General features: G+C 70.7%; 53 protein-coding genes and 1 pseudogene (1 of these 54 only partly in view). 31 read left to right on the top strand and 23 right to left on the bottom strand.

Annotated features, from left to right (window positions below):
* The 6 genes from RNB18_RS41865 to RNB18_RS41840 all read left to right on the top strand — a co-directional run.
* Positions 1–74: the 3' end of an urease subunit beta gene (locus RNB18_RS41865; RefSeq protein WP_311719350.1), read on the top strand. The gene continues 238 nt to the left of window position 1, outside the view; only the last 74 of its 312 coding nucleotides appear in the window; its start codon lies beyond the left edge, outside the window; its stop codon occupies positions 72–74.
* A complete protein-coding gene (locus RNB18_RS41860; RefSeq protein WP_311719348.1) occupies positions 67–1788 on the top strand; it encodes an urease subunit alpha in 1722 nt (573 codons plus the stop codon). The genes RNB18_RS41865 and RNB18_RS41860 overlap by 8 nt, the downstream gene beginning before the upstream one ends.
* The gene (locus tag RNB18_RS41855; protein WP_311719347.1) at positions 1788–2462 is read left to right on the top strand and encodes an urease accessory protein UreF; all 675 of its coding nucleotides are present in this window, start codon (positions 1788–1790) and stop codon (positions 2460–2462) included. Before RNB18_RS41860 ends, RNB18_RS41855 begins: the two co-directional genes overlap by 1 nt.
* Before the next feature lie 96 nt (positions 2463–2558).
* Entirely contained in the window at positions 2559–3236 is a 678-nt protein-coding gene (gene ureG, locus RNB18_RS41850) for an urease accessory protein UreG (protein WP_311719345.1), read from the top strand.
* Positions 3233–4000 (top strand): urease accessory protein UreD, encoded by a 768-nt coding sequence (locus tag RNB18_RS41845; RefSeq protein ID WP_311719461.1) that lies wholly within the window; start codon positions 3233–3235, stop codon positions 3998–4000. Before ureG ends, RNB18_RS41845 begins: the two co-directional genes overlap by 4 nt.
* A 128-nt stretch (positions 4001–4128) precedes the next feature.
* Positions 4129–5742: an alpha/beta hydrolase gene (locus RNB18_RS41840; RefSeq protein ID WP_311719344.1), complete on the top strand. Its 1614-nt coding sequence runs from the start codon at positions 4129–4131 to the stop codon at positions 5740–5742.
* Between the two features lie 59 nt (positions 5743–5801).
* Here RNB18_RS41840 and RNB18_RS41835 read toward each other — a convergent pair whose 3' ends face one another.
* The 7 genes from RNB18_RS41835 to RNB18_RS41805 all read right to left on the bottom strand — a co-directional run bounded on the left by RNB18_RS41835 (position 5802) and on the right by RNB18_RS41805 (position 14357).
* On the bottom strand, positions 5802–6827 hold the full coding sequence (locus RNB18_RS41835) for an NAD-dependent epimerase/dehydratase family protein (RefSeq protein WP_394817762.1): 1026 nt from the start codon (positions 6825–6827) through the stop codon (positions 5802–5804).
* A 74-nt stretch (positions 6828–6901) separates the two neighbouring features.
* A complete protein-coding gene (locus RNB18_RS41830; RefSeq protein WP_266524594.1) occupies positions 6902–7627 on the bottom strand; it encodes a lysophospholipid acyltransferase family protein in 726 nt (241 codons plus the stop codon).
* 236 nt (positions 7628–7863) lie between these two features.
* A complete protein-coding gene (locus tag RNB18_RS41825; RefSeq protein ID WP_311719342.1) occupies positions 7864–9108 on the bottom strand; it encodes a PP2C family protein-serine/threonine phosphatase in 1245 nt (414 codons plus the stop codon).
* Positions 9109–9166: 58 nt separating this feature from the next.
* Positions 9167–11599, bottom strand: coding sequence for a SpoIIE family protein phosphatase (locus tag RNB18_RS41820; RefSeq protein ID WP_311719340.1), 2433 nt, complete (start codon positions 11597–11599; stop codon positions 9167–9169).
* 88 nt (positions 11600–11687) lie between these two features.
* The gene (rocD, locus tag RNB18_RS41815; protein WP_311719339.1) at positions 11688–12908 is read right to left on the bottom strand and encodes an ornithine--oxo-acid transaminase; all 1221 of its coding nucleotides are present in this window, start codon (positions 12906–12908) and stop codon (positions 11688–11690) included.
* The gene (ddaH, locus tag RNB18_RS41810) at positions 12905–13717 is read right to left on the bottom strand and encodes a dimethylargininase (RefSeq protein ID WP_311719338.1); all 813 of its coding nucleotides are present in this window, start codon (positions 13715–13717) and stop codon (positions 12905–12907) included. The genes rocD and ddaH overlap by 4 nt, the downstream gene beginning before the upstream one ends.
* A gap of 151 nt (positions 13718–13868) precedes the next feature.
* Positions 13869–14357, bottom strand: coding sequence for an Lrp/AsnC family transcriptional regulator (locus RNB18_RS41805; protein WP_311719337.1), 489 nt, complete (start codon positions 14355–14357; stop codon positions 13869–13871).
* A 78-nt stretch (positions 14358–14435) separates the two neighbouring features.
* Between RNB18_RS41805 and RNB18_RS41800 the strand changes: the two genes are divergently transcribed.
* From RNB18_RS41800 to RNB18_RS41785, 4 genes are read left to right on the top strand one after another with little or no spacing between them, the layout of a single operon-like run.
* On the top strand, positions 14436–15185 hold the full coding sequence (locus RNB18_RS41800; RefSeq protein WP_306984864.1) for a LytR/AlgR family response regulator transcription factor: 750 nt from the start codon (positions 14436–14438) through the stop codon (positions 15183–15185).
* Between the two features lie 2 nt (positions 15186–15187).
* Positions 15188–15547, top strand: a complete 360-nt coding sequence (locus RNB18_RS41795) for a hypothetical protein (protein ID WP_057610623.1) — start codon at positions 15188–15190, stop codon at positions 15545–15547.
* Positions 15544–17256 (top strand): sodium/solute symporter, encoded by a 1713-nt coding sequence (locus RNB18_RS41790; protein WP_311719336.1) that lies wholly within the window; start codon positions 15544–15546, stop codon positions 17254–17256. The genes RNB18_RS41795 and RNB18_RS41790 overlap by 4 nt, the downstream gene beginning before the upstream one ends.
* Positions 17253–18458: a sensor histidine kinase gene (locus RNB18_RS41785; RefSeq protein WP_311719335.1), complete on the top strand. Its 1206-nt coding sequence runs from the start codon at positions 17253–17255 to the stop codon at positions 18456–18458. Before RNB18_RS41790 ends, RNB18_RS41785 begins: the two co-directional genes overlap by 4 nt.
* A 2-nt stretch (positions 18459–18460) precedes the next feature.
* Here the strand turns inward: RNB18_RS41785 and RNB18_RS41780 are convergent, their stop codons facing one another.
* The 3 genes from RNB18_RS41780 to RNB18_RS41770 are packed head-to-tail and all read right to left on the bottom strand — an operon-like array spanning position 18461 to position 21747.
* Positions 18461–18637, bottom strand: a complete 177-nt coding sequence (locus RNB18_RS41780; protein WP_031053721.1) for a hypothetical protein — start codon at positions 18635–18637, stop codon at positions 18461–18463.
* 13 nt (positions 18638–18650) lie between these two features.
* Positions 18651–20519: a serine/threonine-protein kinase gene (locus tag RNB18_RS41775; protein WP_311719334.1), complete on the bottom strand. Its 1869-nt coding sequence runs from the start codon at positions 20517–20519 to the stop codon at positions 18651–18653.
* 46 nt (positions 20520–20565) lie between these two features.
* Complete coding sequence (locus RNB18_RS41770; protein WP_311719460.1) at positions 20566–21747, bottom strand: PASTA domain-containing protein; 1182 nt, start codon at positions 21745–21747, stop codon at positions 20566–20568.
* On the opposite strand from RNB18_RS41770, the gene RNB18_RS41765 reads away from it, so the two are divergent.
* On the top strand, positions 21631–21951 hold the full coding sequence (locus tag RNB18_RS41765; protein ID WP_311719459.1) for a hypothetical protein: 321 nt from the start codon (positions 21631–21633) through the stop codon (positions 21949–21951). The genes RNB18_RS41770 and RNB18_RS41765 overlap by 117 nt on opposite strands.
* Before the next feature lie 119 nt (positions 21952–22070).
* On the opposite strand, the gene RNB18_RS41760 is transcribed toward RNB18_RS41765, so the two are convergent.
* From RNB18_RS41760 to RNB18_RS41745, 4 genes are all read right to left on the bottom strand, one after another.
* Complete coding sequence (locus RNB18_RS41760; RefSeq protein WP_311719333.1) at positions 22071–23021, bottom strand: cytochrome c oxidase assembly protein; 951 nt, start codon at positions 23019–23021, stop codon at positions 22071–22073.
* A 103-nt stretch (positions 23022–23124) separates the two neighbouring features.
* The gene (locus RNB18_RS41755) at positions 23125–24150 is read right to left on the bottom strand and encodes a 6-phosphofructokinase (protein ID WP_311719331.1); all 1026 of its coding nucleotides are present in this window, start codon (positions 24148–24150) and stop codon (positions 23125–23127) included.
* Positions 24151–24347: 197 nt separating this feature from the next.
* Complete coding sequence (locus RNB18_RS41750; RefSeq protein WP_266377852.1) at positions 24348–25076, bottom strand: type 1 glutamine amidotransferase; 729 nt, start codon at positions 25074–25076, stop codon at positions 24348–24350.
* 16 nt (positions 25077–25092) lie between these two features.
* The gene (locus RNB18_RS41745) at positions 25093–26331 is read right to left on the bottom strand and encodes a MurT ligase domain-containing protein (RefSeq protein ID WP_057610631.1); all 1239 of its coding nucleotides are present in this window, start codon (positions 26329–26331) and stop codon (positions 25093–25095) included.
* Positions 26332–26442: 111 nt separating this feature from the next.
* Here RNB18_RS41745 and def point away from each other — a divergent pair, with 111 nt between their 5' ends.
* The gene (gene def / locus RNB18_RS41740) at positions 26443–26997 is read left to right on the top strand and encodes a peptide deformylase (RefSeq protein ID WP_311719330.1); all 555 of its coding nucleotides are present in this window, start codon (positions 26443–26445) and stop codon (positions 26995–26997) included.
* A 57-nt stretch (positions 26998–27054) separates the two neighbouring features.
* Here def and RNB18_RS41735 read toward each other — a convergent pair whose 3' ends face one another.
* Positions 27055–27699, bottom strand: coding sequence for a TetR family transcriptional regulator (locus tag RNB18_RS41735; protein ID WP_311719329.1), 645 nt, complete (start codon positions 27697–27699; stop codon positions 27055–27057).
* 171 nt (positions 27700–27870) lie between these two features.
* Here RNB18_RS41735 and RNB18_RS41730 point away from each other — a divergent pair, with 171 nt between their 5' ends.
* Complete coding sequence (locus RNB18_RS41730) at positions 27871–29097, top strand: acyl-CoA dehydrogenase family protein (RefSeq protein WP_057610634.1); 1227 nt, start codon at positions 27871–27873, stop codon at positions 29095–29097.
* A gap of 77 nt (positions 29098–29174) precedes the next feature.
* On the opposite strand, the gene RNB18_RS41725 is transcribed toward RNB18_RS41730, so the two are convergent.
* From RNB18_RS41725 to RNB18_RS41705, 5 genes are all read right to left on the bottom strand, one after another.
* Complete coding sequence (locus tag RNB18_RS41725; RefSeq protein ID WP_057610635.1) at positions 29175–29411, bottom strand: DUF6213 family protein; 237 nt, start codon at positions 29409–29411, stop codon at positions 29175–29177.
* Positions 29412–29436: 25 nt separating this feature from the next.
* Positions 29437–30822 (bottom strand): NADP-dependent succinic semialdehyde dehydrogenase, encoded by a 1386-nt coding sequence (locus RNB18_RS41720; RefSeq protein ID WP_311719328.1) that lies wholly within the window; start codon positions 30820–30822, stop codon positions 29437–29439.
* A 70-nt stretch (positions 30823–30892) separates the two neighbouring features.
* A complete protein-coding gene (locus RNB18_RS41715) occupies positions 30893–31354 on the bottom strand; it encodes an NUDIX domain-containing protein (RefSeq protein ID WP_311719327.1) in 462 nt (153 codons plus the stop codon).
* On the bottom strand, positions 31351–32889 hold the full coding sequence (locus RNB18_RS41710) for an ATP-dependent DNA ligase (RefSeq protein ID WP_311719326.1): 1539 nt from the start codon (positions 32887–32889) through the stop codon (positions 31351–31353). The genes RNB18_RS41715 and RNB18_RS41710 overlap by 4 nt, the downstream gene beginning before the upstream one ends.
* A gap of 51 nt (positions 32890–32940) precedes the next feature.
* Positions 32941–33876 carry an NAD(P)/FAD-dependent oxidoreductase gene (locus RNB18_RS41705; RefSeq protein WP_311719325.1) on the bottom strand — a complete coding sequence of 312 codons (936 nt, stop codon included), beginning with the start codon at positions 33874–33876 and terminating at the stop codon, positions 32941–32943.
* Positions 33877–33940: 64 nt separating this feature from the next.
* On the opposite strand from RNB18_RS41705, the gene RNB18_RS41700 reads away from it, so the two are divergent.
* The 9 genes from RNB18_RS41700 (at position 33941) to RNB18_RS41660 (ending at position 42199) form a co-directional block, all read left to right on the top strand.
* Positions 33941–34513, top strand: coding sequence for a helix-turn-helix domain-containing protein (locus tag RNB18_RS41700; protein WP_057610640.1), 573 nt, complete (start codon positions 33941–33943; stop codon positions 34511–34513).
* A gap of 117 nt (positions 34514–34630) precedes the next feature.
* Complete coding sequence (locus RNB18_RS41695) at positions 34631–36280, top strand: dolichyl-phosphate-mannose--protein mannosyltransferase (protein ID WP_311719324.1); 1650 nt, start codon at positions 34631–34633, stop codon at positions 36278–36280.
* A 61-nt stretch (positions 36281–36341) separates the two neighbouring features.
* Entirely contained in the window at positions 36342–37178 is an 837-nt protein-coding gene (locus RNB18_RS41690; protein ID WP_311719323.1) for a prephenate dehydratase, read from the top strand.
* A gap of 97 nt (positions 37179–37275) precedes the next feature.
* Positions 37276–37470 (top strand): hypothetical protein, encoded by a 195-nt coding sequence (locus RNB18_RS41685; RefSeq protein ID WP_311719322.1) that lies wholly within the window; start codon positions 37276–37278, stop codon positions 37468–37470.
* A 138-nt stretch (positions 37471–37608) separates the two neighbouring features.
* Positions 37609–38577, top strand: a complete 969-nt coding sequence (locus tag RNB18_RS41680; RefSeq protein ID WP_311719320.1) for an NADPH:quinone oxidoreductase family protein — start codon at positions 37609–37611, stop codon at positions 38575–38577.
* Entirely contained in the window at positions 38574–39755 is a 1182-nt protein-coding gene (locus RNB18_RS41675; RefSeq protein ID WP_311719319.1) for an acyl-CoA dehydrogenase family protein, read from the top strand. Before RNB18_RS41680 ends, RNB18_RS41675 begins: the two co-directional genes overlap by 4 nt.
* Positions 39752–40834, top strand: a complete 1083-nt coding sequence (locus RNB18_RS41670; RefSeq protein ID WP_311719318.1) for an acyl-CoA dehydrogenase family protein — start codon at positions 39752–39754, stop codon at positions 40832–40834. The genes RNB18_RS41675 and RNB18_RS41670 overlap by 4 nt, the downstream gene beginning before the upstream one ends.
* 181 nt (positions 40835–41015) lie before the next feature.
* Positions 41016–41873 carry a phosphatidylinositol-specific phospholipase C/glycerophosphodiester phosphodiesterase family protein gene (locus tag RNB18_RS41665; protein ID WP_311719317.1) on the top strand — a complete coding sequence of 286 codons (858 nt, stop codon included), beginning with the start codon at positions 41016–41018 and terminating at the stop codon, positions 41871–41873.
* A gap of 131 nt (positions 41874–42004) precedes the next feature.
* On the top strand, positions 42005–42199 hold the full coding sequence (locus tag RNB18_RS41660) for a hypothetical protein (RefSeq protein WP_062047042.1): 195 nt from the start codon (positions 42005–42007) through the stop codon (positions 42197–42199).
* A 2-nt stretch (positions 42200–42201) separates the two neighbouring features.
* Here the strand turns inward: RNB18_RS41660 and RNB18_RS41655 are convergent, their stop codons facing one another.
* Positions 42202–43440 (bottom strand): phosphodiester glycosidase family protein, encoded by a 1239-nt coding sequence (locus tag RNB18_RS41655; RefSeq protein ID WP_311719316.1) that lies wholly within the window; start codon positions 43438–43440, stop codon positions 42202–42204.
* Between the two features lie 73 nt (positions 43441–43513).
* Positions 43514–43897 carry a DUF779 domain-containing protein gene (locus RNB18_RS41650; RefSeq protein ID WP_311719315.1) on the bottom strand — a complete coding sequence of 128 codons (384 nt, stop codon included), beginning with the start codon at positions 43895–43897 and terminating at the stop codon, positions 43514–43516.
* A gap of 47 nt (positions 43898–43944) precedes the next feature.
* Between RNB18_RS41650 and RNB18_RS41645 the strand changes: the two are divergent.
* From RNB18_RS41645 to RNB18_RS41630, 4 genes and pseudogenes are all read left to right on the top strand, one after another.
* Positions 43945–44143: pseudogene (locus RNB18_RS41645) on the top strand (IS1380 family transposase); the annotation flags it as partial.
* An 81-nt stretch (positions 44144–44224) separates the two neighbouring features.
* Complete coding sequence (locus RNB18_RS53910) at positions 44225–44365, top strand: hypothetical protein (RefSeq protein WP_394817764.1); 141 nt, start codon at positions 44225–44227, stop codon at positions 44363–44365.
* A 304-nt stretch (positions 44366–44669) separates the two neighbouring features.
* Complete coding sequence (locus RNB18_RS41635; protein ID WP_311719314.1) at positions 44670–46109, top strand: DHA2 family efflux MFS transporter permease subunit; 1440 nt, start codon at positions 44670–44672, stop codon at positions 46107–46109.
* Between the two features lie 192 nt (positions 46110–46301).
* A complete protein-coding gene (locus RNB18_RS41630; protein ID WP_311719313.1) occupies positions 46302–46904 on the top strand; it encodes a TetR/AcrR family transcriptional regulator in 603 nt (200 codons plus the stop codon).
* Between the two features lie 103 nt (positions 46905–47007).
* On the opposite strand, the gene RNB18_RS41625 is transcribed toward RNB18_RS41630, so the two are convergent.
* Complete coding sequence (locus RNB18_RS41625; protein WP_311719312.1) at positions 47008–48174, bottom strand: bifunctional class I SAM-dependent methyltransferase/NUDIX hydrolase; 1167 nt, start codon at positions 48172–48174, stop codon at positions 47008–47010.
* Between the two features lie 177 nt (positions 48175–48351).
* Between RNB18_RS41625 and RNB18_RS41620 the strand changes: the two genes are divergently transcribed.
* The 5 genes from RNB18_RS41620 to RNB18_RS41600 all read left to right on the top strand — a co-directional run bounded on the left by RNB18_RS41620 (position 48352) and on the right by RNB18_RS41600 (position 55658).
* Positions 48352–50001, top strand: a complete 1650-nt coding sequence (locus RNB18_RS41620; RefSeq protein ID WP_311719310.1) for a cellulase family glycosylhydrolase — start codon at positions 48352–48354, stop codon at positions 49999–50001.
* Positions 50002–50158: 157 nt separating this feature from the next.
* Positions 50159–52210 (top strand): galactose-binding domain-containing protein, encoded by a 2052-nt coding sequence (locus RNB18_RS41615; RefSeq protein WP_311719309.1) that lies wholly within the window; start codon positions 50159–50161, stop codon positions 52208–52210.
* 22 nt (positions 52211–52232) lie between these two features.
* Positions 52233–52823, top strand: a complete 591-nt coding sequence (locus tag RNB18_RS41610) for a TetR/AcrR family transcriptional regulator (RefSeq protein WP_311719308.1) — start codon at positions 52233–52235, stop codon at positions 52821–52823.
* 54 nt (positions 52824–52877) lie between these two features.
* On the top strand, positions 52878–53225 hold the full coding sequence (locus RNB18_RS41605) for a VOC family protein (RefSeq protein ID WP_311719307.1): 348 nt from the start codon (positions 52878–52880) through the stop codon (positions 53223–53225).
* 54 nt (positions 53226–53279) lie between these two features.
* Positions 53280–55658, top strand: a complete 2379-nt coding sequence (locus RNB18_RS41600; RefSeq protein WP_311719306.1) for an excinuclease ABC subunit UvrA — start codon at positions 53280–53282, stop codon at positions 55656–55658.
* Positions 55659–56487: the final 829 nt, after the last annotated feature.

Below are 56487 nucleotides of genomic sequence, written 5' to 3'. Positions count from 1 at the left end.
AACTCGTCCCGCTCACCGGCGCCCGCGTGGTGCCGGGGCTGCGCGGGGAGACCGGAGGTGCCCTCGATGCCTGAGATCTCTCGTGCCGCCTACGCCGACCTGTTCGGCCCGACCACCGGCGACCGCATCCGGCTCGCCGACACCGAGCTGCTGATCGAGGTCGAGGAGGATCGTTCCGGCGGTCCCGGACTCGCCGGTGACGAGGCCGTGTTCGGCGGCGGCAAGGTCATCCGCGAGTCGATGGGCCAGTCGCGTGCCACGCGCGCGGAAGGCACCCCGGACACCGTCATCACGGGTGCGGTCGTCGTCGACCACTGGGGTGTGGTGAAGGCCGACGTCGGCATCCGCGACGGCCGGATCACCGGCATCGGCAAGGCGGGCAACCCCGACACCATGGACGGGGTCCACCCGGACCTGGTGATCGGCCCGGAGACCGAGATCATCGCGGGCAACGGCCGGATCCTGACCGCAGGCGCCATCGACGCGCACGTCCACTTCATCTGCCCGCAGATCGCCGACGAGGCGCTGGCGTCCGGGGTGACCACCCTGGTCGGCGGCGGCACCGGCCCCGCCGAGGGCTCCAAGGCCACCACCGTCACCCCCGGCCCTTGGCACCTCGCCCGGATGCTGGAGGCGATGGAGCAGTACCCGCTCAACATCGGCTTCCTCGGCAAGGGCAACACCGTCTCGCACGAGGCGATGCTGTCGCAGATCCGCGGGGGCGCCCTCGGCCTGAAGCTGCACGAGGACTGGGGATCGACCCCCGCCGTCATCGACGCCTCGCTGACCGTCGCCGAGCGGACCGGCATCCAGGTCGCCATCCACACGGACACCCTCAACGAGGCCGGTTTCGTGGGCGACACACTCGCCGCGATCGCCGGGCGGGGCATCCACGCCTACCACACCGAGGGCGCGGGCGGCGGGCACGCTCCGGACATCATGACCGTGGTCTCCCAGCCGCACGTGCTGCCCAGCTCGACGAACCCCACCCGCCCCTTCACCGTCAACACCGCCGAGGAACACCTCGACATGCTGATGGTGTGCCACCACCTCAACGCGGCGGTGCCCGAGGACCTGGCCTTCGCCGAGTCCCGCATCCGGCCCACGACCATCGGCGCCGAGGACATCCTGCACGACCTGGGCGCCATCTCGATCATCTCCTCCGACGCCCAGGCCATGGGGCGGGTGGGTGAGGTCATCATGCGGACCTGGCAGACCGCGCACGTCATGAAGCGGCGCCGGGGTGCGCTGCCTGGGGACGGGCGCGCCGACAACCATCGCGTACGGCGCTATGTCGCCAAGTACACGATCAACCCCGCCGTCGCTCAGGGGCTCGCTCACGAGGTGGGCTCGGTGGAGACGGGCAAGCTGGCCGACCTGGTGCTGTGGGAGCCCGCGTTCTTCGGCGTCAAGCCGCATCTGGTGATCAAGGGCGGGCAGATCGCCTACGCTCAGATGGGCGACGCGAACGCTTCGATTCCGACCCCGCAGCCGATCCTTCCCCGGCCGATGTACGGGGCGATCGGGCGGGCTCCCGCGTCCAACTCCTTCAACTTCGTGGCGCCCCTCGCCATCGAGGACGGGCTGCCGGAGCGGCTCCAGCTCGGGAAGCGGTTCGTGGCCATCGAGTCGACGCGCGGGGTCACCAAGGCCGACATGCGGGAGAACGACGCGCGGCCCGACGTACGGGTCGACCCCGACAGCTTCGCCGTACACATCGACGGGGAACTGGTGGAGGCCACGCCGGCAGCCGAACTGCCCATGGCCCAGCGTTACTTCCTCTTCTGATGTCCAGGGCTGCACTTCTGGTCCTGGCCGACGGCCGGTTCCCCGCCGGAGGACACGCACACTCCGGCGGGGCCGAGGCGGCCGTCAAGGCGGGGCGGATCACCGGGGCGGAGAGTCTGGAGTCCTTCTGCCGGGGGCGGCTGCACACGACGGGGCTGGTGTCGGCCGCGCTGGCCGCGGCGGCCGTGCTCGGCGTGTCTCCCTCGGAGCTGGACGCGGCCGCGGACGCGCGTACGCCGTCGCCCGCACTGCGGGTCGCCGCGCGGAAGCTGGGGCGGCAGCTGATGCGGGCCGCCCGGGCGACCTGGCCGTCCGCTGAACTCGACGCGGTGGCACGGGAGTTCCCCAAGGGTGCCCACCAGCCCGTCGTGCTGGGGCTGACCGCTCGGGCGGCGGGCCTCGAGGCCGTGGACGCGGCGTACTGCGCGGCGTACGAGAGCGTGAGCGGGCCGGCGTCGGCGACGGTGAGGCTGCTGAGTCTCGATCCCTTCGATGCGACGGGTGCACTGGCCCGGCTGGCACCGGAGTTGGACCGCGTCGCGGACCAGGCGGTGGAAGCCGCTCGCAGAGCCGTCGACGAGGGGGCCGACGCGTTGCCCGCGGCCTCGGCACCACTGCTGGAGATCGGGGCGGAGCTACACGCGGCATGGCCAGTACGCCTGTTCGCGTCATAGAGGGCTGACGAGACCCACTGCTTTCAGGGGCGCGGGGAACTGCGCGACCAGCCCCCACGCACCCGCACCCGACCACGAACCCCCTAGGAGCCGCACATGCACCTCGACCATCCCCATGACGGCCCCGCCGCAGTGAGCGCCGACGCCCACCGCCCGGACGGCTCCCACCGAGCCCTGCGTATCGGCTTGGGCGGCCCCGTCGGCTCCGGCAAGACCGCCACCGTCGCCGCCCTCTGCCGTGCCCTGCGCGACGAACTGTCCCTCGCCGTCGTCACCAACGACATCTACACCCGTGAGGACGCAGAGTTCCTGCTGAGGGAAGCCGTGCTGCCGCCCGAGCGGATCACCGCGGTGGAGACCGGCGCCTGTCCGCACACCGCGATCCGGGACGACATCTCCGCCAACCTCGAAGCCGTCGAGGACCTGGAGGACGAGGTCGGCCCCCTTGACCTCATCCTCGTGGAGAGCGGCGGCGACAACCTCACCGCCACCTTCTCCAAGGGGCTCGTCGACGCGCAGATCTTCGTCATCGACGTGGCGGGAGGAGACGACATCCCGAGGAAGGGCGGCCCCGGCGTCACCACCGCCGACCTGCTCATCGTCAACAAGACCGACCTGGCCCCGTACGTCGGCTCCGACCTCGCGCGGATGGCCGCCGACGCCAAGGCCCAGCGGGCCGAACTACCGGTCGTCCTCCAGTCGCTGCGCAGCGAGGCCGGCGTCACGGACGTCGCCGACTGGGTCCGGGCACAACTCGCCGCGTGGACGGCATGACCCCGCCCGGGGCCGGGGTACGCGCCACCGCGCGGATCGTCGCGCGGGACGACGGGCGCGGCGGTACGGCCCTGCCCGTGCTGGAGAGCGACGGGCCGCTGGCGCTGCGGCGGACCCGGGGGAGCGGTGCCGAGACGCGGGTCATGCTCGTCGGCGCGATGAGCGGACCCCTCGGCGGCGACCACTTCACCGTGGAGGCCGACATCCGGGAAGGCGCGCGACTGCGCCTCGGATCGGCCGCGGCCACCATCGCCCTGCCGGGGCAGACCAAGGGCGAGGCCCGCTACGACGTCCGGCTCACCGTCGCCGACGGGGGCGAACTTCACTGGCTGCCCGAGCAGTTGATCTCCGCCGGTGGCAGCGATCTGTGTGTGACCACGCGGATCGACCTCGGGGCGACGAGTCGGCTCGTGCTGCGCGAGGAGCAGGTCCTCGGGCGGGCGGGGGAGGAGCCCGGGAGGCTCAGCAGCCGGCTCGTGCTGCGTGTCGTGGGACGCACCGTGCTCGATCAGGAGCTGGCCTGCGGGCCCGGGGCGCCGGGTGGCTGGGACGGGCCGGCCGTGCTCGCGGGACATCGAGCCGTCGGTCAACTTCTCGTCGTACGACCGGAGTTCGCCGAGGAGCCGGTGACGGCACAGGTGCTCGGCCAGGGCGCCATCGTCGTACCGTTGGCAGGTCCCGCCGCGCTCGTCACCGCCGTGGCCCCGGACGCCCTGCTGCTGCGCCGGGTGCTGGACGAGGCGCTGGCGGCCCTTAACGCCTAGTCCGCCCAGCGAACGACCCCTTCCGTTTATCGGATTGGCAAAGAAGAGGCGCATCCCCTGTTCACAGAGTCTCCATAGCCAGGAGGATCCCCGTACGAATCGAAACGACGTACGGGGAGGGATCCCTCTTGAGGGAGACGAGACCGAAGTGGCGGACGACCGCACTCGGTTCGGCCGGAGTGCTCATCACGGCCACACTCATATCCGGTGCCGTCGCGGCACCCGCGTCCGGCGCCAACACGCAGGCCGGCGCGAGCCGGCACGGACAGGACCGTGCGTCCATCGGTGCCGCGATCGCCGCCGCCCGTGCTGCGAAGGCCGGGATCGACTGGGCCGACTGCCCCGCCGACTGGGGGATCGCGAAGCCCGTGCAGTGCGGCTGGGTCAGCGTGCCGCTGGACTACACCAAGCCGAACGGCAAGCAGATCAAGCTCGCCGTCGACCACATCGGCAACACCGGCACCACGGCGGAGCGTCAGGGCGCCCTCGTCTACAACCCGGGCGGACCCGGTGGCTCCGGCATGCGCTTCCCGCTCCGCGTCACGACCAAGAACCCGATCTGGGCCAACGCGGCCAAGGCGTACGACTTCGTGGGCTTCGACCCGCGCGGTGTCGGCCACTCCGCGCCCATCTCCTGCATGGACCCGCAGGAGTTCGTGAAGGCGCCCAAGATGGACCCGGTGCCGGACTCCGAGGCCGACAAGCGCGCCCAGCGCAAGCTGGCCCGTGAGTACGCCGAGGGCTGCGCCGAGCGCACCGGCAAGGCGATGCTCGCGCAGATGACCACGCCCAACACCGTGCGCGACCTGGACGTCATCCGCGCCGCACTCGGCGAGAAGAAGCTCAACTACCTGGGCGTCTCCTACGGCACCTACATCGGCGCCGTCTACGGCACGATGTACCCAGGTCACGTCCGCCGCATGGTCGTCGACAGCGTCGTCAACCCGTCCCGGCAGAAGATCTGGTACGAGGCCAACCTCGACCAGGACATCGCCTTCGAGGGCCGCTGGAAGGACTGGGAGGACTGGGTCGCCGCCAACGACGCCGCCTTCCACCTCGGCACCACCCGGGCCGCGGTCGAGGCGAAGTGGCTCGAACTGCGCGCCACCGCCAAGAAGAACCCCATCGGCGGGGTCGTCGGCCCGGCCGAACTGATCGGCTTCTTCCAGAGCGCCCCGTACTACGACTCCTCGTGGGTGCCGGTCGCGACGGTGTTCAGCAAGTACGTCGCCGGTGACACCCAGGCGCTCGTCGACGCGGCCGCGCCGGACCTGTCGGACACCGCGGGCAACATCTCCTCGGAGAACGGCAACGCCGTCTACACGGCCGTCGAGTGCACCGACGCCAAGTGGCCCACCAGCTGGACGAAGTGGGACCAGGACAACACCGCGCTCAACAAGAAGTACCCGTTCATGACCTGGGCCAACGCCTGGCTGAACCTGCCGTGCGCCACCTGGCCGGTCAAGCAGCAGACCCCGGTCGAGGTCCGCACCGGCAAGGGCCTGCCGGGCGTGCTCATCGTGCAGTCCGAGCGTGACGCGGCCACCCCGTACGAGGGCGGCGTCGAACTGCACAAGCGCTTCAAGGGCTCCCGCCTGATCACCGAGAAGGACGCGGGCTCCCACGGCGTGACCGGTCTGGTCAACCCGTGCATCAACCCGCGGGTCGACGCCTACCTGCTCACCGGCAAGCTGGACAAGGCCGACGTGACGTGCACCCCGCACGCCACGCCCAAGCCGTAGCACGTACCACGGGACAAGGCGGCCGGAGCCACCGGCCGCCTTTTCTCATGCGCCGATTCTCATGCGCCGAGCGAGTCGAGATACGCGTCCTCCGCCGCGTAGTCGAAGAGGTCGCCGTAGGTCTGGAACATTTTCGGGTACGCCTCCCGCCAGTCCTTGCCGGCCAGCTGCCGCTCGATCCAGGCGACGGTCTCCGGCAGCCGGTCCGCGTACCGCGCCACCACTGGTCGGTACCCCAACTCCCGTTCGGCGGCGGACATGTCGAAGACGACCGGCACCGGCACCGACCACGGCGTGTCCCCCACGGTCGGCGAGGGCGGTGGACCGTCGATCAGCACGCTCTCCGTCTCGACGCCCATCACCGAGTCGATCGCGGCGGCGATCTCCGCCACCGTCGGGGCGTCCGGGTCCACGGCGTTCAGGGCCCTGCTGCCGGGCTTCGCGGCGGCCAGCCGGACGAGTTCGGCGATGTTGTGGACGTTCGCCGGGTGAAAGCGGCTCATGCCACCGTACGGCAGGAGCCGCCGAGGCCGGCCGTCCAGGTTGCGTTTGACGAAGTACAGCTCGCGCGGGGTCTGGCAGTGCGGTCCGTGGATCGCTCCGGCACGCAGCAGTGTCGTGGGCAACCGGTCGCCCGCGGCGAGGAGTTCACCCTCCAGGCCGGCCTTGCGGGTGCTGTAGGAGGCCTCGCCGGGCGCGATCGTCCGCTGGTCCTCCGTCGCCCGCACCGGGAACTCGGGGAAGCCCTCCGGCTCGCCCTGGGTGTCGAAGCTGCGGCCCTTGTCGTCCTCGTACACCGACACGCTGGAGATCACCACCGCCGAGCCCACCCGGTCGGCCAGCGACACCAACTGCCCTGCGTGTGCGGGTCCGTAGGCGACCATGTCCACCAGGACCTCGCAGCCGTCGCCCACCGCGGCGGCCAGGGCCGAGTCGTCCGCCCGGTCGGCCCGCGCGGTACGCACCTGCGCGGGCCAGCTCTCGTCCCGTCCGCCGCCCCGGGAGACGGCCGTCACCTCCCAGCCGTCCCGGGCCAGCGCGCCCACGGCCACCCGCCCGATCTGTCCCGTCGCTCCGATCACCACAGCACGTCGTGTCATGCGGCGACCGTACGGCGGTCAACTCCGGTTCCTCCAGGGGGTTCTGCCGACGGCAGACCTCAGCTCAGCGGAATCCGGGGGAACTTGCGCTCCTTCTCCCGGCGCGCGGCGGTCTCCTCCGCCTTCACCACGGCCGCGTACTGGTCGACGTACTCCTGGTCGGACAGCTTGAGGATGGCGTACATGATCTCGTCGGTGATGGCCCGCAGGATCGCCTTCTCGTTCTCCATCCCGGCGTAGCGGGAGAAGTCCAACGGCTTGCCGAAGCGGATCACCACCGGGTGAACGTTGGGGATGACCTTGCCGGGCGGCTGCGCCTCGAAGGTGCCGATCATCGCGCAGGGGATCACCGGCACCTGGGCCTTGAGCGCCATCACCGCGACGCCGACCTTGCCCTTGTAGAGGCGGCCGTCGTGGGAGCGGGTGCCCTCCGGGTAGATGCCGAGCAGTTCGTCCTTGCGCAGTACGCCGAGACCCTCGCGGATGGCGGCCTGGCCTGCTTCCTTGCCGGAGCGGTCGACCGGGATCTGCCCGGCGCTGCGGAAGAAGAAGGCAGTCAGCCGGCCCTTGATGCCGGGGCCGGTGAAGTACTCGGCCTTCGCCAGGAAGGTGATGCGCCGCTTGAGCACCGCGGGCATCAGGAAGTGGTCGGAGAAGGACAGGTGATTGCCGGCGACGATGGCCGCACCTGACTCCGGGATGTGCTCAAGACCCTCAATTCGGGGCCGGAAGACCAGTCTCAGCAACGGCCCCAACAGCACGTATTTGAGCAGGTAGTAGAACAAGAGGGGGCGCTCCTCGGTCGGGCGGACGGCTCAACTCCGCGTTCTGGCTGGTCAACCGGCGTGAGGCGGGGCTGTCAGTGTAGGCGCAGGGCACGACGGCCGGAACAGTGCCGAACGCCGGACCAGCTTGGTGCCGGCGGGCGGAGCGCGGCAACCCGACCAGGAGCTGTGGCGTGAACCGCGGGGGTGGTCGGCCAACGGGCCGCTCTTGATTCCCGAGCGGGATCCTGTCGCGTTCAAAGCCGTACGATGACCAGCGCCGTGTCGTCCGTGGCGCCGCCGGGCGGGAGCAGCTCCAGCAGAACCGCGTCCGCGAGGGTCTCGGGGTCCTCCTCGCGGTGCCGGGCGAGGGAGTCGGCGAGCCGGGCGAGCCCGGTGTCGATGTCCTCGCGGCGCCGCTCCACCAGGCCGTCGGTGTACAGAGCGAGGGTGGCGCCGCTGGTGAAGGTGGTCGCGGCCTGCACCCGGGGCATCGGGTCGGGAAAGGCGTCGAGCGGTGGGTCGGTCGCCTTGTCCAGACACTCCACCCGGCCGTCGGGGTGCACCAGCATCGGCGGTGGATGCCCGGCGCTGCTGTAGGTGAGGGTGCCGTGGTCGAGGTCGATGAACGTGGTGACCGCGGTCGCCGACTCGGCGCCGTCCACGACGTGGGCGTACCGGCCCAGCACGTCCAGGGCCTCGGCCGGGCCCCCGGCCACCCGGGAGGCCGCGCTCAGGGCGCTGCGCAGCTGGCCCATCACCCCGGCGGCCGAAAGCCCGTGGCCCACCACGTCACCGACCGAGACACCGACGCGGTGGCCGCCCACCAGGTCGACGAGGTCGTACCAGTCCCCGCACACGTTCAGCGTGCCGACCGCGGGCCGGTAGCGCACGGCGGCCCTGTGGTGCAACGTCTGCCGGCCGGCGGGCAGCATGGCCTCCTGGAGCGTCAGCGCGACCTCGCGGTCACGGGCGTGAGCCGTCCGCAACCGTTCGTTGACCTCCTGGAGTTCACGGGCGCGGGTGTACAGCTCGGCCTCCAGGACCCGGTTCCGGTCGGCGCTCGGGCCGCCGCGGGCCCGGATCAGCTCGGTGACCTCCTCGACCCGGTGCACGAGCAGCTCGACCTTGCCGTCCGTGCCGAGGAGGGGGGCGTTGCAGGGGCTCCAGTACCGCTCCTCCCATTCCCCCGGCCGATCGGGTGCCTCGACGTCGTACCTCTGAAGGGCCATGGAGTCGCGCTCTCCGGTCTCCAGTACTCGGCGCAGGGAGGCGGCCAGATTGCGCATACCGGTCGCCGCGGGGTCGTTCGGGTTGTCCGGGAAGACGTCGAAGAGATAGCGGCCCACGATCTCCTCGCGCCGGCGCCCGGCCATGCGCAGGAACTCCTCGTTGACGTCGGCGTACACCAGGTCGGGCGTGAGCAGCGCGACCATGCCGGGCAGCGCCTGGAACACGGCCGAGTAGTCGATGGCGTCGGTGTCGCCGGGTCTGTCGCTCATGGCTGCCGCCTCACCGCCTGGATCGCACCATTTTCCCACGGTATGCACGGGTCGGGAGTTAGTCCGGTGGTTCCTCGAGGGACTGCTCGGCCCAGATGATCTTCCCTTCGGGCGCGAACCGGGTGCCCCAGCGCCGGGCGAACTGGGAGACCAGCAGCAGCCCCCGGCCGCCCTCGTCGGTGGTGCGCGGGTGGCGCAGATGGGGCGCCGTGGCGCCGCTGTCGAACACCTCGCAGACCAGGGACCGCCCCCGGATCAGCCGGAGCCGGATCGGGCCGACCGCGTACCGGATGGCGTTGGTGACGAGTTCGCTGACGACCAGTTCCGTGGTGAAGGCGAACTCCTCCAGGCCCCAGTCCGTCAGCTGCCGGGACGCCGTCTTGCGGGCCTCGGCGACCAGTGACGGGTCGACGGGCACGTCCCAGTCCGCGACCTGGTCGGGCCCCAGTAGCCGGGTGCGGGCCATGAGCAGGGCCACGTCGTCGTGCGGCCGGTCGGGGGCCAGGGCGTCGACCACGGCCCGGCAGCGCAGGTCGAGCGTGGGCGCGGACCTCTCCAGAGCCTGGCGCAGCCGGTCCCGGCCCGCGTCCACGGCCCACTCCTCGCCGTGGGCGAGCAGCCCGTCGGTGTGCAGTGCGAGCGTGCTGCCCGCCGCCAGGGCCATCTCGACCGACTCGAAGGGGGGACCGCCGACGCCGAGCGACGGCCCCTGCGGAAGGTCCACGAAGGCGACCGTGCCGTCGGGAAGGATCACGGCGGGCGCGGGATGGCCGGCGGCGGCCATCGTGCACTGCCCGTCGACCGGGTCGTAGACGACGTACACACATCCGGAGCCCTGGGCGCTGTCGGTGTCCTCCGTCCCCGGCCCCACACCCTCCTCGCGCGCCGCCCGGGCGACCAGGTCGTCGAGGTGACCCAGCACCTCCTCGGGCGGCAGATCCAGCGCCGCCAGCGTCCGTACGGCGGTCCGCAGCCGGCCCATCGAGGCGGCGGCGCCGATGCCGTGCCCGGGCACCTCGCCGACCACGAGGGCGACCCGCGCGCCGGAGAGCTGGATGAGGTCGTACCAGTCGCCGCCCAGGCCCGTCAGCTCGTCGGCGGGCCGGTAGCAGGCGCTCACCTCCACGGCGTCCTGCTCGGACAGCCGGTGGGGGAGCAGACTGCGTTGCAGGACCAGCGCGGCCTCGCGCTCGCGGGTGTAACGCCGGGCGTTGTCCACGCAGACGGCCGCCCGCGAGACGAGATCCTCGGCGAGGTTCAGGTCGTCCGCGTCGAAGGGTTCCTGGCGGCGCCGGCGGAAGAAGGTCGTGACGCCCAGGGTGACGCCCCGGGCGCGGATCGGCACCACCAGCACGCTGTGCAGGCCCAGATCCAGAAAGGTGGCCTGCCGCCCGCCGGGGATGTCGGTCGCCCACTCCGCGGCCAGCGGGTCCAGGCGCGCCTCCCGCCAGGGCTCGCCCGAGTCGAGACAGCGCAGCGGGGGCGACCCGGGCCGGTAGGCGGCCACGTCACCGACCTCGACGACGGCCTCCGGAACACCGTCGTTCACCGACTGCTGCCCGGACCGCAGCAGCGGCACGTGCGTGGTGGGCTCCGCTCCCCGCAGCACCGACTCCAGCAGGTCCACGGTGACGTAGTCGGCCAGCGCGGGTACGGCCACGTCGGCCAGCTCCTGCGCGGTGCGCCGGATGTCCAGGCTGCGGCCGATGTACTCGCCGGCCCGGTCGAGCAGGGCGAGGCGCTGCCGGGCCCGGTGCCGCTCGGTGATGTCGACGACCGTGTAGTAGACGCCGATCGGGTGCCCCCGGTCGTCGTCGATCCGGGTGAACGACATCGTGTGCGCGGTCTCGCGGTGCGGGGCGGAGCGGACCCGGCCGACGTGTTCGTACTCCACGACCGGTTCACCGGTCTCCAGTACGCGCCGCATCTGCGCCTCTATCGCCTCGGAGTCCAGGCCAGGCTGGATCTCCGCGAACCGCAGTCCCAGCCGTTGCTGGGCCGGGGCGCTGCCGAACTGTTCCAGGGCCGGGTTGGACCACACACAGCGCAGGTCCGTGTCCACGATCGCGATGCCGATGGGCGAGCGGGTGACCATCTGTTCCAGTACCTGGCGGCTCATGTCCCAGCCGGGAGCCTCCGCCATCTCGGACAGCAGCACCAGCCAGCGTTCCGCGTTGTCGGAGTCGTCGGCCACCGTGATCCGGACCATGACCGGGACCGGTCGGCCGTGTCTGTGCAGGGCGGTCAGCAGCCCCGCCCAGCTGCCGTCGGTCCGGCAGCGCGCCGTGATCTCCGGCAGTCGGCGGGCGTCCTCGGGGGCGAGAAGGGCTGCGACGCTCTGTCCCACGGCTTCGGTGGCGGGGTAGTCCAGCAGGCGCTCGGCGTCCTTGGTCCAGCCGGTCACCGTGCCGTGGGCGTCGAGCAGCAGGGGCGCGGCATCGGCCACGTCGAACCGGTGCCGCGCGGTGTCGTGCTCCTCCTGAGCGCCCACGGCCGACCTCTCTGTCGCTGAGAGTGGTCTATCACCTCTTCGCATCATCTTCACCCGGTACGTCGGGAGTGTGCCTCCCCTGCGTAGGTCAGCGACTGAGTACCTTTTCCAGTACTCCCAGTGCCGATTGCAGTTCCTCCGCCGTGATCGTCAGTGGCGGTGCCAGCCTGATCGTCGAGCCGTGGGTGTCCTTGACCAGGACGCCCTCGCCCATCAGCAGCTTGCTCACCTCGCGCCCCGTGCCGAGGGACGGGTCGATGTCGACACCGGCCCACAGACCCCGCGCACGGAAGCCGACGACCCCCTTGCCGACCAGGTCCGCCAGGCCGTCCCGCAGGACGGTGCCCAGCTCGGCCGCCCGGCGCTGGAACTCGCCCGTTTCCAGGAGTTCGACCACCGCCGTGCCCACCGCCGCCGCCAGCGGGTTGCCGCCGAACGTCGAGCCGTGTTCGCCCGGGCGCAGTACGGCGAGGACGTCACGGCGGGCGACCACTGCCGAGACCGGGACGATGCCGCCGCCCAGTGCCTTGCCCAGGAGCAGGACGTCGGGGACGACTCCCTCGTGCTCCACGGCGAGGGTGCGGCCCGTGCGGCCGAGACCCGACTGGATCTCGTCCGCGATGAAGAGGCAGCCCGTGCGGCGGGTCAACTCGCGGACGCCGGTCAGGTAGCCGTCGTCCGGGATGACCACGCCCGCCTCGCCCTGGATGGGCTCGAGGAGCACCGCGGCCGTGGTCTCGTCGACCGCCGCCTCCAGCGCCGCCAGGTCGTTGTACGGCACGATCCGGAAGCCCGGCGTGAAGGGGCCGAAGCCCGCCCTGGCCGTCTCGTCCGTGGAGAACGACACGATCGTCGTCGTACGGCCGTGGAAGTTCTCCGCCGCCACCACGATCGTGGCCCGGTCGGCCGGGACGCCCTTGACCTCGTACGCCCACTTGCGTGCCACCTTGATGCCGCTCTCCACCGCCTCCGCGCCGGTGTTCATCGGCAGCACCATGTCCAGGCCCGTCAGCTCGGCCAGGCGCTCCGCGAACTCGGCGAGCCGGTCGTTGTGGAAGGCCCTGGACGTCAGCGTCAGCCGGTCCAGCTGCTGGTGCGCCGCCTCGATCAGCGCCGGGTGGCGGTGGCCGAAGTTGAGGGCGGAGTAGCCGGCCAGCATGTCGAGGTAGCGGCGGCCCTCCACGTCCTGCACCCAGGTGCCCTCGGCACGGGCGACGACCACGGGCAGCGGGTGGTAGTTGTGCGCGAGGACCGGCTCCTCGGCACGGATGAGATCGGCGGAGGAACGCGTGCTTACGGGTGCGGTCATGAGCGGATCTCCTGGGTGCAGCACTTGATGCCGCCGCCGGCCTTGTGGAACTCGGAGAGGTCGACGGGGACGGGGACATAGCCGTGGTCGTCGAGGCGCACGGCGAGGGCCTCGGCCTGCGGGGCGATGAAGACGTGCCGGCCGTCGGACACGGAGTTCAGGCCGAACGCCATCGCGTCGTCACGGGTCGCGAGCACCGCGTCCGGGTACAGCCGTGCGAGTACCTCGCGACTGCCCGGCGAAAAGGCCTCCGGGTAATACACGATGTTGGCGTCGTCGAGAACGAACAGCGCGGTGTCCAGGTGGTAGAAGTGCGGGTCCACCAGCGTCAGGCTGATCACCGGGTGGCCGAAGAACTCCTGCACCTCGCGGTGCGCGTCCCGGGCGGTGCGGAACCCGGTTCCGGCCAGCACGTACCGGCCCGTCCAGACGAGGTCGCCCTCGCCCTCGCAGACGGCGGCGGGGCGGTGGACGTCGTAGCCCGCCGTCTTGAACCACAGGTCGTAGTGCGTGGACTCGGGGCGCCGCTGGGGCGCGTGGAAGAGGGAGCCGAAGACGCGGCCGCCGACGACGACCGCCGAGTTCGCGGCGAAGACCATGTCCGGGAGACCGGGGACCGGTTCCACGGCCGCGACGTCGTGACCGTGGGCCTCATAGGCGCGGATCAGCGTCCGCCACTGCTCCTGCGCCAGGTCCACGTCGACATGGGTGTCGGGATGCATCCAGGGATTGATCGCGTACTGCACGGCGAAGTGTCTGGGTTCGCAGACGAGGAAACGCCGTCGGCGCGGCACACGGGAGTCGGTCACAGAGGGGTTCCTCCGCTTCCTGCGGTGTCGACTGAGGGTTGACACCAAGGTAGAAAACGAGTGGCAGGCCCGACAAGCAACAAGAATTGCGTGTCTGTGCAGGAATGCTGCGTGTTCCTCCGGTGAAACGCACGGTTGGTGCGTTTAGCGGCTACGCCTCCGGTGCAGGCTGGGTCGCACCCGCCTCGGGGCTTTCCGGGAGGAGATGGGACAGCACCATCACGCTGATCGTCTTCCGGATGAACGGCTCCACGCGAATGCGTTCCAGCACCTCCTCGAAGTGCTCCACGTCCCTCGCCCGTACATGGAGCAGGGCGTCAGCGCCGCCGGTCACCGTCATCGCCGCGGTGATCTCCGGATGGTTGCGGACCACCTCCGCGAGCCGCCGCGGCGGGGCCGCGCCCTCGCAGTACACCTCGACGTACGCCTCCGTACGCCAGCCCAGCGCCGACGGCTCCACCGTGGCCGTGAACCCGGTGATGACCCCGGTCTCGCGCAGCCGGTCGACCCGCCGCTTCACCGCCGTGGACGACAGCCCGATCGCCGAACCGATCTCCGCGAAGGACGTCCGCGCGTTCGCCATCAGCGCGGTGATGATCTTCCGGTCCAGCTCGTCGAAGGCGACGGTCCTGCTGCTCATGTCGGCACTGTATCCAGCGGGGGCGTCCACACCTCCGCACGTGTCCAGTCGTACGAATTACTCCTACACTCCGGGTTCATGCTGCGCGCCCTGGCTGTCGACGACGAACGCCCCTCGCTGGAGGAACTTCTCTATCTCCTGAGCGCCGACCCCCGGATCGGCAGTGTGGAGGGCGCCGGTGACGCCACCGAGGCGCTGCGCCGCATCAACCGCGCTCTGGAGTCGGGACCCGGCGGGCCCGAGGCGATCGATGTCGTCTTCCTCGACATCAACATGCCCGGCCTCGACGGCCTCGACCTCGCCCGGCTGCTGACCGGGTTCGCCACCCCGCCGCTCGTCGTGTTCGTCACCGCCCACGAGGACTTCGCCGTCCAGGCCTTCGACCTCAAGGCCGTCGACTACGTGCTCAAACCGGTGCGCAAGGAACGCCTCGCGGAGGCCGTCCGCCGCGCCGCCGAACGCCTCGGCAGCGCGCCCCGGATCCCCGTGCACGAACCCGACCCCGACCACATACCCGTCGAACTCGGCGGAGTGACCCGGTTCGTCGCCGTCGACGACATCACCCATGTCGAGGCCCAGGGCGACTACGCCCGCCTCCACACCGACAAGGGCAGCCACCTCGTCCGGATCCCGCTGTCCACCCTGGAGGAACGCTGGCGCTCCCGAGGCTTCGTCCGCATCCACCGCCGCCACCTGGTCGCCCTGCGCCACGTCGGCGAACTGCGCCTGGACGCGGGCACGGTGAGCGTCGTCGTCGGCGGCGAGGAACTCCAGGTCAGCCGCCGCCACGCGCGTGAGCTGCGGGACCTGCTGATGAGGAGGCCGTAGTCATGCCGCAGGACCCCGTCGAGCGGCGCGTCGTCGTCACCGGCCCGCCCCGACGCAGCCGCCCCGCCTCCGGCTACTACCGGCCGCGCACCGAGATCGACGAACAGACCACCCTCGGTCACACCTACGTCCGCTCCCTGATGCGCACGCAACTGCGCGCCGCCCTCGCGGTGTTCGCCTTCCTGGGACTCCTCATAGGGCCGCTCCCGCTGCTCTTCGCGGCCATGCCGGACGCCCACCGCCTCGAATGGGGCGTCCTCGGCTTCGGCCTCTACGTCCCGATGGTCCTGCTGGCCCGCTGGTACGTACGCCGCGCCGAACGCAACGAACGGGACTTCGTGCGGCTGGTCGAGGACCGATGAACTCCAGCTACTCGGTCCCCGCCGTCGCGCTCGTCGTGGTGGCCACCGTCCTCGTCGGCGCGTTCGGCCTGCGCATCTCCCGCACCACGTCCGACTTCTACGTCGCCTCCCGCACCGTCGGCCCCCGCCTGAACGCGGCCGCCATCAGCGGCGAGTACCTCTCCGCCGCGTCCTTCCTGGGCATCGCGGGCCTGGTCCTCGTCCAGGGCCCCGACATGCTCTGGTACCCCGTCGGCTACACGGCCGGCTATCTCGTCCTGCTCCTGTTCGTCGCCGCCCCCCTGCGCCGCTCCGGCGCCTACACGCTGCCCGACTTCGCCGAGGCACGGCTCGCCTCCCAGGCCGTGCGACGGCTCGCGGGCGCCTTCGTGGTCGGCGTCGGCTGGCTCTACCTGCTGCCCCAACTCCAGGGCGCCGGACTGACGCTGACCGTCCTGACCGGGGCGCCGCAGTGGCTCGGCGGAGTGATCGTCGCGGCCGTCGTGGTCGCCACCGTCGCCGCGGGCGGCATGCGCAGCATCACCTTCGTGCAGGCCTTCCAGTACTGGCTCAAGCTCACCGCCCTGCTCGTCCCCGCCCTCTTCCTCATCCTCGCCTGGCAGGGCGACGGCGCCCCCAGCCACGCCTTCGAGGAACCGGCGACCTTCCGCGAACAGCGGGTGGTCCGCGTCGACTCCACCCTCGACCTCAAGCTGGAGACCCCCCTGACCGTCACGGTCACCGGCACGGTCGACGGCCGACGCCACGAGGACCAACAGCTCCAACTCCCCGCAGGCACCCACCACATCGACCGGGGCACCGAGCTCACCTTCGCCAAGGGCACCACCGTCCCCGCCGCCGACCGAGGCACCAGCGACGGCATGTCGACCTCCCTCGCCGCGGGCCGCGAGGAACGGCCCCTGTACGCCACGTACGGACTGATCCTCGCGACCTTCCTCGGCACCATGGGCCTGCCGCATGTCGTCGTCCGCTTCTACACCAGCCCGCACGGCGTCGCCGCCCGCCGCACCACGGTCGCCGTCCTCGGCCTGATCGGCTGCTTCTACCTCCTGCCCCCGGTCTACGGCGCCCTCGGCCGCCTGTACGCCCCCGAACTCACCCTCACCGGGGACGCCGACGCCGCCGTCCTGCTGCTCCCGGAGCGGATGATCGGCGGCCTCGGCGGCGACCTGCTCGGCGCGCTGGTGGCGGGCGGGGCCTTCGCCGCGTTCCTGTCGACGGCCTCCGGACTCACCATGGCCGTGGCGGGCGTGCTCACCCAGGACGTCCTGCCCTCGCGCGGCGTACGGCACTTCCGGCTCGGCACGGTCCTCGCGATGTGCGTCCCGCTGGCCGCGAGCGTCCTGGTCGGCGGCCTGCCGGTGGCCGACGCGGTCGGGCTCGCCTTCGCCGTCTCCGCGTCCTCCTTCTGCCCGCTGCTCGTGCTCGGCATCTGGTGGCGGCGGCTGACCCCGCCCGGTGCCGCCGCGGGCATGCTGGTCGGGGGCGGCTCCGCGTTCCTCGCCGTCGCCGCGACCATGGCCGGCTTCCCGGCCGGCGGCCCGCTGCACGCCCTGCTCGCCTGGCCCGCGCTCTGGTCGGTGCCGCTCGGCTTCCTCACCATGGTGCTGGTGTCCCTGGCCACCGCGAGCCGGGTACCGGCGGGCACGGCGGCGATCCTGGCCCGCTTCCACCTGCCGGAGGAACTGCGGGCGGAGGTGAAGGCATGAGCGGATTCCTCGCCGGATTGTGCGTGGCCATCCTCCCGCTGCTGGCAGCCGGGTTCTGGCTCGGCCGGCGTACGGCCCGGGCGCAGACCCTGGGCGGCCTCGGCACCCCCGTCGAACACGCCACCTTCGAGACCCTGCACACCGCCTCCCTGGCTGCGCCCCCGCTGCGGGCGGGGCTGACGGAGGAGACCGCCCGCAAGTCGGCCCGCAGACTGCGCTCACTGCTCGGCACGGACGCGCTGTGCCTCACCGACCAGAAACAGGTCCTGGTCTGGGACGGCGTGGGCAGCCACCACCGCACCGAGATCATGGAACGCCTCGCGGGCCCGCTGGAGACCGGCCGCGGCGAGGCCTTCCCGCTCACCTGCGACGCCCCCGACTGCCCGGTCCGCTGGGCGGTCGTCGCCCCGCTCACCGTCGACGACCGCGTCCACGGCGCCCTGGTCGCCTGCGCGCCCCGCGAGTCGGCCGTCCTGGTCCGCGCGGCCGGGGAGGTCGCCCGCTGGGTGAGCGTCCAACTGGAGTTGGCGGACCTGGACCAGTCCCGGACCCGTCTGATCGAGGCCGAGATCAAGGCACTTCGGGCCCAGATCTCCCCGCACTTCATCTTCAACTCGCTCGCGGTGATCGCCAGCTTCGTCCGCACCGACCCCGAACGCGCCCGCGAACTGCTCCTCGAATTCGCCGACTTCACCCGCTACTCGTTCCGCAGGCACGGCGACTTCACCACCCTCGCCGACGAACTCCACGCCATCGACCACTACTTGGCGCTGGTGCGGGCACGCTTCGGCGACCGCCTCTCCGTCACCCTGCAGATCGCCCCGGAGGTGCTGCCGGTCGCCCTGCCGTTCCTGTGCCTGCAGCCGCTGGTCGAGAACGCCATCAAGCACGGCCTGGAGGGCAAGACCGAGAAGTGCCACCTGCAGATCACCGCCCAGGACACCGGCGCCGAGGCACTGGTCGTCATCGAGGACGACGGCGCAGGAATGGACCCGGTCCTGCTCCGCCGTATCCTCGCGGGCGAGGTCAGCCCCTCGGGCGGCATCGGGCTGTCCAACGTCGACGACCGGCTCCGCCAGGTGTACGGCGACTCCTACGGCCTCGTCATCGAGACCGCCGTCGGCGCGGGCATGAAGATCACCGCCCGGCTGCCCAAGTACCAGCCGGGCGTGCACTCGGCGGGCCGTCTCACGGACGGCTGACGTCAGGTGCTGCGGGTGGCCACCATCCCCAGGGTGATCAGGCCCAGCACGACCCAGCCGAACCACAGCCAGCCGTTGCTGCCGAGCGCCACCGTGTAGGCGGTCACCGCGACGAGACCGCCGACGGTGAGCACCCCCATCGTTCGGGTCGAGCCATCCGTGGAACCGGTACCGGGCATCGCAACACCCTCCTCAGGATTCGTCCCCCTCCATGGTGCCCCCGTTCTGCCTGCGGACGGTGCACACGACGAAATGTGTGCCGTTCTTCCAGGGGCCCGCACTGGTCCAGGAGCCCGCGGTGTAGACGGACGGATCGAAGCCGTAGTCGCCCGGCGGCACGTCACGCGCGCACGCGGTGTCCGACTCGGTGCGCGCCTCGGACAGCGTGACATCGGGGTCCAGACGGGTGAATCCGAGCACCTGCTCGTCGTGGGAGCCCTCGCAGGAGACCAGCCGGGCGTCCCGGTTGGTGCGCACGTCCAGACAGTCCCGCCGCTGCATGGTCGCCGTGTCCGCGAACCCCGAGCCCAGCCTGCGATGGGTCCCGATCGGCCCGTACACCGGCCCGTTCCCGCCCAGCACCAGACACGCCGTGCGTCGGCCCGCCGCCGCGAAGCCCCCGTCGGTCGGCACGACGGCCTGGCTGCGGACGTCCGCGAGCCGGTCCCGGATCTCCCGCGTCCGCTCCTCGCACCCCGCCGCCCCCGCCCGCCGCGCCTCGTCGGCCGACGAGGTCGTCACGAACGCCATCACCTGGCCGTCCAGGGCCGTCCCGCAGGTGGGATCCAGCCGCAGCCGAGGTGTGCCCCGGAAACGCTCCGAGCCCGGCCAGTCGGCGATGACGCAGTCGCCGTCCCGCAGCGGTTTCGTGAGCCCGACCGTCTCGCCGTACGGCTGCCGGGAGCCCTGTTGTCCGCCCCCGCCGTCCGACGACCGGTCGGCCATGGCGTACCAGACACCGCCCAGGGCCAGCAGCAGCCCGAGACCGCAGGCGAGGACGGCCCGCAGGGCGTGCGAGCGCTCCCGCCGCCGACGGCCGCCCTGCGGCGGCGGAGGCGGGAGCACGAAGGGCGGCTCGCCCTCGGTGCGGGGCCGGTGTCCGTTCGGCGGCGGCCCGGGCGGCGGCACCTGCACCCCGGCCCAGGGCGGCTGGGAACCGAGGTCGGTCTGCGTGCGGACGTACGGCTCGGCCTGCGGCGTCACGATCCGCGACAGCGCGGCCTCCGCCTCCGCCGCCGACCATCGCTGCCCGGGGTCCTTGGCGAGCAGCGCCTGCAGTACGGGACCCAGCGCACCGGCGCGCACGGCGGGCCGCGGCTCCTCCATGACCACCGCGGTCACCTCGGCGAGATGCGACTCCCGCTCGAAGGCACCCATGCCCTCCACGGCGTGGTAGAGCGTGCAGCCCAGCGAGAACAGGTCGGCGGCCGGCGTGGGCGCTCCGCCCGTCGCCCGCTCGGGCGCCAGATAGCCCGACGTGCCCACCAGCACCGACGCCAGCGTGTACCGGGTCTCCCCGGCGTCCGGCTGCACGGAGATGCCGTAGTCGGTCAGCAGGACGCGTCCGTACGGCGATCCCGCGCGGTCCGGCGCCAGCAGGATGTTCGCCGGCTTGACGTCCCGGTGCATCACGCCCCGCTGATGCCCGGCGGTCAGCGCGTCCAGCACGGCGAGGCCGATCCGGGCGCACTCCGCCGGGGCGAGCGGTCCGCGGGAGTCGACCAGGTCACGCAGGTCCACCGCGTCCGCCACGTACTCCATGACGATCCACGGCAGCCCCTCGTGCTCCAGCACGTCGTGCACGGTCACCACGTGCGGATGGCCACGCAGCCCCGCCGCGTGCCGGGCCTCCGCGCGGGCCCGTGCCACCCGGGCCTCCCGCTCGTGGTCCGCCTCCACCGCGTCACGGAACACGATCTCCTTGAGCGCGACCGCACAGTCGAGTCTCTCGTCGTGGGCGAGCCACACATGGCCCATGCCGCCGCTGCCGAGCGGGTTGAGCAACAGATAGCGGCCGGCGATGATCCGGCCCACTCCCGACGTCGGTGATCCTGAAGACATCCGGTGACTCTCCGGTTCTGCGGGTTCCTCGGGTTCTTCGGGGGTGCTACGCGGCGACCGTGCTGCTCGGCCCTTCGGATACGGGCCCAGTGGTGGCGGGCTCAGTGGTCACGGGCTCAGTGGTCGCGGGTTCGCTCGTGGCGGGTGGCGAGGTGGCCGGCCTGGTGGTCGAGGGAGCGCTGCTGGGCGGCTCCCTGGTGGCGGGCGCGCTGGTCGTCGCCGGTGGTGGTGGCGGCGCGCTGCTGGTGACCGGGGCGCCGGTCGGCGGTGAACCGGTCGAGGGCGGCGGGCTCGGCGGACTGCTCGACTTCTCGGGCGACGGCGAGCCGGGAGCCGTACTCGACGACGGCGGTGACGAGGACGCCCCGGGCCTGCCGCTCGACGAGGACGGAGGTGGCGAGGAGGACTCCCCGGGCCGTCCGCCGGACGATCCCGAGGATCCCGACTTCGGCGGGGTGCTCTTCGGCGGTGTCTTCGCCCCCGAGGAGGGCGGCGGGGGAGTGGTCGTGGGCCCGGTCTCCCCGCCGGAGGTGCTCGTGCCGCCCCCGGCCACGGTCAGCATCACGTACTGCCCGAACGGCAGCTCCGTCCCCGCGGGCGGGTCGGTCGCCGTGACCTTCGCGCCGTCGGACGGCACCCCCTGCCCGGCGTACCCGGCCGCCAGACCGGCGTCGATCAGCTCCCGACTGGCCCGGGCGAAGGTCGTCCCGGCCAGGTCCGGCACCGTGCGCCGCTTCTTCGTGTTGAAGGTGGTGTCCTTCTCACCGGTGCTGCCGACCGGACGGTTGATGCCGCGGGCCGGCTCCTGGACGTCGACGAGAGCGATCCGAGCCAGTTTCCGCGGAGCGGGCTTCACGGCCACCACCGACTCCCGCTGGTATCCCGCCCACTTCTTGTTGCCGTCCTCGAACTGGACGGAAATCCGGCCGGTGTCACCCTCGAAGGGCCGCAGTGGATTTCCACACGAGCACTTCACAGCCGGAAGCCCTTGTTCATCGACGAGAATCGAGATTCCCGCCTGGAGCAAGGAGTTGTACGGGACGGCCTTTTCCTTCTTGTAGTCGTGGTTCTTGACGAGAGTGTCGTGACGCAGCAGAACCGGTGTGAGTCGATCCAGGTATTCCGGTATCTCTTCCGTGCCGATGTTCAGCACGCCGGCCCACGCCTGTGCCTTTTGGTGATTCCTGGGATCGGTGAGGAATCGTTCGAGTGTGGCGACGTCACAGATGGTCGGCTGCTTGCTGCCGCCGTACAGACCTGGAGTGTCCCCCTGCTGGAGACTTCCCTGGACGGGCTGCGACCGCACGGTGGTGGCGTCCCTGCCCAGCCCGCTGTTCTCCTCGAAGAACGGGGCGAGCGAGGGCACGCCGACGGCGACTGCCTTGACCACCGTCAGTGGATTTCCCTTCTCACAACCGCTCAGCAGCAGTGAGAAAATCGCCAGGACGGCGATCCTGTGCATAAATGCGCGAAGTGTCATGACCGCTCCCCCCGGCGGCGGTTCCCCCAACGCGCTTCATGCTACTGAATGCTTCGGAAAGACGAAGCCTTTCAGTGCCCCCGTGCGTTCAATGAGGCCAAATACGCGTTGTACGCCTCGAGATCCTTGTCGCCGTCGCGGTCGGCGGCCCGATCCGTGCGCTTGGCCTGCCGCTGTTCGGAGCCGTACCACTGGAACAGCAGTGCGATCAGCACCAGTACGGAGGGAATCTCGCTGAACGCCCAGGCGATACCGCCGGCGTAGTTCTGGTCCGAGAGCGCGTCGATGCCGAGCGAGGCGGGCGGGTTCTTGAACGTCTCCACCATGGGCTCGGACGCCATCATCAGCGCGATGCCGAAGAAGGCGTGGAACGGCATCCCGGCGAACAGCTCCAGCATCCGCATCAGATACCCGGGCCGCTGCGGTCCCGGGTCGACGCCGATGATCGGCCAGAAGAAGACGACACCGACGGCGAGGAAGTGCACCATCATCGCGATGTGGCCGGTCTTCGACCCCATCAGGAAGTCGAAGATCGGCGTGAAGTACAGCGCGTACAGGCTCGCGATGAACAGCGGAATGGTGAACGCCGGGTGCGTGATGATCCGCATGTACCGGCTGTGCAGCAGCGCCAGCAGCAGCTCACGGGGTCCCTTGCGCCCCTTGCCCGTGACGGGCAGGGCCCGCAGAGCCAGGGTCACCGGGGCGCCGAGCAGGATGAGGATCGGCGACAGCATGCTGATCACCATGTGCTGCACCATGTGCACGCTGAACATGACCATGCCGTAGTCGTTCAGCCCGGTGCACATCATCAGCCCGATGGACAGCACACCGGCCACGTAGGAAATGGTCCGCCCCACGGACCACGCGTCCCCCCTGCGCCGCAGCCGCACGACTCCCCATGTGTACAGACCGAGCGCAAGGAGGCAGGCGACGAGGAAGAAGGGGTCGGCCGACCACTGAAGCCCTCGTCCCAGCGTGAACGGCGCCAAGTCGTGGGTCATGCCGTGCCCGCTGTGGTCCATCGCGGCGGCTCCTGATTCGTGGGGGTTGTGCGAGTCTGTCCGCCCCAGACTAAGACTGCCCCCGGTCACGTCCTGGACCGGGGGCACACAACCGCCGTACGACCTAAAGCACGCACTCCGCCTCGGCGTACCGGTCCTCCGGCACCGTCTTCAGCGTCTCGACGGCCTCCGCGAGCGGCACCATCACGATGTCGGTCCCTCGCAGAGCCGTCATGTGGCCGAACTCCTCACGGTGCACGGCCTCCACCGCATGCCATCCGAACCGGGTGGCAAGGACGCGGTCGTACGCGGTCGGCGTACCACCCCGCTGCACATGGCCCAGGATGACCGGCCGGGCTTCCTTCCCCAGCCGCTCCTCCAGCTCGATCGACAGCTGACGGGCGATCCCCGCGAAGCGCTCGTGCCCGTAGATGTCCTTGGCGCCCTCGTCGAAGGCCATGGAGCCGGGCGCCGGCTTGGCGCCCTCCGCGACGACCACGATCGCGAACCGCTTCCCCGCCTCGAACCGCTCCCCGACCCGGCGAGCCAGCTCCTCGATGTCGAAGGGCCGCTCCGGTACGACGATGGCGTGCGCGCCGGCCGCCATCCCGGAATGCAGCGCTATCCACCCGGTGTGCCGCCCCATGACCTCGACGACGAGCACCCGCTGGTGGGACTCGGCGGTGGTCTTGAGCCGGTCGAGGGCCTCCGTCGCGACCCCTACCGCGGTGTCGAAGCCGAAGGTGACGTCCGTGACCGCGATGTCGTTGTCGATGGTCTTGGGCACACCCACGATGGGCAGACCGGCGTCCGACATGAGCCGGGCCGCCTTGAGCGTGCCCTCACCGCCGATGGGAATGATCGCGTCGAGCCCGAGCTCCTCGACATGCCCCTTGGCCCGCTCCACGCCGTCCCGCAGATGCGAGGGCTGGACCCGGGAGGAACCGAGGATCGTGCCGCCGCGGGCCAGGATGCCGCCCACCGCGTCGAGGTCGAGCTTGAGGTAGTCGCACTCCAGGAGGCCCTTCCAGCCGTCCCGGAAACCGATGACCTCGTCGCCGTGGTCGGCGACGGCACGGTGCACGACGGACCGGATGACGGCGTTCAGGCCGGGGCAGTCGCCGCCGGACGTGAGGACACCAATGCGCATAGCCGGAAAAACCCTCTCACCGAATCAACGTGGGTCGGGTCCGGACCACGTCGTCCGGCTCGAACCCCGCCACCCTAGCGGCACAGGGGGGCGGGGCCGTAGAACGCGTCCGCCTGCTGGACGAGTCCGCTCACCTGTGCGGACTCCGCGTCAGACGGGCCGGTGACAGACGTCTGGAACCTAGGTGAACTTCCTGCTCAGGCGGGCTGCTGAGCAGCTGTGATGCGCTCGTTGCGCAGGGCCTCGTACCAGCGGTCGTCGGTGGGCGGCAGCGCGTTCACGTCGAGCGCGAGCTTCAGCAGCAGGTCGGCGATGAGCGGGTTGCGCGCGAGCACGGGTCCGTGCATGTACGTACCGAAGACCGTGTCGTTGTACGCCCCCTCCGTACCGTCCCCGGTGCCATTGCCCTTGCCCAGCCGGACGTTGGCGAACGGACGGGCGGTGGGGCCGAGGTGGGTGACGCCCTGGTGGTTCTCGAAGCCCGTCAGCGGGGGCAGGCCGAGGCGCGGGTCGATGTCGGCGAGCACGTCACCGACGCAGCGCTCGCCCTCACCGCGCACGGAGACCACGTCGAGCAGGCCGAGGCCGGGCTCGCGCTGGCCGAGGTCGTTGATGAACTCGTGGCCGAGGATCTGGTAGCCGGCGCACACCGAGAACACGATCGCGCCGTTGCCGACGGCCCGGTGCAGACCGCCGTCCCGGCGCAGCCGCTCGGCCGCGAGCCGCTGGGGCCGGTCCTCGCCGCCGCCGATCAGGTAGATGTCGCCGGAGGTCGGGATCGGCTGGTCGCTGCGCACGTCCAGACGGGCCACGTCGAGGCCCCGCTGGCGGGCCCGGCGTTCGATGACGAGGGCGTTGCCCTGGTCGCCGTAGGTGCTGAGCAGGTCGGGGTAGATCCAGACGATCCGCAGGCTGTTGTCGCTCACAAAAGTCCCCTGTGTCTCAGTTGCCGACGCGGCGGCGCAGGTCCTGGAAGGCGGTGTAGTTCGCGATGACCTCGATACGGCCGTGCGGGCTCATCTGCACGGCCTGGTCGAGGTTGTCGCAGACCTGGAAGTTCTGGTTCGCGACCTCGAGTCGCACCGCGAGGTCCAGCTTACGGTCGCCGATCACGCAGATCGGGTGGCCGGTGAGGCGGGTGTAGTCGACGTCCCACAGCCAGGAGGTGTCGGTGCCGTCGGCGCCGCGGGCGTTGACGGAGAGGATCACCGGGGTGGGCGGCGGGTCGATCAGGCTGAACGTTTCGAGCCAGCCGGCCGGGTTCTTCGCGAGCAGCAGGCGCAGGTCGCGCTGCTGGAACTGGACGACGTCGTAGCGCCCCGCCACGGCCTGCACCTGGTACATGCGTTCCAGGGCGACCTGCGGCGGCACGCCGAAGACGGCGGCCACGGCGGCGGAGGAAGCCGCATTGGCCTTGTTGGCGCGGCCGGGCAGCTGGAGGTGGATGGGCCAGGCGGAGCCGTGCGGGTCGAGCACATGGTCGCCGGACAGGGCCCAGCTCGGCGTGGGACGCCGGAACCCGCACTCACCGCAGAACCAGTCGTCGCCCGGCCGCTGCATCACGCCACCGCAGGACGGGCAGGACCAGGCGTCGTCCTTCCACATCTGTCCGGCGGCGACCCAGATGACGTTGGGGGAGGAGGAGGCGGCCCACACGACGAGCGGGTCGTCGGCGTTGGCGACGACGACGGCCTTCGAACCCGCGAGCCCCTCGCGCCAGTTCTCCGCGAGCATGCGGGTCTCGGCGGCGCGGTCGAGCTGGTCGCGGGAGAGGTTCAGCAGGGCGATGCACTTGGGGTCGGTGTCGCGAGCCACGCCCGCGAGGTACTTCTCGTCGACCTCGATGACGCCGTACCGGGCGTCCGAGCCGCCCGCGAGGGCGGAGGTGATACCGGCGGGCATGTTGGCGCCGAGGGCGTTGGAGACGACGGGCCCGGCGGCGCCCAGTGCCTCCGCGATCAGCCGGGTGGTGGTGGTCTTTCCGTTGGTCGCCGAGACGAGGACGACGTCCAGGTTCTGGGCGAGCCGGGCAAGAAGGTCGGGGTCGAGTTTGAGGGCCACCCGGCCGCCGATGACCGAACCGCTGCCGCGACCCGCGGCTCGGGATGCCGCCGCGACGGCCTTGCCCGCCGTCACGGCCAGCTTGGCCCGCGGCGAGAGCGGGTCCGAGTTGCCTGTCATCAGATCTCGATCCTCCTTGCGTACGCGCCGCGCACAGCCTCCGGCCACGTGGTGTGGACCTCAGCCTATCGAGATCCGTAAGCACTCCCGAATCGCCGTACCCTTGCGGCCATGCGAAACGGCTCCATTCCGGGCACGCGGGGGCGCGTCCGCGCGGTCACCCTGCTCGGCACCCCGGTGTTGCACACACCCTGCGAGGACGTCACGGACTTCGGTCCCGAACTGGCGACCCTGGTGGAGGACTTGTTCGCGACGATGTACGCGGCCGAGGGCGTGGGCCTCGCCGCCAACCAGATCGGCGTGCCGTTGCGCGTCTTCGTCTACGACTGCCCGGACGACGAGGAGGTGCGTCACCTCGGACATCTGGTGAACCCACGCCTCGTGGCGACGGACGGTGTGGTGCTGAGGGGCCCCGAGGGCTGCCTGTCGTTGCCGGGCCTGGAGGCGGGAACGGAACGTCACGACCATGCGGTGGTGGAGGGTTTCACCGCGACCGGAGAGCCGATCACGGTGCACGGGACCGGGTTTTTCGCTCGGTGCCTTCAACACGAGTGCGACCACTTGGAGGGCAAGGTCTACGCGGACCGCGTGAAGGGGCGACGCCACCGCAGACTGATGCGACAAGTAGGGCGGGCCTCTTGGAGCACGGGGACTGGTCCGGCCTGAAGGGGCGCGGGGAACTGCGCGACCAGCCCCCACGAACCAGCAGCCGACCGGCAACCGTCAGAACCCAGGACCCCCCACCTTGTCCCCCACCGCAGCGAGCCGCCCCCACAACAGATCCGCCAGACTCTTCACCAACTCCGCCCGCGGGCAAGGCCGTTCCCCCAGCCACCAGTCACCCGCCGCATACATCATCCCGACGATCCCGTGCCCCCACACCCGCGCCAGCAACTGACTCCCGGGCCCGAGATCCAGCCGTTCCTCGATGACCTGCCCCAACTCTTCACCCATCCTGCGCAGCAAGGGCGCGGAATGCTTACCGACATCGAACCCCTGCTCCCCGACCTGACCCCCCTCGGCGGGGTGCATCAGGAACCGGTACACCTGAGGCCGGGCCTCGATCGCGGCCAGGTACGTGTCCAGCGTCGCCTCGACCCGCTCACGCCGTTCCGCCGGAGCGTCCAGCGCGGCCCGGAGCGAGTCCAGCAGCGCATCCGTGTGCCGCTTGGCGAGGGCAGCGTAGAGTCCCCCCTTGTCACCGAAGTGCCGATACAGGATCGGCTTGGTGATGCCGGCCTCTGCGGCGATCGCGTTCATAGAGGCCTGCGGCCCGTCGCGCAGCACCACTCTGTCCGCGGCCTCCAGCAGTTCACGCCGGCGGCGGTCGGCGGACCGCTGCTGATCGGTCCGCTGTGTGGTGTCCATGAGCTCTCCCCACCCGTACTGAATCGGTAACGCCTGCGCAAACTAACACCCGGCAGGCGAGAGGCATCGAACAGGCTGCTGACTGGTCATCGGGAGTTGACTTTCCTACCCGTGGGTAACAGACTCGGGTTACCGCAAGTAACATGCACGTGCGTCGCCGCTGGAGGGGACATGGCCGAGTTCACCATGGAGCTCAACGACGAACAGAAGGAGGTCCGGGACTGGCTGCACGGCTTCGCCGCCGACGTCATCCGCCCCGCGGCCGCCGAATGGGACGAGCGTGAGGAGACTCCCTGGCCGGTCATCCAGGAGGCCGCGAAGGTAGGCATCTACTCCCTCGACTTCTACGCCCAGCAGTACTTCGATCCCACCGGGCTCGGTATCCCGATGGCGATGGAGGAGCTGTTCTGGGGCGACGCGGGCATCGCCCTGTCGATCGTAGGCACCGGTCTCGCCGCTGTCGGCGTTCTCGCCAACGGTACCGAGGAGCAGATCGGTACCTGGATCCCCCAGATGTACGGCGACGCGAACGATGTCAAGGTCGCCGCGTTCTGCTCGTCGGAGCCGGACGCCGGCTCCGACGTGGCCTCCATGCGCACACGTGCCGTGTACGACGAGGCCAAGGACGAGTGGGTGCTCAACGGCACCAAGACCTGGGCGACCAACGGCGGTATCGCCAACGTCCACGTGGTCGTCGCGGTCGTCGACGCCGAGCTCGGCTCCAAGGGGCACGCGTCCTTCATCGTGCCGCCGAACACGCCGGGGCTGTCCCAGGGCCAGAAGTTCAAGAAGCACGGCATCCGTGCCTCGCACACGGCCGAGGTCGTGCTGGAGAACGTCCGGGTGCCCGGTTCCTGCCTCCTCGGTGGCAAGGAGAAGCTGGACCAGCGCCTCGCGCGGGCCCGGGAGCGGGCGAAGACCGGCGGGGAGCGGGTGAAGAACGCGGCGATGGCCACGTTCGAGGCGTCGCGGCCCGCCGTGGGCGCCATGGCCGTGGGCACCGCCCGGGCCGCCTACGAAGTCGCCCTCGACTACGCCAAGACGCGTGAGCAGTTCGGGCGGCCGATCATCGACAACCAGGGCGTGGCGTTCCAGCTCGCGGACATGCGCACCTCCATCGACGCGGCCCGTCTCCTGGTGTGGCGCGCTTCCTGGATGGCGATCAACGGAAAGCAGTTCACCGCCGCCGAGGGCTCGATGTCGAAGCTCTTCGCGAGTGAGACGGCAAAGAAGGTCACGGCGCAGGCGGTCCAGATCCTGGGCGGCAACGGCTACACCCGGGAGTACCCGGTGGAGCGCATGCACCGGGACGCCGCTATCTACACGATCTTCGAGGGCACGAGCGAGATCCAGCGACTGGTCATCGCCCGGACCCTGTCCGGCATGTCCATCCGCTGACGAAGTCCGAACAGCACGTCTTCGCCGACTCGTCCGCCGGGTCGGCGAAGACGCACACGGCAGCGAACCAGCAAGCCCTAGGGCGCGCTGCCGCTGCTGTGCGCGATACAGGCCACATCGATCCGATCGGCCAGCTTGGCCAGTTCGATCGTCAGCGCGGCCACCGTATCCTCGTCGAGCCCGTCGGCCCCGGCCTCGACCAGGTGCAGCCATCGCCCGCCAAGACTGCGGAGCAACTTGCTCACATCGGCGGCAGTCACCTGCAGGGTCCCGCGGTCATCGACGATCAGAGGCAGAGTCACTTCGCGGTTCACACCCGGGATGTTAGCCGCGCAAGCGTCACGCTCCGTGCCAAACCGTGGTGATGTTGCAGAACTCCCTGATTCCGTGCCCGGACAGCTCACGCCCGTATCCGGACCGCTTGACCCCGCCGAACGGGAACGCCGGATGCGAGGCGGTCATCCCATTGACGTACACCCCGCCGGCCTCCAGATCCCGTACGAACCGGTCGACCTCGGCCTCGTCCCGCGTCCACACGTTGGAACTCAGCCCGAACGGCGAGTCGTTCGCGATCAGCACCGCCTCGTCGAGGCCGTCCGCCCGGTACAGCGTGGCCACCGGACCGAACGTCTCCTCGCGGTGGATGCGCATCTCGCGGGTGACGTCGGCGATGACGGTCGGCGGGTAGTACCAGCCGGGCCCGTCCGGCCGCTGCCCGCCGCACAGCACGCTCGCCCCGCTGCGCCTGGCGTCGTCGACGAGTTCCTCCAGGTCGGCCCGGCCCTGCTCGCTGGACAGCGGCCCGACCTCGGTGTCCTCCTCGAGCGGGTCGCCGACTTTGAGGGCCTTCATGCCCTCGACGAACCGCTCGGCGAAACGGTCGTAGACGTCCGTGTGCACGATGAACCGCTTGGCGGCGATGCAGGACTGCCCGTTGTTCTGCACCCGCGCGGTCACCGCGATCTCGGCGGCCCGGTCGATGTCCGCGGACGGCATGACGATGTACGGGTCGCTGCCGCCGAGCTCCAGCACCGTCTTCTTCACCATGTTCCCGGCGGTGGACGCCACGGCCCGCCCGGCGGGCTCACTCCCCGTGAGCGTGGCCGCCTTGACGCGTTCGTCGCGCAGGATGTCGTCGATCGCGCCGGACCCGACGAGCAGGGTCTGGAAACAGCCCTCCGGGAAGCCCGCCTGATGGAACAGGTCCTCCAGGAACAGCGCGGTCTGCGGCACGTTCGAGGCGTGCTTGAGCAGGCCGACGTTGCCCGCCATCAGTGCGGGCGCGGCGAAGCGGACCACCTGCCACAGCGGGAAGTTCCACGGCATCACCGCGAGCACGGGCCCCAGTGGCCGGTAGCGGACCAGGGCGCGGGAGGCGCCGGAGTCCTTGACGTCGTACTCGGCGGGCTCCTCGTCGGCCAGCAGCGACTCCGCGTGCTCGGCGTACCAGCGCATCGCCTTGGCGCACTTGGCGGCCTCCGCGCGGGCCTGCTTGACCGGCTTGCCCATCTCGGTGGTCATGACCCGGGCGATGTCCTGCTGGATGTCGTCGAGGAGCTCGGCGGCCCGGTCCAGGAGACGGCCGCGCTCCGCGAAGGACGTCGTGCGGTAGGTGCGGAACGTCGCCTCGGCGAGCTGGAGCCGGCGTTCGATCTCCTCCTCGCCCATGGCCTCGTACGTCTTGAGCGTCTCGCCGTTCGCCGGGTTCACCGTCGCGATGGGCATGACCGACCTCCTGAAGAGCTGATGTGCTTCGACCTTCCCGCGCGGCGGGGGCGACCGCAACGCGTGGACGTCAGGCCGAGTGCTCAGCCAGCCGGTCGAGAAACGCGGCCTGCGCCTTGACGATCACGGCCCGGGCCCGGTCGAGGCCGAACCACTCCACCCGGTCCAGCTCGGGGAACTCCCGCATCTGCCCGGACTTCGGTGGCCACTCCATGCTGAACAGGCCCGGGACCACGGTCGCCGGATCGAGGTCCGCCTCGATCGCCCACGCCGTGACGACCTTGCCGTTCGTCTGCCGGACCTCACCCAGCGGTACGGCCTCCCCGGCGGGCGGCGGCAGCCCGAGCTCCTCCTGGAACTCGCGGCGGGCCGCGTCCCAGGCCGGCTCCGAGTCCGGCTCGTACTCTCCCTTCGGAACCGTCCACGCTCCGGCGTCCCGCCGGGCGAAGAATGGGCCACCCATATGGCCCAGCAACACCTCCAGGCCGTCACCGGTGTGCCGGAACAACAGCAGGCCCGCGCTGGTCCTCACGGCCTCACCTCGGGATGCGCGGCCAGCAGCGTCTCCACGGTGTCGGCCTCCTCGGGCCGCTTGTCCTCGCGGTAGCGGACCACGCGCGCGAAGCGGAGGGTAACTCCGGCCGGATAGCGGGTCGACCTCTGGAGGCCGTCGTAGGCGATCTCGACGACGAGTTCGGGCCGTACGGTCACCACGTGACCGGTGCTCTCCACGGCCAGCTCCTGGAGCCGTTCGGTCTGCCAGGTGAGCATCGCGTCGGTCATGCCCTTGAAGGTCTTGCCGAGCATGGCGAAGCCGCCGTCCGCCGTACGGGCGCCGAGGTGCAGGTTGGAGAGCTTGCCGGTGCGGCGGCCGTGGCCCCACTCGGCGGCCAGCACCACCAGGTCGAGGGTGTGCACGGGTTTGACCTTCAGCCAGGAGGCGCCGCGCCGGCCCGCGCTGTAGGGCGCGTCGAGGGACTTCACGACGACGCCCTCGTGGCCGCGCTTCAGCGTCTCGGCGAGGAACTCCTCGGCCGCCCCGAGATCCTGCGGCCCGGACACCAGCGTGCGCCGGACCCGCATCGGCTCGGGCACCAACCGGGCCAGCTCGGCGTGCCGTTCGGCGAAGGGCAGGTCGAGGAGGTCGCGGTCGTCGACGGACAGGGCGTCGAAGAAGACGGGGGAGACGGGGACCGCCTCGGCGGCCGTCGTCACGTCCACGCGGGAGCCGACCCGGCCCGCGGTCTCCTGGAAGGAACGGGGCCGACCGTCCTCGTCGAAGGCGATCACCTCGCCGTCCAGGATGAACCGCTCGCCCCTCAACTCCAGCGCGGCGGCCGTCAACTCGGGCAACCGGTCGGTGATGTCGTCGAGGGTGCGCGTGTACAGCCGTACGGCATCCCCGTCCCGGTGGATCTGGACGCGGATGCCGTCCAGCTTCTCCTCGACCGCGCAGGTGCCGAGCTTCTCGACCGCCTCGGCCACTGAGGAGGCGCTGTGCGCCAGCATCGGCAGGACCGGGCGGCCGACGGTGAGGCGGAAGCGGTCCAGGGCGGGCGGGCCGTCGGTGAGCAGGGCCTCGGCCACCGTCTGGAGGGAGCCCGCGAGCATCACGGCACGGCGTACGTCGGCGGGAGGTGCCCCCGTCGCCTGGGCGAGCCCTTCCGTGGCGACCGCGTCCAGCGCCCCCTGCCGGACCTCTCCGCTGATCAGCCCGAACAGGAACCGCTGTTCGTCCTCGGTGGCCGCGCCCATCAACTCGCCCACCAGCCGGCCGCGTTCGGCCTGCGAGCCCGCGCCCGCGACCTTGCCCAGCTCGCTGAGCAGCGCGTCCACCTCGCGCACGGTCAGGGTCGGCTCGGCGGCCGGGGCGACCGGGCGGCTGAGCACCTTCCAGCCGATGCCGAGCCGGCCCTGCGGGAGCCGTCCGGCCAGGTACGGGATGACGATCGGAACGTCGTCCGCCTCGGCGTCCCGAAACAGTTCGGCGAGGAGCGCGATCTTCAGGGACCGCGCCGAGGTGGCGGCGACCTCCTGGGACACGTGTGCCAGCCGGGCAAGCAGCATGCAGCCATCCTGCACCGGAGGCGGCGGGTCCACACCCCGACCGCACCCCGACTATGCCCCTACGGCCGCGTCGAGGTCGCTCATCAGGAGCTCCCCGTTGATCGTGGCCGCCGCCCGGTATCCGGCGCTCGCCGCGTTGATCACCTGCTCCCCGAATCCGGCCGCGTTGCCCACGGCGTACACACCGGGCACGGTCGTCTGCCAGTTCCCGTCGACCACGGGGTAGCTGCCGAAAGGCGTCTCCTGGAGCTCGGCTCCGAGCCGCTGCAGCAGGCCGTTCTGCGGGACGGCCCGGGGCGCGGTGAAGACGACCTCGCGTGCGTGCGTCGTGCCGTCCGCCAGCCGTACGGCGGTGAGCCGGTCGTCCGTCACGACCAGCTCGGCGACCTCGCCGGGCACCACGCCGACGCCGGCCGCGGCCAGCCTGCGCAGATCGTCGTCCGAGAGCTCGGACTCGGCGACCGTGTGCAGGAAGAGGATCACGTCCTTCGACCACTGGGAGACCATCAGCGCCTGGTGCACGCTGAGCGGGGTCGTGGCGAGCACGCCGAAGGCCTGGTCGCGGACCTCCCAGCCGTGGCAGTAGGGGCAGTGCAGGACGTCCTTGCCGAAGCGCGCCGCGACGCCGGGCACCTCCGGGAGCTCGTCCTTGAGGCCGGTCGCGACGACGAGGCGACGGGCCCTGAGCACCCGCCCGCTCGCCAGGGTCACGGCGAAGCCGGGGGCGACCTCGACCACCCGGTCCCGGACCAGCTCGACGCCGTACCCCTTGATCTCCTCGCGCCCGATCGACAGGAACTCGGCGGGCGGCATGCCGTCCCGGGTGAGAAAGCCCTGCATGTGCGCGGCGGGCGAGTTGCGTGGTTCGCCCGCGTCGACGACCAGGGTGTGACGCCGGGCCCGGCCCAGGACGAGGGCGGCGGACAGGCCTGCCGCGCCGCCTCCGATCACGATCACTTCGTATGTCTCGTCGTATGTCTCGGTCATGCCGCCACGGTCGCTCCGCGGACGCGGGATTGACAAACAACTTTGCCGATTCTGCAATACGGGTATGAGTACCGACGACGTTCTCGCCGAAGTGGGACCCAGGCTCAGGCGGCTGCGGAAGGACCGGGAGGTGACCCTCGCGGCGCTCTCGGAGACGACGGGCATCTCCGTGAGCACGCTCTCCCGGCTGGAGTCCGGCCTGCGCAAGCCCAGCCTGGAGCTGCTGCTGCCGATCGCCCAGGCCCACCAGGTGCCGCTCGACGAACTCGTCGGCGCCCCGCCGGTCGGCGATCCCCGGGTGCGGTCCGCACCGCTCGAACGGCACGGACGCACCTTCTGGCCGCTCACCCGGCAGCCAGGCGGCCTTCAGGCCTTCAAGGTGCTGGTGCCGCGCCGCGACGAGGAGCCGGAGCTGCGCACCCACGAGGGCTACGAGTGGCTGTACGTCCTGGCGGGGCGGCTGAGGGTGGTGCTGGGCGAGCACGACGTGATCATGAGTGCGGGCGAGGCGGCGGAGTTCGACACCCGGGTGCCGCACTGGTTCGGGTCGACGGGGGAGGGGCCGGCCGAGTTCCTCAGCCTGTTCGGGCCTCAGGGGGAGCGGATGCATGTACGGGCGCGTCCCCGGAAGGCGTGAGCGGGCGTTCTCCCTCTCGTCGGGGGCAACTGGACGATCACGCAGGTAGGTTCACCGGATGCACGAGATATCGCCCCGGCCACACTCCGCGGCAGGGCAGGCTGCCCGGTGACCGACGTGACCCGTTCCCCCGTCGTCGGCACCCGTCCGACGACAGCGCCCCGCGACTGGCAGGCGCGCCTCCGCCGATTCGGGTACACGGCCCGGCCGGGAACCGACCTCCGCGAGCGTCTCGTTCCGCGCTTTCCGAAGCCGTCGGTGTGGGACTGGCTGGGGCCGGTGCTCGTCGCCGTCCTGGCCGGGGCGATCCGTTTTCGGCACCTCGGCCGGCCGCGGGCCGTGGTCTTCGACGAGACCTACTACGCCAAGGACGCCTGGTCCCTGCTGCGCCTCGGCTATGAGGGCAATTGGCCGGACCGGAAGATCGCCGACCCGCAGATCCTCGCCCACCCCCAGGTCGTCTCGCTCTCCGACACGGGGGCGTTCGTCGCGCACCCGCCGACGGGCAAGTGGGTGATCGCCCTCGGCGAGTGGATGTTCGGTCTCACCCCGTTCGGCTGGCGCTTCATGACGGCGGCCCTGGGCACCCTGTCGGTGCTCATGCTGTGCCGCATCGGACGCCGTCTGTTCCGTTCGACACTGCTGGGCTGTCTGGCCGGCGCGCTCCTCGCGGTGGACGGTCTGCATGTGGTGATGAGCCGTACCGCCCTGCTGGACCTCGTCGTCATGTTCTTCGTCCTGGCGGCGTTCGGCTGCCTGCTGGTCGACCGTGACCACGCACGCGGCCGGCTCGCGGCAGCTCTGCCGGTCGGCGAGGACGGCTGCTCGCGCCCGGACGAGCACACCGCCGAGCACACCGGAACCGGCCCGCGTCCCTGGCGGCTCGCCGCCGGTGTCTTCCTCGGGCTGGCGGCCTCCACCAAGTGGAACGGCCTGTACGTGCTGGTCTTCTTCGTGCTCCTGACGGTGCTGTGGGATGTCGGCTCCCGCCGCGTGGCCGGGGCCGGCGACCCCTACCGGGCGGTGCTGCGCAAGGACCTCGGCCCGTCGGTCCTGTCCCTGGTCCCGGTCGCGTTGACGACCTATCTGGCCACCTGGACCGGCTGGTTCCTGTCCGACGACGGCTACGGACGCCACTGGGCCGACGGCCGCGGCGGCACCTGGTCATGGATCCCCGCCCCGCTCCGCAGCCTGTGGCACTACGAGTACCTCGTGTACGACTTCAACGTGGGGCTGCACACCCCGCACAAGTACCAGTCGAGCCCCTGGAGTTGGCTGGTCCAGGGCCGACCCGTGCTGTTCGACTACCAGTCGCCGAAACCCGGCCAGGAGGGCTGCACCACGTCGGTCGACTGCTCCCGGACCGTCCTCGCCCTCGGCACACCGCTCCTGTGGTGGGCGGCGTGCGGCGCCCTGCTCTACCTGCTCTTCCGCTGGGCGCTGCGCCGCGACTGGCGGGCCGGCGCCGTCCTGTGCGCGGTGGGCGCGGGGTACCTGCCCTGGTTCCTGTACCAGGACCGTACGGTCTTCTCCTTCTACGCTGTCGTCTTCGTGCCGTACCTGTGCCTGGCCGTGGCGATGACGGTGGGCGCGATCCTGGGGCCACCGGGGGCGGACCGCAGACGGCGCGCACTGGGCGCGGTGACCGCGGGCGCCCTCGTCCTGCTCATCGTCTGGAACTTCATCTACTTCTTCCCGCTCTACACCGGGGAGACGATCCCGTACGCCGACTGGCACTCCAGGATGTGGCTGGACACCTGGATCTGAGACGGAGCGTCCCTGGTACGTTACGGAGCTTCTGCCGCCCGACGACAAGAGAACGAACCCCGTGACGACCGTCGCTTACCAAGGTGAACCCGGATCCAACTCGGCGACCGCCGCGCACACCCTGTACCCCGGGTGCGCCGAGCAGCCCTGCACGAGTTTCGAGCAGGCTCTGGACGCGGTGACGCTCGGCACCGCCGACGTCGCCGTGATCCCGGTGGACAACTCCGCGGCCGGACGGGTGGCCGACGTCCATCATCTGCTGCCCGAGTCGGGGCTGTTCATCATCGCCGAGCACTTTCTCGCCATCCGCTTCGACCTGATGGGCGTGCCCGGGGCGGCACCGGATCAGGTGGAGTGCGTGCGCAGCCATGTGCATGCCCTCGGGCAGTGCCGCAAGGTGCTGCGGGAGGGGGGCTGGCGCACCCTCGTCACCGACGACACGGCCGGAGCGGCGCGCGAGGTGGCCGAGCTGGCGGATCCGCGGCACGCGGCGCTCGCCCCGCCCGCCGCGGCCGGGCTGTACGGTCTCGACGTGCTGCGCTCCGGGGTCGAGGACGACCCGGACAACACCACCCGTTTCGTCGTCCTGTCCCGGGAGGCGGCCGTGGCCCCGCACACCGGGGAACCGACGATGACGAGCCTGTTCTTCTCCGTGCGCAACATCCCCAGCGCGCTCTTCAAGGCGCTCGGCGGGTTCGCCACCAGCGGGGTGAACCTCACGAAGATCGAGAGCTATCAGATCGGCGCGGGGCTGAACGCCAGTCGCTTCTACGCCGAGATCGAGGGCCACCCCGACGAGCAGCACGTCGCCCTCGCCCTGCACGAACTGGGGTTCTTCTCCACAGAGGTACGCATTCTGGGCGTGTATCCCTCGCATCCGCACCGGCTGGAGCACTGAAGGGCGTCGGACGGGCGCCGGCCGTGGCGTCACCGCCTTGACAGGTGACGCGCTGCGCGCGCACGCTGGTCGTCCTCCGACGAAGTGGAGAACGGCCATGAGCAAGGACGTCACCCTGGACGCCGGTGCGGCGGCACGGCACCAGCGCTACGGCAGCCTCCCCGAGCGCATCCGCTTCGAGGACATGACGGAAGGCGTGGAGTCCGCCCCGGGTGGCGGGGCGAACGCGTCGTGCGGTCCCGAGGGCAACTGGAAGTACTACTCATGCCTCGCCCTCGACCTCGGGCTGTAGAAGCAACCGACTCCCAGTTGCATCGGTATGCGGAGACTTTCTCCGGCGGGCTGTTCCCTGATCGGCAAGCGACCGCTTAGTATGCGGAGAACCCCGGTCAGACCCCGGCATGACGACGCAGTCCCGTGGAGGCCCCCCATGCAGGCTTGGCAAGTGCACGAGAACGGCGAGCCGAGCGAGGTGATGCGCCTCGCGGACGTGGCGCAGCCCGTTCCCGGTGACGGCCAGGTCCTGCTGAAGGTGCGCGCCGCGAACATCAACTTCCCGGACGTGCTGATGTGCCGCGGCCACTACCAGGTACGCCCGCCGCTGCCCTTCACGCCGGGCGTGGAGATCTGCGGCGAGACCGAGGACGGGCGGCGCGTGATCGCCAACCCCGTGCTGCCGTACGGCGGTTTCGCCGAGTACGCCGTCGCCGACGCCTCCGCTCTGCTGTCCGCGCCCGACTCGCTGGACGACGCCGAGGCCGCCGCCCTGCACATCGGCTACCAGACGGGCTGGTTCGGGCTGCACCGGCGGGCTCGCCTGGAGGCCGGTGAGACGCTGCTCGTCCACGCTGCCGCAGGAGGGGTCGGCAGCGCGGCCGTGCAGCTCGGGAAGGCGGCCGGGGCCACCGTCATCGGTGTCGTCGGCGGTGCCGAGAAGGCGGCCGTCGCCCGGGAGCTGGGCTGTGACGTGGTGGTCGACCGGCGGAGCGAGGACGTCGTCGCCGTCGTGAAGGAGGCCACCGGGGGCCGGGGCGCGGATGTGATCTACGACCCCGTGGGCGGCGAGGCCTACACGCAGTCGACCAAGGTCGTCGCCTTCGAAGGGCGGATCGTGGTCGTCGGCTTCGCCAGCGGGACCATCCCCAGCCCCGGTCTCAACCACGCCCTGGTGAAGAACTACGCGATCCTGGGCCTGCACTGGGGCCTGTACAACACCAAGAATCCGAAGCTGGTCCAGCACTGCCACGAGCAGCTCACCGAACTGGCCGCCCGGGGTGCGATCAAGCCGCTGGTCAGCGAGCGGGTGCCGCTCGCCGGGGCCGCGGACGCCGTGCAGCGCCTCGGCGACGGGGTGACCACCGGCCGGATCGCCGTCGTACCCACGGGAGCACAGGCATGACCGACGCAGCCGAACTCAAGCGCCGCACCGCCGAGTTGCTGGCCGCACAATCGCCCGCGGCCACGGACCGGCTCGACTTCCTCAAGGCCCGCTTCGACGCGGGGCTCGCCTGGGTGCACTATCCGGAGGGCCTCGGCGGACTGAACGCGCCCCGCTCCCTCCAGGCTGTCGTGGACGCCGAGTTGGAGGCCGCGGGCGCTCCCGACAACGACCCGCGGCGCAACGGCATCGGCCTCGGCATGGCGGCGCCGACGATCCTCAGGTACGGCACCGAGGAGCAGAAGGAGCGCTTCCTGCGGCCCCTGTGGGTGGGGGAGGAGGTCTGGTGCCAGCTGTTCAGCGAGCCCGGCGCCGGATCCGACCTCGCCGCGCTCGGCACCCGGGCCGTGCGCGAGGGCGACAGCTGGGTGGTCAACGGGCAGAAGGTGTGGACGTCCGGCGCCCACAACTCCCGCTGGGCCATCCTCATCGCCCGCACCGACCCGGACGTGCCCAAGCACGCGGGCATCACCTACTTCCTCTGCGACATGACCGACCCGGGTGTCGAGGTGCGGCCGCTGCGCCAGATCACCGGCGAGGCGGAGTTCAACGAGGTCTTCCTCACCGACGTCCGCATCCCCGACAGCTGCCGGCTCGGCGAGGTCGGCGACGGCTGGAGGGTCGCGCAGACCACACTGAACAACGAGCGCGTCGCGATCGGCGGCATGCGGCTGCCCCGCGAGGGCGGCATGATCGGCCCGGTCTCGAAGACCTGGCGCGAGCGCCCCGAACTGCGCACCCAGGACCTGCACCAGCGCCTGCTGAAGCTCTGGGTCGACTCCGAGGTCGCCCGCCTCACCGCCGAGCGTCTGCGCCAGCAGCTCGTCGCCGGACAGCCGGGACCCGAGGGTGCCGGCATGAAGCTCGCCTTCGCCCGCCTCAACCAGGAGATCAGCGGCCTGGAGGTCGAACTACGCGGCGAAGAGGGCCTGTTGTACGACGACTGGACCATGCGACGCCCGGAGCTGGTGGACTTCACCGGCCGCGACGCCGGCTACCGCTACCTGCGCTCCAAGGGCAACAGCATCGAGGGCGGGACCACCGAGGTCCTGCTGAACATCGTCGCCGAGCGCGTCCTGGGCCTGCCGGCCGAGCCGCGTACCGACAAGGACGTCGCGTGGAAGGACCTGGCCCGATGAGCGCACAGCCCGACCTGCTGTACTCGGAGGAGGAAGAGGCGCTGCGGGCCGCCGTACGGGACCTCCTCGCCGACCATTGCGACGCGCCGGGTGTGATCGCCCGCACCGAGTCGGACACCCCGCACGACCTCGCGGCCTGGAAGGCCCTCGCCGACGGCATGGGCCTCGCGGGACTCCTGGTGCCCGAGGACAAGGGCGGTCAGGGCGCCACGCACCGCGAAGTCGCCGTAGTCCTGGAGGAGTTGGGTCGCGCGGTCGCTCCTGTGCCCTATCTCACCAGCGCGGTCGTCGCCACCGAGGCCCTGCTCGCCTGCGACGCCGACGAGCTCCTCTCCGAGCTCGCGTCCGGGCGCAAGATCGGCGCCCTCGCCGTCTCCCTGAGTGTCGCTCCGGGCGGCGCCTACAAGGTCGTACGCCACGAAGGCGGCACCCTGCACGGGGAGTTGACGGCGATCGCGGACGCTCAGGCGGCCGACGTGCTGCTCGTGCCCGCGGACGACGGCGGGCTGTACGCGGTGGACGCCACCTCCGCGACCGTCACTCCGCAGGTCTCCTTCGACCTGACCCGTCCGCTCGCGACCGTCACCCTCGACGGGGCGCGGGGCCGCCTGCTGGGCGACGCCGAAGTCGCCGTGCACCGCGCGCTCCGGGCCGGGGCCGGACTGCTCGCCTCCGAGCAACTCGGGCTCGCCGACTGGACGTTGACCGAGACGGTGCGCTACCTCAAGGAGCGCAAGCAGTTCAACCGGCCCGTCGGCGGGTTCCAGGCGCTCAAGCACCGGCTCGCCCAGTTGTGGCTGGAGGTCGTCAACCTCCGTGCCGCCGCCCGGAACGCGGCCGACGCGCTCGCGACGGGCGAGGACGCCGACGTGGCGGTCGCCGTCGCGCAGGCCTACGCGGCGGCCGTCGCGGTGCACGCCGCCGAGGAGGCGCTCCAGCTGCACGCGGGGATCGGCATGACGTGGGAGCACCCGGTGCACCTGTATCTGAAGCGGGCCAAGGCCGACTCGATCGCCTACGGCACGGCGGGCGCGCATCGCGCCCGGTTGGCCGAACTCGTCGACCTCCAGGCACCTTGAGCGTCACCCGGTGAACGCCGGTGAAGCCCGCCCCACCTGGGGCGGGCTTTTCCGTGCGCCCGCGCGGAAGGAGTGAACGAGGGACGGCAGTCCGGCCAACTCCTGGCATGTACAGGTTCATTGAGGGCCGAAGTGCCCCATACTCCCTGTGGTTTGGACCCGCCCCACAGGGAGGCAGAACATGGCCCTCATCACTCGTCGCAGAGCCCTCACCACCCTCGGCGCCACGGTGGCGGCGACGCTCGCCCCGCCCGTCGGCAGCGCATGGGCCGACAGCCAGAGGCACCGCCCCCGTCCGTTGTGGCGCGCCCACGCCCACAACGACTACGAGCACCCGCGCCCCCTCCTCGACGCCCTCGACCACCGTTTCGGCAGCGTCGAGGCCGACATCTTCCTCGTCGGCGACCAGCTCCTCATCGGCCACACCGTGGACGACCTCGACCCGACGCGCACCCTCGAGTCCCTCTACCTCGACCCGCTGGCCAGGATCGTCAAGGCCAACCACGGGTCGGTGTACCGGGGTTACCGCCGCCCCCTGCAACTGCTCGTCGACATCAAGACCGAGGGGTCCTCGACCTACCTCGAACTCGACCGCCATCTGCGGCGCCACAGGCACCTGTTCACGACGTACGTGCACGGCAAGGTCGTCCCCGGGCCGGTGACCGCCGTGGTCTCCGGCGACCGCGCCGCCCGTGTCCCGATGGAGGCCCAGACCGTGCGCCGGGCGTTCTACGACGGCCGGCTCACCGACCTCGGCACCTCGGCGCCCGCTTCCCTCATCCCGCTGATCAGCGACAACTGGACGCTCAACTTCACCTGGCTCGGCGAGGGAGTCTTCCCCGACGCCGAGCGGCAGAAGCTGCGGACCCTCGTCCAGCAGGCCCACGCGCGCGGGCAGAAGGTGCGGTTCTGGGCCACCCCGGACCTCGCGGGCCCCGCCCGGGACGCGCTGTGGGCCGAGCTACGCGCCGCCGGCGTCGACCACCTCAACACCGACGACCTGGCCGGCCTGGAGGCCTTCCTGGACGCCCACCGATAGGCGCCTCGGGACAGTCACGGACACCACTCGTTCGGCGGACACCGCAGCCGCCCGGACGAACCCTCCGCTACGCCACACTTACGGCCGAACGCCGCAAAACGGACCTGGCGGCGTGGCGGAGGAGGCTGTCCATGGCGATTTCCATTTCTCTAGTGGTGCTGCTGCTGATCCTGGCGGTGATCTTCCTGCGCAGCGGCGGACTCAAGGTCTCCCACGCGCTGGTGTGCGCGCTGTTCGGCTTCCTGCTCGCCGGCACGAGCATCGCGCCCACCATCCACAGCGGCCTCACGGCGACGGCCGACATCGTCAGCAGTCTGCGCCCCTGACCTCAGCCCGTGGAGAAGACCCCGATGCCGTTCGGTACGGGCCGCTCGGCGCCGCCGGAGGGGTGGTTGAGGGCGGTGACGGAGCTCGTGCCCGGCATCCGGGCGGCCATGGTCGTGGACCCCCCGCCGTCCAGGCTGAAAGCGTCGACGGCGCCCAACGTCCGCATGGTCTCCGCCACTTCGGCGATCGTCAGCCCACTGCGATAGTCGGGAGCCCCGTCCAGGGCGAGGAGATACAGCCGCCGTCCGCCGTCCGCGACACCCACGGCCGTGCGCACGGCCGACGCCGAGTCGTCGAGGCCGGGAAGCGGGAGGCCGTCGTCGAGCACCGGGTAGCCACCGAGCGCGAAGCGGTACGGGAGCTTCGCCGAGGCCGCGACCAGTTGGTGCCGCACCGTCACCGCCGCGCCGACGGACAGCTTCCGCAGGCGCTGTGCGCCCGCCTCCCGGCCCACGAGCACAGTGGTGCCGGCGGCGATCGCTCCGCTGCCCGGGGTGTCTGCGGTGGACACGACCTTCCCGGCGCGGACCGTCACCTCGTAGGTGTCCGTACTGCACGGTGCGGCCCGATCCGTGTCCGTCCCGCAGGTCGACCGCACCCGGGAGGCGCGGCCCCAGTCCGAGGTGAACGCCCCGACCGAGCCCACCGGCAGCGCGTACTGGTTCAGCCCGCCGAGCGGCAGCTGTCCCTCGGGCGTCCGCACCGACCCGTCGAGCGCCAGGTCGTCGAGGCGGGCCAGACCGTCGGTGCCCACGCCGAACACGTCCTTGGTGCTGGTGCCGGACGGCAGTGCGGGCCCGAAGCGCTGACCTTTCGGCACCGCCGCCTTGAGCGCGCGGCCCTGTGCGATCGCCGGGCCCACACTCGCGCCGGTGGCCTCGACACCCGGGTGCTGGGTCTCCGAGATGTTGAAGAAGTCGCCGTTCACCCCCGCCAGCGCGCCCTGCGCGGTGGCCAGCCGGGACACCGTGGCCCGCGCGGCCACCGCTCCCGGATACAACAGCTCCAGTCGCACCCCCGGATCGCTCAGGTCCACGCCGATCACATGGGCGTGCGTCACTCCCGCGGCCGCGTCGATGTCGAACTCCTCGTACTGCACGCCGGTCGCGAGCCGCGTCCACCCCTGCGCGGCGCCGGCCGGTGCCGCCCCCACCAGGGCCGCACCGGCCAGCGTGCCGAGTGCCGCGAGAAACGTCAGTACCGATCTGCCTGCGCCGAGACGTCTTTGACGATGCGTCACAGCTCTCCCTGATGTCTCGTCAACTGTTCCAGGACTCAGGAAGAGTGCATCAGACAGCGATGAAAGAGGGGAGCTATGCGCCGACCACACGCGAACGGATGAGGAAACGTACCCCCTCGGGTGCCTCCAGCGAGAACCCGCTGCCCCGGCCCTGGACGACGTCCACGATCAGCCGGGTGTGGCTCCACACCGCGTACTGGCTCCTCGACATCCAGAACGTCACCGGCTCCTCGACCCCCGGCACGTCCAGTTCGGCGAGCAGCACGTCCGAGCCGCCGGTGCGGAACTCGCCCGCCGGGTAGCACATCGGCGCGCTGCCGTCGCAGCAGCCGCCGGACTGGTGGAACATCAGCGGCCCGTGCGCCTCGCGCAACCGGAGCAGCAGCTCGGCGGCCGCGCGAGTGAGCTCGACACGCGGCACCTCGTCGTACACGGCACGTGCGGAATCCTCGTCCATGGTCGTCGAGTGCAGCACGGCGAAGGTTGCGAGGGGGTTGCACGCCCATCGGGTCCAACCCGCGTGCCCGCGTCGAGGGCGGCGGTCGCGTCGTCGTCTCGCACGCCGTGGCCGTGCTGCTGGTCGAGACGATCCGCAAAGCACGGTCTCGATACGGCGATATCGGCGGCGCTGGTGCCGTGGCGCAAGCCGCGGACAGTGCACGATCCGGGCAGGATCCTGCTGGATGTCGCGCTCGCGTCGGCACGCCGGACGCCCCGACATGCTCGTCGACATCAGCGGTCTGCCGCTGCGGGACGTGACCGTCACCGAACGCGGGGCCTGCGTATGGCCACCATCGGCGGCAACACCATGCAGCGCACCCGTTGCACGTACGTCCGTGACGTGACAGCCGCTCAGCTCGCCGCGGACGCCCTTGGCCTGCCCATGGGTGCCGTCGTACACGCTGCCGTCGCCGACGCAGGGTGACGAGCCACGGAACATCGGCAGCGCGGGCAGCTCCATCGGCCTCCGGACGCGCCTGCCGTCATCCTTTCGGTCCGGCACAAAGACCGAGCGAGCCACCCTGGCCAAGCGTGACCGGCGTCGGCAACCGCCGTGCCATCCCCGGCATTCAGCCACTCGATGACAGATGCGGTGACAGATCCGCTTCCAGCCTTCCGCCCGTAGCGTCGGGCGTGATCGCTGCGCGCGCCCCACCGCAGGAGGACGACATGGCGACGGCCATGCCCTCTGTTGATCCGTCACTCGTTCCGTCTGACATAGGAAAGTCATGTCACAGCAGCAACGCCAGCGGCCCGCCCGAAGCGGCAGTGCCGTCTGGGCCGTGGTCATCACCAGCGCGGCCGGGTTCATCACCGCGCTGGACAACCTGATCGTCACGACCGCTCTCCCCTCGATCCGTGAGGATCTCGGTGGCGGACTTGAGGACCTCGAGTGGACGGTGAGCGCCTACACCCTCACCTTCGCGGTCCTGCTGATGTTCGGTGCTTCGCTGGGTGACCGCTTCGGCCGCCGGAGACTGTTCGCCATCGGGCTCGGGATCTTCACCACGTCCTCGGCCGCGGCCGCACTCGCACCGGGGATGGGTGAACTGATCGCCGCGCGGGCGGCGCAGGGCGTCGGGTCCGCGATCGTGACACCGCTGACGCTCACCCTGCTGTCGGCCGCCGTCCCCGCCGAGCGGCGTGGCGCTGCCCTGGGTGTCTGGGGCGCGGCCAGCGGCATAGCCGTCGCCACCGGACCGCTCATCGGCGGCGCACTCACCGAAAACCTGTCCTGGCAGTGGATTTTCTGGGTGAACGTCCCCCTCGGTCTGGCGCTGATCCCGCTCGCCCTGCTGCGCCTGAACGAGAGCCACGGCCCGAACCCGACCCTCGACCTCGTCGGCACCGTTCTGGCCAGCGGCGGTCTGTTCGGCATCGTCTACGCCCTGGTACGCGGCAACACCGACGGCTGGAGCAGCGCCACGGTGCTGGGCGGCTTCTTCGCCGGTACGGCCCTGCTGGTCGGCTTCGTCCTGTACGAACTGCGCGCCAAGCACCCGATGCTGCCGATGCGCCTGTTCCGCATTCGCTCCTTCAGCGCCATCAACGCCGCCAGCCTGCTGATGCTGCTGGGCATGTTCGGGTCGATCTTCCTGCTCAGCCAGTACCTGCAGACCGTCGGCGGCTACTCGCCGATGCAGGCCGGCGTGCGGATGCTGCCCTGGACCGCCATGCCCATGATCGCCGGACCGCTCGCCGGGGCACTGTCCGACCGCATCGGCGGCGCACCCGTCGTCACAGCGGGCATGGCCCTGAACGCGGTGGGCCTCGGCCTCTGGGCCATCACCGTCGAGCCCCACGTCGCCTACACCCACCTGCTGCCCGCACTGATCGTCTGCGGCATCGGCCTGGGCATGTTCTTCGCTCCCAGCGCCAACCTCGTCATGAGCACCGTCCGCCCGGAGGAGCAGGGCATCGCCTCCGGCGCCAACAACGCCATCCGCGAGGTCGGCGGCGCCATCGGCGTCGCAACGCTGGCCGCGGTCTTCTCCGCCCAGGGCGGCTACGGATCCGCGTCACAGTTCGTGGACGGACTGATCCCGGCGCTCTGGGTCGGAGCCGGCGCGGTCGCCCTCGCCGCCGCCGTCGCACTGCTGATGCCCCGCCGGCGCAAGGCCGACGGCCTGGCTGCCGACCTCTCGACCGCCGCCCCGGCCGCCCTCTGAACTTCCACAGGGCGTTCAGCACGGAACCACACCGACGTCCGGTGGCTGCAAGAAGGAGGCGCCGCCAGTCCTACGGACGGCAGGCGCGGCGCCTCCGCCGTGATCAGCGTGACCGGGACGGCGGACAAGGCCCATGCCATCGAGCCCGTGTTGCGCACACCCCTGACCACCCATCCCACCACGGAGTGAATCGTGACGGAGACACCCGGCAGCGCATCGGTCGGAGTCACCGCCGAGAGATCGGATGCCGCCCGCAACCGTGCTCGGTTGCTGGAAGCGGCGGCGCTGCTGGTCGCCGAAGGGGGGCCCGAGCATGTGACGATGCGGGAGGTCGCCGAAGCTGCCGGCGTGGGAAAGGGGACGCTCTTTCGCCGGTTCGGCGACCGCGACGGCCTCCTGCTCGCCCTCCTCGACGAAGCCGAGGCGGAGTTCCAGGAGGCGTATACCGCAGGTCCTCCTCCGCTGGGACCCGGAGCACCTGCGGCGGACCGGCTGGCGTCGTTCGGCTGCGCCCTCCTCGGACGCATCGCCAACGATGCGGACCTGGGCGCCGCCCTGGGGCGTCAGGTTCCCTACGCACGCCGCGCCGCCTCGGGCAGCGGCCGGTCGTTCCACAGCCACATCTCAACTCTCCTTTGCCAGATGGGCCTTGACAGCGACCACGACATGCTCGCCCATGCCCTGCTCGCCTTCTTGAGCTTCGAATCGGCGGACCACCTGCGCGAGGAGCACGGAGTGCCCACCACACGCCTACAGGCCACTTGGGTCGACCTCGTACGGCGGTTGACCTCATAGCCAGGCATCCGCGAACGACAACGCCTTCCGCTTCTGGCGAGCCGTGCGCGCCATTAGCGGGCGTCTGATGTTGATGCGAGCCGGCTGCTTCAGCACGGGGCCCCTAACCGGCGTACGGCGTGAAGTGGGCCGGAGTGTGGTCGATCGGCAGGTCCGGGCGCCATGCGGTCAGGCCCTGGGCGCTGCACACGAACATGTTCTCCGGCAGCCGGTCCAGGGCGAACCAGCGCCAGTCGCCGACGCGTTCGTCGGGCTGGTCCGAGGGCTCGCCCCGCCAGGCGGTGACCCGGGCGGCCACGGTCATCCGCACCACGCCCTCCACGTCGTCGAGGAGCGTGCCCAGCAGCCGGACGTCCGTGGGGCGGGCCTCGATGCCGGTCTCCTCGCGGAGTTCGCGCACGACCGTCTCCGCCAGCGACTCCCCGGGCTCCACCGTGCCGCCCGGCAACTCCCAGGTCCCGCGCCGGTGCCGGCCGAGAAGCAGTCCGCGAGGGCCGTACAGGATGGCACCGACACCGATCGCCGCGTGCGGGACCGGAGGGCGGCTGCCGCGTGGGCGGGAGGAGACCCGGACCGGCCGAGTCGCCCGGAAGATCCGGTAGGAGGCGTGGTTGCCCTCCTCCGGCGCGTCGAGGACGTCGATCCCCTCGACCCGCAGACCGTGCTCGCCGAGCAGGTCCGTCCAGAGTCCCGGAGTCAGCACCCACATCCGCACGGCGACCTCTCCGCCCCCGGCGAGCCGCAGGATCTCGGGCCGGGACTCGACGACCGAAGAGGGACCCTCGCCCAGGGAGTTGGTGTGCAGCACGGTGAAGCACAGCGTCCCGCCGGGCCGGAGCGCTGCGGCGAGGGCCGGCAGCAGCCGGCGGGGATCGATGTAGGGCACCGCGTTGACGGAGTAGACGACGTCGTACGGCTGTGCCGTGCCGAGGTGCTCGACGGCGTCCGCCCTGATCAGGCGTAGTCCCGGCAGGGAGCCGTAGCGCGCGAGGGCGCGTTCGTGCTGCGTGGGGGAGGAGTCGACCGCGTCCACCGAGGCGCCGTACGCCCGGACGAGATGCGCCGCGTGCCGGGCCGGGCCGCACCCGAGGTCCAGCACGCGCCGCCCGGCGAGCTCGCCGAGAATCTCGGCGCCCGGCCCGGTGTCCCGGTGTCCCCAGTCGAACCGCTCCAGCTCCGGCAGGACCGTGCCGCGCCGCAGATGGTGGTCGCCGTAGGCGTGCCAGGCCTCGGTGTTGACGGCGTCGGGGCCGCCGGGTCGCGTGGTCAATGTGCCTCCCGGATGCGGTGGTCGAGGATCGGAACCCTATGCGAGCGCCGGGCCCGCCGAGTTGCCGAGGGGCGCCGCCCATTTCCGTCCCTTGTCTTGACGTGTACTTGGCAGAGTGGCTTCTATGGGAGCGCTCCCATACTCCTTCCGACTGCCTCACCCACCCCTGGAGCCGCAGTGAGAAGAACAAGAAAGAGTCCCCTGAGCCCGTTATGGGCCGCACTGGCCGCCTTCATCGGACTGGTGGTGCTCGGCGCCCTCTCTCCGAGCGTGGCCCAGGCCGCCGAGGAGCCCGGCACCAAGGCTGCTGGTCTGCACATCAGCGACGGCCGCCTGGTCGAAGGCAACGGCAACGACTTCGTCATGCGTGGCGTCAACCACGCCCACACCTGGTACCCGAACGAACTGGGGTCGCTGGCCGACATCAAGGCGCAGGGCGCCAACACCGTCCGGGTGGTCCTCGCCGACGGCCACCGCTGGACCGCGAACAGCGCCTCGGACGTGGCCAACGTCATCGCCCAGTGCAAGGCCAACCGGCTCATCTGCGTCCTGGAGGTGCACGACACCACCGGATACGGCGAGGAGAGCGCGGCCGGCACGCTCGACCAGGCCGCCGACTACTGGATCGGCCTCAAAGACGTGCTCGCCGGCCAGGAGAACTACATCGTCATCAACATCGGCAACGAGCCCTGGGGCAACACCGACCCCGCCGGCTGGACCGCCCCGACGATCGCCGCGATCCAGAAGCTCCGCAACGCCGGTTTCGAGCACACGATCATGGTGGACGCTCCCAACTGGGGCCAGGACTGGCAGCAAGTCATGCGCACCAACGCCCAGAGCGTCTACGCCGCCGACACCACCGGCAACCTGATCTTCTCGATCCACATGTACAGCGTCTTCGACACCGCGGCGGAGATCACCGACTATCTCAACGCTTTCGTCAGCGCCAAACTGCCCATCCTGATCGGGGAGTTCGGCGGCCCCGCCGACCAGTGGGGCGATCCGGACGAGGACACCATGATGGCCACCGCCGAGCAGCTCGACATCGGCTACCTGGCCTGGTCCTGGAGCGGCAACACCGACCCGATCCTCGACCTCGTGCTCAACTTCGATCCGGCGCAGATGACTTCATGGGGTCAGCGCATCTTCACCGGCGCCAACGGCATCGCGCAGACCGCCAAGGAAGCCACCGTCTTCGGCGGCGGTTCCAGTGACACCCAGGCCCCCACCGCTCCCGGCACCCCGACCGCCTCGGCGGTGACGGCGACCTCCGCGAACCTGTCCTGGACGGCGTCCACTGACAACGTTGGCGTGGCCGGGTACGACGTCGTCCGGGTCAGCGGTGGCACCGAGACGAAGGTCGCGGCCTCGACGGCGAACTCGGTGACCGTGACGGGCCTGACCGCCAACACGGCGTACTCCTTCGCCGTTTACGCCCGTGACGCGGCCGGTAACCGGTCGGCCCGCTCGGCGACGGTGAGCGTCACCACCGCCGACACACCGGCCGGGAGCTGCTCCGTCGGCTACCGCGTGGTCGGCGAGTGGCAGGGCGGTTTCCAGGGCGAGATCGCCATCCGCAACACCGGCACGTCCGCCGTCAGCGGCTGGAAGCTCGCCTTCACCTTCGCCAACGGGCAGACCGTCTCCAACATGTGGGGCGGGACCCCCGCGCAGAGCGGTGGCTCGGTGACCGTCACCCCGGCCTCCTACACCAACACGATCCCGGCCGGAGGCTCGGTCACCGTCGGCTTCATCGGCAGCAAGGGCGCCACGAACACCGCACCCACCGCCTTCACACTCAACGGGGCGGCCTGCGTGAACGGTTGATGTCTTCGAGGTATCAGGTCAACTGTCCCGGACTCTTGACTCGGAACGTGCTCAGTCGCGATCCTCGACGCATCTATTGCGCCGGTCATGACAATTCCAAGGGCAGTCAAAACGCCCTCGGTCGACGGCGCCTCCCGCCGACCGAGGGACGTGGGCCATGGCCGGACGCACCTGCCGCCGACGCAAGAACATCACCATCACCTCCCTGCTCTTCCTGGTGCTGGCCACGATCCTGGGCCCCACGCCGAGTTCGGCGGCCACCGACTGGTGGACACCGACGGCCAGGCCCACCCCCGACGCCCAGATCAACGTGACGGGAGCGCCCTTCACCGGCACCGACTCCGCGGGCGAGGTGAACGGGTTCATCGACGCCCACAACCACCTCTTCTCCAACGAGGCCTTCGGCGGCCGGCTGATCTGCGGCAAGGTGTTCTCCGAGTCCGGAGTCGCCGACGCGCTCAAGGACTGTCCCGAGCATTACCCCGACGGCACCCTCGCGCTGTTCGACTACATCACCCACGGCGGCGACGGCAAGCACGACCCGGTGGGCTGGCCCTCTTTCAAGGACTGGCCGGCGTACGACTCCATGACCCACCAGGCCAACTACTACGCCTGGGTGGAGCGCGCCTGGCGCGGTGGGCAGCGGGTGCTGGTCAACGACCTCGTCACCAACGGCATGATCTGCTCCATCTACCCTTTCAAGGACCGCAGTTGTGACGAGATGACCTCGATCCGCCTGCAGGCCAGGATGACGTACGACCTCCAGGCCTTCATCGACAAGATGTACGGCGGCACCGGCAAGGGCTGGTTCCGGATCGTCACCGACAGTGCGCAGGCCCGACAGGTCATCCAGCAGGGCAAGTTGGCGGTCGTTCTCGGTGTGGAGACCTCCGAGCCGTTCGGCTGCAAGCAGATCCTCGACATCGGGCAGTGCAGCAAGGCGGACATCGACAAGGGGCTCGACGAGCTGTACGGCCTGGGCGTGCGCTCCATGTTCCTGTGCCACAAGTTCGACAACGCCCTGTGCGGTGTCCGCTTCGACGAGGGCGGACTCGGAACCGCCATCAACGTCGGGCAGTTCCTGTCCACCGGCACCTTCTGGAAGACCGAAACCTGCAAGGGGCCGCAGCACGACAACCCCATCGGTACGGCGGCCTCCGAGGCGGAGGACGACCTGCCGGCCGGCACCGAGGTCCCGGAGTACGACAAGGCCGCGCAGTGCAATGTCCGCGGGCTCACCGATCTCGGCGAGTACGCCGTGCGCGGCATGATGAAACGCAAGATGATGCTCGAGATCGACCACATGAGCGTCAAGGCCACCGGTCAGGTCCTCGACATCTTCGAGGCCGCGAACTACCCCGGCGTGCTCTCGTCGCACAGCTGGATGGATCTCAACTGGACCGAGCGGGTCTACTCGCTCGGCGGCTTCGTCGCCCAGTACATGCACGGCTCCGAAGGATTCGCCGCGGAGGCGAAGCGCACCGACGCGCTGCGCGCGAAGTACGACGTGGGCTACGGCTACGGCACCGACTTCAACGGCATCGGCGACCACCCCGCACCGCGCGGAGCGGACGCCGCGAACAAGGTGACGTACCCCTTCAAGAGTGTCGACGGCGGCTCGGTCATCGACAAGCAGACCTCCGGGCAGCGCACCTTCGACTTCAACACCGACGGGGCCGCCCATGTCGGCATGATCCCGGACTGGATCGAGGACATCCGGCTCGTCGGCGGCCAGGGCGTGGTGGACGACCTCTTCCGGGGCGCCGAGTCCTACCTCGGCACCTGGGGCGCTTCCGAGCAGCACCAGGCATCCGTCGATCTCGCCAAGGGGAAGACGGCCACGGCCAGTTCGTCCGAGTCCAACCCGTTCACCAGCTATCAGCCGGGGCGGGCCGTGGACGGCGACGACTCCAGCCGCTGGGCGAGCGACTGGAGCGACGACCAGTGGTGGCAGGTCGACCTGGGCTCCACGAACCGGGTCTCCAAGGTCACGCTCGACTGGGAGCGGGCGTACGGGAAGTCGTACCGGATCGAGCTCTCGACCGACGGGGCGAACTGGCAGACCGTCTGGTCGACCACCTCCGGGGACGGCGGCCTGGACACCGCCAAGTTCACCGGAACTCCGGCCCGTTACGTGCGCGTCCACGGCCTCGACCGCGGCACCGACTGGGGATACTCGCTCAACGAGGTCGGCGTCCACAGCGCCTGACGTACGACAACGGGGGACACGCATGGCACGTATGCCGTCGGCCGAGCGGCGCCGGCAGCTGACCGAGGCCGCGATCAGGGCGATGGCCCGGGACGGCGTCGCGAAGACGACGACCCGGTCCATCGCCGCCGAGGCCGGCGTGTCCCTCAGCGTCTTCCACTACTGCTTCGACTCCAAGCAGGCCCTGCTCGAGGCCGTCATCACGACCCTCACCGACCACTCCGTCACCGTGGTCAAGGAGGCGCTGCGCCCCCGGGACACCCTGGAGGAGACCGTCGCCGCCGGGTTCCGGGCGTACTGGGACCATGTCCGCGCCCACCCCGAGGCGCACATGCTCACCTATGAGCTCACCCAGTACGCCCTGCGCGAGCCGGGATTCGAGCACCTGGCCAGGCGCCAGTACGAGCTGTACGGCGAGGCCTACGCCGAGCTCATCGAGCAGCTGCGCCGGGACATGGATCTGCAGCTGCGGGTGCCCGTCTCCGTGCTGGCCCGCTACCTCGCGGCCATGACCGACGGGCTCACCCTGAACTACCTCGTCCTCGGTGACGCGGCCGCCTGGGCGGACATCCTCGAAACGGTCACGGCGCACATCGCGGGCCTGGTGCGCTGAGACCGGTCAGGATTCGAGAAGCGCGGGCCGCGGGCCGTGGCTAGCGTGACGGCCATGGACATCACGATTCGGGCGAGCTTCCTCCCGCACGACGACCCGGAGGCGTCCCTGGCCTTCTACCGGGACGTGCTGGGCTTCGAGGTCCGCGGTGACGTGGGCCGCGGAGGGACGCGCCGGCTCACGGTCGGGCCCGCTGGGCAGGCCGAGACCTCGGTCGTGCTGCACCCGGCGGGCGACGACCCCGAGCTCCTGCTCGCCACCCCCGACCTCGACTCCGTCTTCGAGCGGCTCCAGGCCCGCGCAGAGGTGATCCAGGAGCCGATCGAGCAGCCGTACGGCATTCGGGACTGCGCCTTCCTCGACCCCGCGGGCAACATGATCCGCGTTCAGGAGCTGCGCTGAGGCGTGCGCGTCGACATAGTGTTCGAAGCTGTCGAAACGGGAGGACAAGTCACCATGAGCAAGGCCACGAGGACGGGCGCGCAGCACGCTGCCGACAGCCATGACCTGATCCGCGTGCACGGGGCGCGCGAGAACAACCTCAAGGACGTCAGCATCGAGATCCCGAAGCGCCGGCTCACGGTCTTCACCGGAGTCTCCGGCTCCGGCAAGAGCTCGCTGGTGTTCGACACCATCGCCGCCGAGTCGCAGCGGTTGATCAACGAGACCTACAGCGCCTTCGTGCAGGGCTTCATGACGACCCTGGCACGGCCCGAGGTCGACGTCCTCGACGGACTGACCACCGCCATCACCGTCGACCAGCAGCGCCTCGGCGGCGACCCGCGCTCCACCGTGGGCACCGTCACCGACACCAACGCGATGCTGCGGATCCTGTTCAGCAGACTCGGGACCCCGCACATCGGCTCGCCCAAGGCGTTCTCCTTCAACGTCGCCTCTATCAGCGGGGCGGGCGCGGTGACCATGGAGCGCGGCGGACAGACCGTGAAGGAGCGCCGCAGCTTCAGCATCGTCGGCGGCATGTGCCCGCGCTGCGAGGGCCGGGGCACGGTCAACGACATCGATCTCACCCAGCTCTACGACGACTCCAAGTCGCTCGCCGAGGGCGCGATGACCATCCCGGGCTACAAGGCCGGCGGCTGGAACTACCGCCTCTACAGCGAGTCCGGCTTCTTCGACGCGGACAAGCCGATCCGGAGGTTCACCAAGCGGGAGCTCCAGGACTTCCTGTACCGCGAGCCGACCCGGATGAAGATCGCGGGCATCAACATGACCTACGAGGGTCTCGTCCCGCGGATCCAGAAGTCGATGCTCGCCAAGGACCGCGAGTCGATGCAGCCGCACATCCGCGAGTTCGTGGACCGTGCGATCACCTTCATGGTCTGTCCCGAGTGCGAGGGCACCCGGCTGAGCGAGGGCGCCCGCTCCTCCAAGATCAAGGGCATCAGCATCGCCGACGCCTGCGCGATGCAGATCAGCGACCTCGCCGAGTGGGTGCGGGCACTGGACGAGCCGTCGGTCGGGCCGCTGCTGACGGCGCTGGGGGAGACCCTCGACTCGTTCGTGGAGATCGGGCTCGGCTATCTCTCCCTCGACCGGTCCTCGGGCACGCTGTCCGGCGGCGAGGCGCAGCGCACCAAGATGATCCGGCATCTCGGGTCCTCGCTCACCGATGTCACGTACGTCTTCGACGAGCCGACCATCGGGCTGCACCCCCATGACATCCAGCGCATGAACAACCTGCTGCTGCGCCTGCGGGACAAGGGCAACACGGTGCTCGTCGTGGAGCACAAGCCGGAGACGATCGCGATCGCCGACCATGTCGTCGACCTCGGTCCGGGGGCCGGTACGGCGGGCGGTTCGGTCTGCTTCGAGGGCACCGTCGAGGGGCTGCGGACCAGCGACACCGTCACCGGGCGCCACTTCGACGACCGGGCCGGTCTCAAGGACACGGTCCGCAAGGCGACCGGTGCGCTGGAGATCCGAGGTGCGAGCACGCACAACCTCCAGAGCGTCGACGTCGACATCCCGCTGGGGATGCTGACCGTGATCACCGGGGTCGCGGGGTCGGGCAAGAGCTCGCTCGTGCACGGGTCGATTCCGGTCGCGGAGGGGGTGGTGTCCGTGGACCAAGGGGCGATCCGTGGCTCGCGGCGCAGCAACCCGGCGACGTACACCGGACTCCTCGAACCGATCCGCAAGGCGTTCGCGAAGGTCAACGGCGTGAAGCCGGCGCTGTTCAGTGCGAACTCCGAGGGGGCGTGCCCCACCTGCAACGGGGCCGGGGTCGTCTACACCGACCTCGCGATGATGGCCGGGGTCGCCACCACCTGCGAGGAGTGCGAGGGGAAGCGGTTCCAGGCGTCGGTCCTCGAGTACCACCTCGGCGGGCGGGACATCAGCGAGGTGCTCGCGATGCCGGTGACGGAGGCCGAGGAGTTCTTCGGGGCCGGTGAGGCGCGTACGCCGGCCGCGCACAAGATCCTCGAGCGCCTCTCCGACGTCGGGCTCGGCTATCTCACCCTCGGTCAGCCGCTCACCACGCTGTCCGGCGGTGAGCGGCAGCGGCTGAAGCTGGCGACCCACATGGGGGAGAAGGGCGGGGTGTACATCCTCGACGAGCCGACCACAGGCCTTCACCTCGCCGACGTCGAGCAGTTGCTCGGCCTGCTCGACCGGCTGGTCGACTCCGGAAAGTCCGTCATCGTCGTCGAGCACCACCAGGCGGTCATGGCCCACGCCGACTGGATCATCGACCTCGGCCCGGGCGCGGGGCACGACGGCGGGCGGATCGTGTTCGAGGGGACACCGGGGGAGCTGATCGCCGCCGGGTCGACGATCACGGCGGAGCATCTGGCGGCCTACGTGGGGGAGTGACGGGGCGGCGGTCGCGGCAGTACGGGGTGATGGCCGGGGGCGCGATGTTCGTACGGCGTCGAAGGCGCCGTGCGCCCTCGGCGGTTGACCAGGTCCTCGCGCCCTTGGTCGCAGAGCGCCTCGGTCCGGTCGCGGACGAGCCTGACGACGCCGGTGCCTCGCGACGACGACCACGGGTTCCGGGAGGCCTCCCGGAACCCGCGGGACCAGTCCTGGGCGGTCCCCTCGCGTGGTGATCTCTGAGGCGGCGGTCCTGTGAGCCAGCGGTCCCTGAGTCGTCGGTCCCCTGAGCCAGCGATCTCTGAGTCGGCGGCACCCGGGGCGGTCGCCCCGCGGCCCCGGCGGCTGCGGATCCCCTCATGTGCCGCAGGGTTGCCGAGACCCGGCTGCACCTGGCTGACTTCATCCTCGGCGCCTGGGGCGGCGGTCCCGGAGACGGCGGTACCTGAGGTAGCCGTCCCGGGGGCGGCGGCTCCTTTGACGGCGGCACCTGAGGTAGTGGTCCCAGCAGCGGGCCCCCTGAGGTGGCGGCACTCGAGGGGCGCCCCCTGTAGCGGCGGCACCTGAGGTAGCGGTCCTAGAGAACGGTGGTCTCAGGGGCGCGTCCCCTTTGACGGCGGCACCCCAGGGGGCGCCCCCAGAGTCGGCGGTGCCGGCGACGGCGGTACCAGTGGCGGCGCCCCCCCCAGAGTCGGCGGCACCCTAAAGCGTGTTGCAGAAGGTCGTGTTCGGGCAGGTCAAGCCGGGGCTTCTGCTGTTCTGATCATGCTGCCAAGGCGAGGTTGTGCATGTGGGCGACGGCCTGGACCGCATGGTGGAGGCCGTTGCC

Origin of the sequence: Streptomyces doebereineriae (assembly GCF_031845645.1) — a bacterium.
GTDB lineage: Bacteria > Actinomycetota > Actinomycetes > Streptomycetales > Streptomycetaceae > Streptomyces > Streptomyces canus.
This window is presented reverse-complemented; position numbering and strand designations above follow the sequence as displayed.

Bases quoted from the DNA above. Each gene is read 5' to 3' on its own strand.
- RNB18_RS41860 (WP_311719348.1), top strand. From the start codon at position 67: ATGCCTGAGATCTCTCGTGCCGCCTACGCCGACCTGTTCGGCCCGACC.
- RNB18_RS41855 (WP_311719347.1), top strand. From the start codon at position 1,788: ATGTCCAGGGCTGCACTTCTGGTCCTGGCCGACGGCCGGTTCCCCGCC.
- ureG (WP_311719345.1), top strand. From the start codon at position 2,559: ATGCACCTCGACCATCCCCATGACGGCCCCGCCGCAGTGAGCGCCGAC.
- RNB18_RS41845 (WP_311719461.1), top strand. From the start codon at position 3,233: ATGACCCCGCCCGGGGCCGGGGTACGCGCCACCGCGCGGATCGTCGCG.
- RNB18_RS41825 (WP_311719342.1), bottom strand. From the start codon at position 9,108: ATGAGCGACAGACCCGGCGACACCGACGCCATCGACTACTCGGCCGTG.
- rocD (WP_311719339.1), bottom strand. From the start codon at position 12,908: ATGACCGCACCCGTAAGCACGCGTTCCTCCGCCGATCTCATCCGTGCC.
- RNB18_RS41805 (WP_311719337.1), bottom strand. From the start codon at position 14,357: ATGAGCAGCAGGACCGTCGCCTTCGACGAGCTGGACCGGAAGATCATC.
- RNB18_RS41800 (WP_306984864.1), top strand. From the start codon at position 14,436: ATGCTGCGCGCCCTGGCTGTCGACGACGAACGCCCCTCGCTGGAGGAA.
- RNB18_RS41795 (WP_057610623.1), top strand. From the start codon at position 15,188: ATGCCGCAGGACCCCGTCGAGCGGCGCGTCGTCGTCACCGGCCCGCCC.
- RNB18_RS41790 (WP_311719336.1), top strand. From the start codon at position 15,544: ATGAACTCCAGCTACTCGGTCCCCGCCGTCGCGCTCGTCGTGGTGGCC.
- RNB18_RS41785 (WP_311719335.1), top strand. From the start codon at position 17,253: ATGAGCGGATTCCTCGCCGGATTGTGCGTGGCCATCCTCCCGCTGCTG.
- RNB18_RS41780 (WP_031053721.1), bottom strand. From the start codon at position 18,637: ATGCCCGGTACCGGTTCCACGGATGGCTCGACCCGAACGATGGGGGTG.
- RNB18_RS41775 (WP_311719334.1), bottom strand. From the start codon at position 20,519: ATGTCTTCAGGATCACCGACGTCGGGAGTGGGCCGGATCATCGCCGGC.
- RNB18_RS41760 (WP_311719333.1), bottom strand. From the start codon at position 23,021: ATGGACCACAGCGGGCACGGCATGACCCACGACTTGGCGCCGTTCACG.
- RNB18_RS41755 (WP_311719331.1), bottom strand. From the start codon at position 24,150: ATGCGCATTGGTGTCCTCACGTCCGGCGGCGACTGCCCCGGCCTGAAC.
- RNB18_RS41745 (WP_057610631.1), bottom strand. From the start codon at position 26,331: ATGACAGGCAACTCGGACCCGCTCTCGCCGCGGGCCAAGCTGGCCGTG.
- def (WP_311719330.1), top strand. From the start codon at position 26,443: ATGCGAAACGGCTCCATTCCGGGCACGCGGGGGCGCGTCCGCGCGGTC.
- RNB18_RS41735 (WP_311719329.1), bottom strand. From the start codon at position 27,699: ATGGACACCACACAGCGGACCGATCAGCAGCGGTCCGCCGACCGCCGC.
- RNB18_RS41730 (WP_057610634.1), top strand. From the start codon at position 27,871: ATGGCCGAGTTCACCATGGAGCTCAACGACGAACAGAAGGAGGTCCGG.
- RNB18_RS41720 (WP_311719328.1), bottom strand. From the start codon at position 30,822: ATGCCCATCGCGACGGTGAACCCGGCGAACGGCGAGACGCTCAAGACG.
- RNB18_RS41710 (WP_311719326.1), bottom strand. From the start codon at position 32,889: ATGCTGCTTGCCCGGCTGGCACACGTGTCCCAGGAGGTCGCCGCCACC.
- RNB18_RS41705 (WP_311719325.1), bottom strand. From the start codon at position 33,876: ATGACCGAGACATACGACGAGACATACGAAGTGATCGTGATCGGAGGC.
- RNB18_RS41700 (WP_057610640.1), top strand. From the start codon at position 33,941: ATGAGTACCGACGACGTTCTCGCCGAAGTGGGACCCAGGCTCAGGCGG.
- RNB18_RS41685 (WP_311719322.1), top strand. From the start codon at position 37,276: ATGAGCAAGGACGTCACCCTGGACGCCGGTGCGGCGGCACGGCACCAG.
- RNB18_RS41680 (WP_311719320.1), top strand. From the start codon at position 37,609: ATGCAGGCTTGGCAAGTGCACGAGAACGGCGAGCCGAGCGAGGTGATG.
- RNB18_RS41675 (WP_311719319.1), top strand. From the start codon at position 38,574: ATGACCGACGCAGCCGAACTCAAGCGCCGCACCGCCGAGTTGCTGGCC.
- RNB18_RS41670 (WP_311719318.1), top strand. From the start codon at position 39,752: ATGAGCGCACAGCCCGACCTGCTGTACTCGGAGGAGGAAGAGGCGCTG.
- RNB18_RS41665 (WP_311719317.1), top strand. From the start codon at position 41,016: ATGGCCCTCATCACTCGTCGCAGAGCCCTCACCACCCTCGGCGCCACG.
- RNB18_RS41660 (WP_062047042.1), top strand. From the start codon at position 42,005: ATGGCGATTTCCATTTCTCTAGTGGTGCTGCTGCTGATCCTGGCGGTG.
- RNB18_RS41650 (WP_311719315.1), bottom strand. From the start codon at position 43,897: ATGGACGAGGATTCCGCACGTGCCGTGTACGACGAGGTGCCGCGTGTC.
- RNB18_RS53910 (WP_394817764.1), top strand. From the start codon at position 44,225: ATGGCCACCATCGGCGGCAACACCATGCAGCGCACCCGTTGCACGTAC.
- RNB18_RS41635 (WP_311719314.1), top strand. From the start codon at position 44,670: ATGTCACAGCAGCAACGCCAGCGGCCCGCCCGAAGCGGCAGTGCCGTC.
- RNB18_RS41615 (WP_311719309.1), top strand. From the start codon at position 50,159: ATGGCCGGACGCACCTGCCGCCGACGCAAGAACATCACCATCACCTCC.
- RNB18_RS41610 (WP_311719308.1), top strand. From the start codon at position 52,233: ATGGCACGTATGCCGTCGGCCGAGCGGCGCCGGCAGCTGACCGAGGCC.
- RNB18_RS41605 (WP_311719307.1), top strand. From the start codon at position 52,878: ATGGACATCACGATTCGGGCGAGCTTCCTCCCGCACGACGACCCGGAG.
- RNB18_RS41600 (WP_311719306.1), top strand. From the start codon at position 53,280: ATGAGCAAGGCCACGAGGACGGGCGCGCAGCACGCTGCCGACAGCCAT.